Source organism: Caballeronia cordobensis (assembly GCF_001544575.2).
Taxonomy (GTDB): domain Bacteria; phylum Pseudomonadota; class Gammaproteobacteria; order Burkholderiales; family Burkholderiaceae; genus Caballeronia; species Caballeronia cordobensis.
In genome coordinates, this window is record NZ_FCNY02000024.1 from 1 (window position 1) to 57,327 (window position 57,327).

The 57,327-nt window shown below is 65.0% G+C and carries 52 protein-coding genes and 1 other RNA gene (1 of these 53 only partly in view); 22 read left to right on the forward strand and 31 right to left on the reverse strand.

Annotated elements, in window-relative coordinates; genetic code table 11:
- Positions 1 to 125: 125 nt before the first annotated feature.
- The 6 genes from rlmD to surE form a co-directional block, all read right to left on the reverse strand.
- Positions 126 to 1,541, reverse strand: a complete 1,416-nt coding sequence (rlmD, locus tag AWB70_RS31795; protein WP_053568336.1) for a 23S rRNA (uracil(1939)-C(5))-methyltransferase RlmD — start codon at positions 1,539 to 1,541, stop codon at positions 126 to 128.
- A gap of 64 nt (positions 1,542 to 1,605) precedes the next feature.
- A complete protein-coding gene (locus tag AWB70_RS31800) occupies positions 1,606 to 2,382 on the reverse strand; it encodes a 3'-5' exonuclease (protein WP_053568337.1) in 777 nt (258 codons plus the stop codon).
- A 42-nt stretch (positions 2,383 to 2,424) separates the two neighbouring features.
- Positions 2,425 to 3,534, reverse strand: coding sequence for an RNA polymerase sigma factor RpoS (gene rpoS / locus AWB70_RS31805; RefSeq protein WP_014191616.1), 1,110 nt, complete (start codon positions 3,532 to 3,534; stop codon positions 2,425 to 2,427).
- A gap of 12 nt (positions 3,535 to 3,546) precedes the next feature.
- A complete protein-coding gene (locus tag AWB70_RS31810; RefSeq protein ID WP_053568338.1) occupies positions 3,547 to 4,500 on the reverse strand; it encodes a peptidoglycan DD-metalloendopeptidase family protein in 954 nt (317 codons plus the stop codon).
- Between the two features lie 5 nt (positions 4,501 to 4,505).
- The gene (locus AWB70_RS31815; RefSeq protein WP_053568399.1) at positions 4,506 to 5,576 is read right to left on the reverse strand and encodes a protein-L-isoaspartate(D-aspartate) O-methyltransferase; all 1,071 of its coding nucleotides are present in this window, start codon (positions 5,574 to 5,576) and stop codon (positions 4,506 to 4,508) included.
- Positions 5,573 to 6,331, reverse strand: a complete 759-nt coding sequence (surE, locus tag AWB70_RS31820) for a 5'/3'-nucleotidase SurE (protein ID WP_014191619.1) — start codon at positions 6,329 to 6,331, stop codon at positions 5,573 to 5,575. The genes AWB70_RS31815 and surE overlap by 4 nt, the downstream gene beginning before the upstream one ends.
- A gap of 102 nt (positions 6,332 to 6,433) precedes the next feature.
- On the opposite strand from surE, the gene AWB70_RS31825 reads away from it, so the two are divergent.
- Positions 6,434 to 7,408, forward strand: a complete 975-nt coding sequence (locus tag AWB70_RS31825; RefSeq protein ID WP_053568339.1) for an NADPH:quinone oxidoreductase family protein — start codon at positions 6,434 to 6,436, stop codon at positions 7,406 to 7,408.
- 3 nt (positions 7,409 to 7,411) lie between these two features.
- On the opposite strand, the gene AWB70_RS31830 is transcribed toward AWB70_RS31825, so the two are convergent.
- The 10 genes from AWB70_RS31830 to ffs all read right to left on the reverse strand — a co-directional run bounded on the left by AWB70_RS31830 (position 7,412) and on the right by ffs (position 16,473).
- Complete coding sequence (locus tag AWB70_RS31830) at positions 7,412 to 8,386, reverse strand: glycosyltransferase family 9 protein (RefSeq protein ID WP_053568340.1); 975 nt, start codon at positions 8,384 to 8,386, stop codon at positions 7,412 to 7,414.
- 273 nt (positions 8,387 to 8,659) lie between these two features.
- Positions 8,660 to 9,484 carry an ABC transporter permease gene (locus tag AWB70_RS31835; protein ID WP_014191622.1) on the reverse strand — a complete coding sequence of 275 codons (825 nt, stop codon included), beginning with the start codon at positions 9,482 to 9,484 and terminating at the stop codon, positions 8,660 to 8,662.
- 12 nt (positions 9,485 to 9,496) lie between these two features.
- Positions 9,497 to 10,342: an ABC transporter ATP-binding protein gene (locus AWB70_RS31840; RefSeq protein ID WP_045450702.1), complete on the reverse strand. Its 846-nt coding sequence runs from the start codon at positions 10,340 to 10,342 to the stop codon at positions 9,497 to 9,499.
- Between the two features lie 3 nt (positions 10,343 to 10,345).
- The gene (locus tag AWB70_RS31845) at positions 10,346 to 11,383 is read right to left on the reverse strand and encodes an ABC transporter substrate-binding protein (RefSeq protein WP_053568341.1); all 1,038 of its coding nucleotides are present in this window, start codon (positions 11,381 to 11,383) and stop codon (positions 10,346 to 10,348) included.
- Positions 11,384 to 11,424: 41 nt separating this feature from the next.
- Complete coding sequence (locus tag AWB70_RS31850; RefSeq protein ID WP_053568342.1) at positions 11,425 to 12,630, reverse strand: CaiB/BaiF CoA transferase family protein; 1,206 nt, start codon at positions 12,628 to 12,630, stop codon at positions 11,425 to 11,427.
- 29 nt (positions 12,631 to 12,659) lie between these two features.
- Entirely contained in the window at positions 12,660 to 12,884 is a 225-nt protein-coding gene (locus AWB70_RS31855; protein ID WP_045450705.1) for a DUF1653 domain-containing protein, read from the reverse strand.
- 13 nt (positions 12,885 to 12,897) lie between these two features.
- Entirely contained in the window at positions 12,898 to 13,494 is a 597-nt protein-coding gene (gene recR / locus AWB70_RS31860; protein WP_053568343.1) for a recombination mediator RecR, read from the reverse strand.
- A 40-nt stretch (positions 13,495 to 13,534) separates the two neighbouring features.
- Positions 13,535 to 13,861 (reverse strand): YbaB/EbfC family nucleoid-associated protein, encoded by a 327-nt coding sequence (locus tag AWB70_RS31865; protein ID WP_014191628.1) that lies wholly within the window; start codon positions 13,859 to 13,861, stop codon positions 13,535 to 13,537.
- Between the two features lie 99 nt (positions 13,862 to 13,960).
- Positions 13,961 to 16,219, reverse strand: coding sequence for a DNA polymerase III subunit gamma/tau (gene dnaX / locus AWB70_RS31870; protein ID WP_053568344.1), 2,259 nt, complete (start codon positions 16,217 to 16,219; stop codon positions 13,961 to 13,963).
- Positions 16,220 to 16,374: 155 nt separating this feature from the next.
- Positions 16,375 to 16,473, reverse strand: an RNA gene (gene ffs, locus AWB70_RS31875) — signal recognition particle sRNA small type.
- Between the two features lie 332 nt (positions 16,474 to 16,805).
- Here ffs and trxA point away from each other — a divergent pair.
- The 10 genes from trxA to AWB70_RS31925 all read left to right on the forward strand — a co-directional run bounded on the left by trxA (position 16,806) and on the right by AWB70_RS31925 (position 33,133).
- Positions 16,806 to 17,132 carry a thioredoxin TrxA gene (gene trxA / locus AWB70_RS31880; RefSeq protein ID WP_008349330.1) on the forward strand — a complete coding sequence of 109 codons (327 nt, stop codon included), beginning with the start codon at positions 16,806 to 16,808 and terminating at the stop codon, positions 17,130 to 17,132.
- A gap of 272 nt (positions 17,133 to 17,404) precedes the next feature.
- Positions 17,405 to 18,670: a transcription termination factor Rho gene (gene rho / locus AWB70_RS31885; protein WP_014191631.1), complete on the forward strand. Its 1,266-nt coding sequence runs from the start codon at positions 17,405 to 17,407 to the stop codon at positions 18,668 to 18,670.
- Between the two features lie 101 nt (positions 18,671 to 18,771).
- Positions 18,772 to 19,599: a M90 family metallopeptidase gene (locus tag AWB70_RS31890; RefSeq protein ID WP_053568345.1), complete on the forward strand. Its 828-nt coding sequence runs from the start codon at positions 18,772 to 18,774 to the stop codon at positions 19,597 to 19,599.
- 153 nt (positions 19,600 to 19,752) lie between these two features.
- Entirely contained in the window at positions 19,753 to 20,007 is a 255-nt protein-coding gene (locus tag AWB70_RS31895) for a type B 50S ribosomal protein L31 (protein ID WP_014191633.1), read from the forward strand.
- Between the two features lie 250 nt (positions 20,008 to 20,257).
- A complete protein-coding gene (locus AWB70_RS31900; RefSeq protein ID WP_053568346.1) occupies positions 20,258 to 22,021 on the forward strand; it encodes an ArnT family glycosyltransferase in 1,764 nt (587 codons plus the stop codon).
- Between the two features lie 40 nt (positions 22,022 to 22,061).
- On the forward strand, positions 22,062 to 23,423 hold the full coding sequence (locus AWB70_RS31905) for an MATE family efflux transporter (RefSeq protein WP_053568400.1): 1,362 nt from the start codon (positions 22,062 to 22,064) through the stop codon (positions 23,421 to 23,423).
- A gap of 85 nt (positions 23,424 to 23,508) precedes the next feature.
- Positions 23,509 to 29,514: an alpha-2-macroglobulin family protein gene (locus AWB70_RS31910; RefSeq protein WP_053568347.1), complete on the forward strand. Its 6,006-nt coding sequence runs from the start codon at positions 23,509 to 23,511 to the stop codon at positions 29,512 to 29,514.
- 4 nt (positions 29,515 to 29,518) lie between these two features.
- Complete coding sequence (gene pbpC / locus AWB70_RS31915; protein ID WP_053568348.1) at positions 29,519 to 31,744, forward strand: penicillin-binding protein 1C; 2,226 nt, start codon at positions 29,519 to 29,521, stop codon at positions 31,742 to 31,744.
- 198 nt (positions 31,745 to 31,942) lie between these two features.
- Complete coding sequence (locus AWB70_RS31920; protein ID WP_014191638.1) at positions 31,943 to 32,524, forward strand: ComEA family DNA-binding protein; 582 nt, start codon at positions 31,943 to 31,945, stop codon at positions 32,522 to 32,524.
- Between the two features lie 150 nt (positions 32,525 to 32,674).
- Positions 32,675 to 33,133 (forward strand): YidB family protein, encoded by a 459-nt coding sequence (locus tag AWB70_RS31925; protein ID WP_041730468.1) that lies wholly within the window; start codon positions 32,675 to 32,677, stop codon positions 33,131 to 33,133.
- 194 nt (positions 33,134 to 33,327) lie between these two features.
- Here the strand turns inward: AWB70_RS31925 and clpB are convergent, their stop codons facing one another.
- Positions 33,328 to 35,925: an ATP-dependent chaperone ClpB gene (clpB, locus tag AWB70_RS31930; RefSeq protein ID WP_014191642.1), complete on the reverse strand. Its 2,598-nt coding sequence runs from the start codon at positions 35,923 to 35,925 to the stop codon at positions 33,328 to 33,330.
- Positions 35,926 to 36,049: 124 nt separating this feature from the next.
- Positions 36,050 to 36,544, reverse strand: a complete 495-nt coding sequence (locus AWB70_RS31935; protein WP_014191643.1) for an Rrf2 family transcriptional regulator — start codon at positions 36,542 to 36,544, stop codon at positions 36,050 to 36,052.
- Between the two features lie 268 nt (positions 36,545 to 36,812).
- Between AWB70_RS31935 and AWB70_RS31940 the strand changes: the two genes are divergently transcribed.
- On the forward strand, positions 36,813 to 37,355 hold the full coding sequence (locus AWB70_RS31940; RefSeq protein WP_053568349.1) for a group III truncated hemoglobin: 543 nt from the start codon (positions 36,813 to 36,815) through the stop codon (positions 37,353 to 37,355).
- A gap of 22 nt (positions 37,356 to 37,377) precedes the next feature.
- Here AWB70_RS31940 and moaE read toward each other — a convergent pair whose 3' ends face one another.
- Genes moaE through AWB70_RS31955 form a run of 3 tightly spaced genes read right to left on the reverse strand, consistent with a single transcriptional unit; the run spans position 37,378 to position 39,343 of the window.
- Positions 37,378 to 37,851, reverse strand: a complete 474-nt coding sequence (gene moaE, locus AWB70_RS31945) for a molybdopterin synthase catalytic subunit MoaE (protein WP_053568350.1) — start codon at positions 37,849 to 37,851, stop codon at positions 37,378 to 37,380.
- Positions 37,852 to 37,854: 3 nt separating this feature from the next.
- On the reverse strand, positions 37,855 to 38,112 hold the full coding sequence (gene moaD, locus AWB70_RS31950; RefSeq protein ID WP_014191646.1) for a molybdopterin converting factor subunit 1: 258 nt from the start codon (positions 38,110 to 38,112) through the stop codon (positions 37,855 to 37,857).
- 4 nt (positions 38,113 to 38,116) lie between these two features.
- Positions 38,117 to 39,343 carry a molybdopterin molybdotransferase MoeA gene (locus AWB70_RS31955; protein WP_374730268.1) on the reverse strand — a complete coding sequence of 409 codons (1,227 nt, stop codon included), beginning with the start codon at positions 39,341 to 39,343 and terminating at the stop codon, positions 38,117 to 38,119.
- A gap of 199 nt (positions 39,344 to 39,542) precedes the next feature.
- Between AWB70_RS31955 and AWB70_RS31960 the strand changes: the two genes are divergently transcribed.
- The 6 genes from AWB70_RS31960 to AWB70_RS31985 all read left to right on the forward strand — a co-directional run bounded on the left by AWB70_RS31960 (position 39,543) and on the right by AWB70_RS31985 (position 44,601).
- Positions 39,543 to 40,088, forward strand: coding sequence for an NUDIX hydrolase (locus AWB70_RS31960; RefSeq protein WP_014191648.1), 546 nt, complete (start codon positions 39,543 to 39,545; stop codon positions 40,086 to 40,088).
- Between the two features lie 11 nt (positions 40,089 to 40,099).
- Entirely contained in the window at positions 40,100 to 40,831 is a 732-nt protein-coding gene (gene aat, locus AWB70_RS31965) for a leucyl/phenylalanyl-tRNA--protein transferase (RefSeq protein WP_014191649.1), read from the forward strand.
- Between the two features lie 96 nt (positions 40,832 to 40,927).
- Positions 40,928 to 41,755: an arginyltransferase gene (locus tag AWB70_RS31970; RefSeq protein ID WP_045450717.1), complete on the forward strand. Its 828-nt coding sequence runs from the start codon at positions 40,928 to 40,930 to the stop codon at positions 41,753 to 41,755.
- 108 nt (positions 41,756 to 41,863) lie between these two features.
- A complete protein-coding gene (locus tag AWB70_RS31975; protein WP_053568352.1) occupies positions 41,864 to 42,886 on the forward strand; it encodes a quinone-dependent dihydroorotate dehydrogenase in 1,023 nt (340 codons plus the stop codon).
- 119 nt (positions 42,887 to 43,005) lie between these two features.
- Positions 43,006 to 43,806 (forward strand): cystine ABC transporter substrate-binding protein, encoded by an 801-nt coding sequence (locus AWB70_RS31980; RefSeq protein WP_053568353.1) that lies wholly within the window; start codon positions 43,006 to 43,008, stop codon positions 43,804 to 43,806.
- Between the two features lie 135 nt (positions 43,807 to 43,941).
- Positions 43,942 to 44,601, forward strand: coding sequence for an amino acid ABC transporter permease (locus AWB70_RS31985; protein WP_045450719.1), 660 nt, complete (start codon positions 43,942 to 43,944; stop codon positions 44,599 to 44,601).
- A 12-nt stretch (positions 44,602 to 44,613) separates the two neighbouring features.
- Here the strand turns inward: AWB70_RS31985 and AWB70_RS31990 are convergent, their stop codons facing one another.
- The 5 genes from AWB70_RS31990 to AWB70_RS32010 form a co-directional block, all read right to left on the reverse strand.
- Positions 44,614 to 45,681: a Gfo/Idh/MocA family protein gene (locus AWB70_RS31990; protein WP_374730269.1), complete on the reverse strand. Its 1,068-nt coding sequence runs from the start codon at positions 45,679 to 45,681 to the stop codon at positions 44,614 to 44,616.
- Between the two features lie 100 nt (positions 45,682 to 45,781).
- A complete protein-coding gene (locus AWB70_RS32000) occupies positions 45,782 to 46,534 on the reverse strand; it encodes a FadR/GntR family transcriptional regulator (RefSeq protein WP_014191655.1) in 753 nt (250 codons plus the stop codon).
- Positions 46,527 to 46,874, reverse strand: a complete 348-nt coding sequence (locus AWB70_RS38560; RefSeq protein WP_143281731.1) for a hypothetical protein — start codon at positions 46,872 to 46,874, stop codon at positions 46,527 to 46,529. The genes AWB70_RS32000 and AWB70_RS38560 overlap by 8 nt, the downstream gene beginning before the upstream one ends.
- A gap of 141 nt (positions 46,875 to 47,015) precedes the next feature.
- Positions 47,016 to 48,167 carry a glycosyltransferase gene (locus AWB70_RS32005; protein ID WP_053568356.1) on the reverse strand — a complete coding sequence of 384 codons (1,152 nt, stop codon included), beginning with the start codon at positions 48,165 to 48,167 and terminating at the stop codon, positions 47,016 to 47,018.
- Positions 48,168 to 48,366: 199 nt separating this feature from the next.
- A complete protein-coding gene (locus tag AWB70_RS32010; RefSeq protein WP_053568357.1) occupies positions 48,367 to 48,903 on the reverse strand; it encodes a GNAT family N-acetyltransferase in 537 nt (178 codons plus the stop codon).
- Positions 48,904 to 49,279: 376 nt separating this feature from the next.
- On the opposite strand from AWB70_RS32010, the gene AWB70_RS32015 reads away from it, so the two are divergent.
- From AWB70_RS32015 to AWB70_RS32030, 4 genes are all read left to right on the forward strand, one after another.
- Positions 49,280 to 50,326: a DUF1839 family protein gene (locus tag AWB70_RS32015; protein WP_052485628.1), complete on the forward strand. Its 1,047-nt coding sequence runs from the start codon at positions 49,280 to 49,282 to the stop codon at positions 50,324 to 50,326.
- 984 nt (positions 50,327 to 51,310) lie between these two features.
- A complete protein-coding gene (locus tag AWB70_RS32020; RefSeq protein WP_014191659.1) occupies positions 51,311 to 52,057 on the forward strand; it encodes a Crp/Fnr family transcriptional regulator in 747 nt (248 codons plus the stop codon).
- 33 nt (positions 52,058 to 52,090) lie between these two features.
- Entirely contained in the window at positions 52,091 to 53,512 is a 1,422-nt protein-coding gene (locus AWB70_RS32025) for an undecaprenyl-phosphate glucose phosphotransferase (protein ID WP_053568401.1), read from the forward strand.
- 77 nt (positions 53,513 to 53,589) lie between these two features.
- Positions 53,590 to 53,976: a PadR family transcriptional regulator gene (locus AWB70_RS32030; protein WP_053568358.1), complete on the forward strand. Its 387-nt coding sequence runs from the start codon at positions 53,590 to 53,592 to the stop codon at positions 53,974 to 53,976.
- A 27-nt stretch (positions 53,977 to 54,003) separates the two neighbouring features.
- Here the strand turns inward: AWB70_RS32030 and rpiA are convergent, their stop codons facing one another.
- From rpiA to rnr, 5 genes are all read right to left on the reverse strand, one after another.
- Positions 54,004 to 54,693: a ribose-5-phosphate isomerase RpiA gene (gene rpiA, locus AWB70_RS32035; RefSeq protein ID WP_041730474.1), complete on the reverse strand. Its 690-nt coding sequence runs from the start codon at positions 54,691 to 54,693 to the stop codon at positions 54,004 to 54,006.
- 65 nt (positions 54,694 to 54,758) lie between these two features.
- The gene (locus AWB70_RS32040) at positions 54,759 to 55,154 is read right to left on the reverse strand and encodes a SirB2 family protein (protein ID WP_053568359.1); all 396 of its coding nucleotides are present in this window, start codon (positions 55,152 to 55,154) and stop codon (positions 54,759 to 54,761) included.
- A gap of 13 nt (positions 55,155 to 55,167) precedes the next feature.
- Positions 55,168 to 55,992, reverse strand: coding sequence for an N-acetylmuramoyl-L-alanine amidase (locus tag AWB70_RS32045; protein WP_053568360.1), 825 nt, complete (start codon positions 55,990 to 55,992; stop codon positions 55,168 to 55,170).
- A gap of 12 nt (positions 55,993 to 56,004) precedes the next feature.
- Complete coding sequence (gene rlmB, locus AWB70_RS32050) at positions 56,005 to 56,748, reverse strand: 23S rRNA (guanosine(2251)-2'-O)-methyltransferase RlmB (protein ID WP_045450725.1); 744 nt, start codon at positions 56,746 to 56,748, stop codon at positions 56,005 to 56,007.
- Positions 56,749 to 56,874: 126 nt separating this feature from the next.
- A protein-coding gene (gene rnr, locus AWB70_RS32055) for a ribonuclease R (protein ID WP_053568361.1) crosses the window boundary here: on the reverse strand, positions 56,875 to 57,327 show its 3' end. 2,019 nt of this gene lie beyond the right edge of the window; 453 of the gene's 2,472 nt are visible here — the last part of the coding sequence; the start codon falls outside the window, past its right edge; the stop codon is at positions 56,875 to 56,877.

Sequence of the window (57,327 nt, forward strand, 5' to 3'; positions counted from 1 at the left end):
AGGCGTCGGTTTCTTGAGCATGGCGCTCATTTAACGACAAAGCCCTGGCAAGAGCCAGGGCTTTGTCAGCAGTCTGAACCGGCCTTCGGGCCGGTTTTTTTTGCCTGCAAAATGCCGCAGCCGGATCAGCCGCGCTCGAACAACGCAATCGACTCGACGTGCGACGTGTGCGGAAACATGTTCACCACGCCCGCGCCCTTCATGCGGTACCCGGCTTCATGCACGAGGAGGCCTGCGTCGCGCGCGAGGGTCGCCGGATTGCACGATACATACACGATGCGTTCGGGCAACGGCCCGTCGCCGCTTTGCGCGATGTCCGCGAGCGCCTTCGAGACGGCGAGCGCGCCTTCGCGCGGCGGATCGATCAGGAACTTGTCGAAAGCGCCGAGCGCGCGCAGATCGTCGGCGGTGACTTCGAAAAGATTGCGGCACGCGAACGACGTGTGCGCATCGACGCCATTCGCCTTCGCGTTTTCCAGCGCACGCGCGGTCAGCGCCTCGCTGCCCTCGATACCCACGACTTCGCGCGACACCCGCGCGAGCGGCAGCGTGAAATTGCCGATGCCGCAGAAAAGATCGAGCACGCGGTCCGAGCTTTCGGGTGCGAGCAGGCTCAGCGCCCGGCTCACCAGCACACGATTGATCTGATGATTCACCTGCGTGAAATCGGTCGGCTTGAACGGCATGCGGATATCGAATTCCGGCAGCGTGTACGCCAGTTCGCGATCGAGCGGATAAAACGGATACACCGTGTCCGGGCCCTTCGGCTGGAGCCAGAACTGGACGTCATGCTCGTCGGCGAATGCGCGGATCAGGGCTTCGTCGGCCTCCGTCAGCGGTTCGAGAATGCGCAGCACGAGCGCGGTCACGTCGGAGCCGACCGCGAGTTCGATCTGCGGCATGCGATCGCGGATCGACAAGCCGGCCACCAGATGACGCAGCGGCACGAGCATCGCGGACACATGCGGCGGCAGCACTTCGCAGCTCGTCATGTCCGCGACGTAGCTGCTCTTGCGCTCATGAAACCCGACCAGCACGCCGCCCTTCTTTTCGACGTGCCGCACCGTGAGGCGCGCGCGATAGCGATAGCCCCACGACGGCCCGTGAATCGGCCGGAACATCGTCTCCGCGCGCAGCTTCGACAGATGCTGCAGACTGTCTTCGAGCACGCGCTGCTTGACCGCGATCTGCGCGAGCACGTCGAGATGCTGCATCGAGCAGCCGCCGCAGATGCCGAAAAACTGGCACCTCGGCTTCGCGCGGATCACGCTTTCGCGGAGCACTTTGACCACTTGCGCCTGCTCGAAGCTCGGTTTCTTGCGATAGCTCGAATAGCTGACCCGCTCGCCCGGCAGCGCGCCTTCGACGAAAATGACCTTGCCCGGCTCGCCGTCCTCGTTGACCGTGCGGCCGACGCCGCGCGCTTCCATATCGAGCGACTCGATTTCCAGCTCGGGCGCGACGAAATCGGGATCGGGCGTGACGAATTTCGCCGGCGCGGCGCGGCGGCGATGCGAAGTTTTTCGAGCGGCTTCAGACACCTGCGTACTTCCTGGCTAACGATTGAAGGCGAGATTGTAGACGAACGTCACCCCGGCGCCGCGCTTACTTCCCGAATGCCGCCAGATACTCGGCCCAGTGCGGCGACGTTTCCTGCGCGAGCGCGTTTTTCACGAAGTTGATTTCGTCAGCATACTCGTCGGGCGTGAAGCCGCCACGCATCATCTGGAAGCGGCAATACATTAAGTACGTGTTGACGACGTCCGTCTCGCAATAGTTGCGGATTTCGTCCAGCTGGCCGTCACAGTACGCGTCCCATACCTTGCCGCCGTCCATGCCGAGCTTGCCGGGAAAGCCGCACAGCTTCGCGAGCGCATCGAGCGGCGCGTTGGCGCGCGCCTGGTACATCGCGAGTACGTCCATCAGGTCGATGTGACGCATGTGATAGCGGCTGATGTAATTGTTGAACTTGAACTCGCGGTCGTCCTGTCCGAGATCCCAGTATCGCGGCGCGGCGATGCCGTGCACCAGCGCGCGGTAATGCAGCACGGGCAGATCGAAGCCGCCGCCGTTCCACGACACGAGTTGCGGCGTGTACTTTTCGATCACGCGATAGAACGATTGAATCAGCGCCGCCTCGCCGTCGCCGGGCGTGCCGAGCGAGCGCACGCGAAAGCCGGCGTTGTCGCGGAACACGCAGGAAATCGCCGCGACGCGCTGCAGATGGTGCGGCAGGAAATCGTTGCCGACGCGCTCGCGGCGCGCTTCGAACGCGTGTTCGGCCACCTCGCGGTCGGAAAGATCGTCGGGCAAATCTTCGAGACGGCGAATGCCGTCGACATCGGGGATCGTCTCGATGTCGAAAACGAGAATCGGTGTCATTGAATCCTGGAACGCGACGCCCTTTCGGGCGCCGCCAAAGCGTTAAAGCACGGCGTCCTTACGAACGCCGTTGGAGGCGAAAAAGCGCTTGAGCCGCACGAGCGCCTCTTGCTGGATCTGGCGCACACGCTCGCGCGTGAGGCCCATCTCGTCGGCGAGCTCTTCGAGCGTCGCGGGCTCGATATGGTTCAACCCGAAGCGCCGTTCGATCACATGCCGGTGTTTATCGGACAAACGCGAGAGCCACAGGCGCGTAAGCGATTCGAGCTCGCGATGCTGCACTTCCGCGTCGGGCGACTGGCTCTGGTCGTCGGAAAGCAGATCGAGCAGGCTGCTGCCCGGGTCGAGGTCGAGCGGCGCGTCGAGCGAAGCGGTGTGCTCGTTGAGCGCGAGGATATCGGTGACTTCCTCGGGCGTCTTGCCTGTGAGATACGCGATGTCGTCGATGCTCGCGTCGCGGCGCTCGGGCGCGACGCTGTCCGTGGAATTGGCGGAATTCTTCTCGATGTGGCGCTTCGCGCGCAGCACTTGATTGAGTTCGCGGATCACGTGCACCGGCAGGCGCACCGTGCGCGCCTGATTCATGATCGCGCGCTCGATGCTCTGGCGAATCCACCAGGTGGCATAGGTCGAAAAACGGAAACCGCGTGTCGGGTCGAACTTTTCGATCGCATGCATGAGACCGAGATTGCCTTCCTCGATCAGATCGAGCAGCGGCACGCCGCGATTCAGATAACCCTTCGCGATACTGACGACGAGCCGCAAATTGCGCTCGATCATGACCTGACGCGCCTCGAACTCGCCCGCCTTCGCGAGCCGCGAATAGCGCTGCTCTTCCTCGACGGTGAGCAGCGGCTTCACGCTGATGCGGTTCAGGTAATGCTGAATGGTGTCGGCCGTGAGTTCGGCCTGCAGCAGCGAGCGGAAATCGTCGGCGTCCGGAGGGGAATCGTTTGCGCTCTCACCCGCTTCGTCACTGCCCTTTCCCCGGCTGCCGCGCTCTTCTTCGGAATCGGATTCCGAATCGATATCGACGTCGACGTTTTCGATTTCGTCGTCATGAGTCGAAGCACCGTCTTCCACCGACACTTGCAAAGGTCGGCTGATCGTCTCAGTCTCGGCTTGCGGCAGGCGGCGCTTCGTTTTTGGCATGATGGTTTCGCTTTATTGCGGCGGCAAATACTTCAGTGGGTCAACAGGTTTTCCCTGCCGGCGAACTTCGAAATGCAACATCACGCGGTCCGAATCGCTGTTCCCCATCTCAGCGATCTTCTGCCCTTTAGTTACCGCGTCTCCTTCTTTTACCATCAAAGCACGGTTATGTGCGTACGCTGTCAGAAAAGTCGCGTCGTGTTTGATGATAATGAGATTGCCGTAGCCGCGCAGCCCATTTCCGGAGTAAACCACTCGGCCATCCGCCGAGGCGTTGACTGCATCTCCCGCCGCACCGCCAATATTCAAACCCTTGTTGCTCGCTTCGCTGAACGTGCCGAGAATCGGCCCGCGCGCCGGCCAGATGAACGCCGGCTGAGCCGCCGGCGCCGTCGCGTCTGCACCCGCGCCCGGAACGCCCGATGCCATGCCCGCCGCCGCGCCCGCAGTCGCTCCCGGCGCCGCGCCCATGCCCGAATTCGGACCGTAATACGGCGGCTGCGCCGTCGCGCCCGGCTGCGGCGCGGCGTAGGTGTTCGCGCCGTTGAGCGGCTGCGCCTGCACGCCGCCGCCCACGATCGGCGCGGTCGCCACACCGGGCGTCGCCGCCGCGACGTTCGCGCCCGGAGGCGCCACGCGCATCAACTGGCCGACTTCGATCTGGTTCGGGTTGGTCAGGTTATTCCACGCTGCGATGTCGTGATAATTCTGACCGTTTTCCAGTGCGATCCGATATAGGGTGTCGCCCGGTTTTACGCGGTAATAACCCGGCGGCGGCGGACCGTTGTCCGGCGTCTGCGCCGCGGTAGTGCCGATGGGCGCGCCCGTTCGGTCGACGACCGGCGCCATGTCCATGCGCGTCGAACACGCCGCCAGCGCGGACAACGCCAGCACGCACACGCCGCGCTGCACGACGCTCAGGCGCTGGTCCGCACTTTCTACTCGCAAAGCACGCAGGATACTCATCGGTTTCAAATCACTCCGGATTTTAAGGGTACAAAGAAAACGCGATCGAGCTGCTCTTCACGCCATTGCGTGGCCGACACGCGCGTCACGAGCGTGAGCACTTGCGACTGCGCGGCCTGCGAGCCGACCGGTGCGACGAGCTTGCCGCCCACCGCCAGTTGATCGAGCAAGGCTTGCGGCACGTCGAGGCCGGCGCAGGCGATCACGATCGCGTCGAACGGCGCGGCCGCGGGCAAGCCCAGGCGGCCGTCGCCGTAATGCAGTCTGATGTTCGGCACGCGCAGCGGCCGAAGGTTGAGCTTCGCGCGCTCCGACAGCGGGCGCACGCGCTCGATCGAATAAACCTCGGTGGCGACCTGCGACAGCACCGCCGCCTGATAACCGCAGCCGGTGCCGATCTCCAGCACCTTGGCGAGCGTGCGCCCGGCCGCGACCAGTTCGATCATGCGCGCCACGACGGACGGCTTGGAGATGGTCTGGTGATGGCCGATGGGCAACGCGGCATCTTCGTAAGCCTGCGCGGCGAGCCCCGGATCGACGAACATGTGGCGCGGCACCACGGACATCGCGTTCAGCACGCGCGCATCAGTCACGCCATTGGCGCGCAGCCGTTCGACCATGCGCTCGCGCACCCGTTCCGAGGCGAGCGTCTGCGTGCTCGCGAGCGCGACGTTCGGCGCGCCCTTTCGGGTGGCGGCCGCGGCGGCGTTCGGGGCGCGCTCGGCAGGCCGCGGCGCGGCGCGCAATGCGCTCGCGCGCGGCGCGTGATGCGTTTGCGCGGCGCTCTTGTTCGCACCCGGAACCGGTTTCGCATTCGCCGCGGGCTTGACGCCGGAACGCACGGGAAAGACGGACGTGGCCGGCGTGGCGGAGGCGGCAGCCGTCGCCGGATTTTTCATCGCCGCGTTCGCCGCGCGCGCGGGCCCGGGTTTCGCCGCTTGGGGCGTCGCTGCCTTGAGCGTGGCCGCGCCGCCTTGCCTGCCGCGCGCGTCCTGCACGCGGGCCGTGGGCGAGCGCCGTTCGCGAACCAGATCCGCGAGCGCCAGCGGAAAGCGCTTGGCGCGCTCGTCGGTCATGTGCGGCCGCTCCCGGCGCGCGCCCATTCGCGCGTCTCGGCCATGAGCTTCGTATGCGTCAGGTCGAGCTGCAGCGGCGTGATCGACACGAAGCCGTTCGCGACCGCGTGAAAATCGGTGCCTTCGCTCGCGTCGAGCGCGTCGCCGGACGGGCCGATCCAGTAGATCGGGTTGCCGCGCGGATCGCTCTGGCGAATGACCGGCTGCGAAGGATGACGCTTGCCGAGGCGCGTCACTTTCCATTCGCGCAGTTGGTCGTAAGGCAGGCTCGGGATATTCACGTTCAGCAACGGATGGCCCGGCATTGGATGTTCGAGGAAATGCGCGACGATCTCGGCGGCGACGCGCGCGGCGTCTTCGAGATGCAGCCAGTCGCGGCCGACGAGCGAGAACGCGATTGCCGGTATGCCGAACATGAAGCCTTCGGTGGCGGCCGCGACGGTGCCCGAATACAGCGTGTCCTCGCCGACGTTCTGCCCGTTGTTGATGCCGGACACGACGAGATCCGGCTGATGTTCGAGCATGCCGGTGAGCGCGATGTGCACGGAATCGGTCGGCGTACCGTTCACGAAGTTGAAACCGTTCGGCGCCTGATGAACGCTCAAGGGCCGCGACAGCGTAAGCGAGTTGGAGGAGCCGCTGCAATTTTGCTCGGGCGCCATCACGGTCACTTCGCCGAGCGGCTGCAGGACGCCATGCAGCTCATTGATGCCGCGTGCCAGATAACCGTCGTCGTTGCTGAGTAGGATTCGCATCCGACGATTGTAACCGAGGAAACATGGCGCGACGACGACTCGCAAGCTCGCCTCGAACGCCTTCCCTGCCCTACACTGAGGCCACTTCAACGAGGAGAAGACATGCGCGCCGTCAGATGCAACGAACACGGATTGCCCGATACGCTTTCCATCGAAACGCTGCCCGACCTGCATCCGCAAGCCGGCGAAGTTGTCATCGACGTGAAAGCGGCGAGCGTGAATTTCCCCGACGTGCTCATCATCCAGAACAAGTATCAGTTCAAGCCGCCGCTGCCGTTTACGCCCGGCGCGGAGTTCGCGGGCGTCGTGCGCGAAGTGGGCGCGGGCGTCACGCGCCTTGCGCCCGGCATGCGCGTCGCCGCCTACACGGCGCAGGGCGCGTTTGCCGAACAGGCGCGCGCGAAGGAAGCGGCCTGCATCGCGCTGCCCGATGACGTCGATCTCGCCGAAGCCGCCGCGTTCACGCTCGCCTACGGCACCGCGTATCACGCGCTCGTGGATCGCGGCGCGTTGCGGGCGGGCGAGACACTGCTCGTGCTTGGTGCCGCGGGCGGTGTCGGCATGGCGGCGATCCAGATCGGCAAGATCGTCGGCGCGCGCGTGATCGCGGCGGCGTCGAGCGCGGAGAAGCTCGCCTTCTGTCGCGAACATGGCGCGGATGACATCATCGATTACGCGAAAGAAGATCTGCGCGAGCGCATCAAGATGCTGACGGACGGCAACGGTCCGGATGTGATTTTCGATCCGGTCGGCGGCGCGTATGCGGAGCCCGCGTTTCGCAGCATCGGCTGGCGCGGGCGGTATCTGGTCGTCGGCTTCGCGAACGGCGAGATTCCGAAGCTGCCGCTCAATCTCGCGCTGTTGAAAGGCGCGAGCATCGTCGGCGTGTTCTGGGGCGGTCACATGCAGCGCGAACACGCCCTCGCCGATCGCGAGTTCACGACGATGGTCGACTGGATCAAGGCGGGCAAGTTGCGGCCCGTCGTGACGAAGCGCTATTCGCTCGATGAAACGCCGCAAGCGCTCGACGACATGATGAACCGCCGCGTGACCGGCAAGGTCGTCATCGAGCCGTAAGCACTAAAGGCGCCGCGATTGCGCGCCGGGCAGCATGCCGATGCGCGCGGCCGGCGGCGATGCCGCGTCGGTGAAATCGGCGGCGGCGAAATGATGCTGCGCGCGCGCGTGCGTATCGTGCAGCGTCTGAAAAGCCGCCAGCACGCGCCGCACCGTCAGCATGCGTTGCCATAGCCGCTCCCTAAGCGCGCCGAACGGCAGCACCGTAAGCGGCAGCACGACGGCGCCCGGCCCCCAGCCGGGACGCCAGGAGCGCGCGAGGCCCTGACGCATGAAAAGTGACAAGGTCGGCACGCCGATGGCGGACGCGAGATGCCCGAGCCCGGAATCGTTGCCGATGAACCAGGACGACTCGGCGATCCACGTCGCGACTTCGCCCAGCTTCGGCAGCGCGTTGACCTCCCATCCTTCTTCCGCGAGATCGCCCCAGACGCCGAACTCGGCAGGCGCGACGAGAAAACTCGGTTGCCAGCGGCGATGCGTGAGTCCGCGCGCGAGCCCCAGAAACTTCTTGCGGCCCCACATCTTTTCGGGATGGCTTCCCGTGGGATGAATGGCGACGCGATTGGCGAAGCGCCCTTTCACGACGCCTGCCGGAACGACGAGACCGTTCTCGCGCGTGACGTCACGCAGGCCGAGTACTTTCGTCGCGACCTCGGCGGCACGGTCCACCATATGCTTCGAGCCGCGATATTCGGGCAGCGTCGAGACACACAAGGTTTCGCCGGAGCGGCTCAGTGCCGATGCATAGCCGGTCGGCAGCAGTTCGATCACGGTATCGAACGCGCCCTGCCAGGCATCGGCCTGTCCCACGGTGACATGGGGAAACCAATCCGCAAGATGCTCGGCGACCCAGCCGAACACGACGGGCCGATAACCGTTGCGGATGAGATTGTTGACGAGGACGAGCCCGATGAGGCTGTCACCGATCGGCGATGGCAGCGCCACCGCAATCGAACTGTCAATTCGCAAATTCATTCTTGTTCTCGCGGAATCGCGCGGACGAGCGCCGCGCCGATGGCGCGCGGTCGCACCGGATTCAGAGTGTCGCCCCGGTTGCGTGACGGCTTGATGTGCTTCGACGCCGGCTCCGGCGGGTCACGCCGCCTGGCCAGCGGACCCGCGTCGCGCGGCGCAGGAATAGCGCAGCATGATAAAGCTATCAGCCGCGCATGACCATAACCGATTCATCCGAAACCGGTCTGACGCGTTTTGTCACGAGCACGCCGGCAGCGCGCCGGGCCGCTCCCGTCAGAGCTTTTCCGTCTCGCCGGTTTTCGGCTGCCACCGCATGAGGCGCCGCTCGACCAGCGCGACGAGGCCGTCGAGCACGAGCGCGAAAGCCGTCAGCACGAGAATGCCGGCGAAGACCGTGTTGATGTCGAAGGTGCCTTCGGCCTGAAGGATCAGATAGCCGACGCCGCGCGCCGATCCGAGATATTCGCCGACCACCGAGCCGACGAAGGCCAGCCCCACCGACGTATGCAAGCTGGAAAACACCCAGCTCGTCGCGCTCGGCAGATAGACGAAGCGCAGCAGTTGCTTGCGGTTCGCGCCGAGCATGCGCGCGTTCGCGAGCACGACCGGGCTCACTTCCTTCACGCCCTGATAGACGTTGAAGAACACGATGAAAAACACGAGCGTCACGCCGAGCGCGACTTTCGACCAGATGCCGAGCCCGAACCACACGGCGAAGATCGGCGCGAGAATCACGCGCGGCATCGAATTGGCGGCCTTGATGTAGGGATCGAGCAGCGCGCTCGTCGTCGGTGCGAGCGCGAGCCAGAGGCCGACGCCCAGGCCGAACACCGTGCCGATCACGAACGCGAGCACCGTTTCGATCAGCGTCACCCAGAGGTGGATGTAAATCTCGCCGCTCGTGAACCACTCCCAGATGCGCACGAGCACCTTCTGCGGCTCGCCGAAGAAGAACGCGGCCTTGTTGGCGTCATCGAAATAGAAAGGCGGCAGGAGCGTCGGGCTCGTCAGCGCGTACCACAACACGAAACACGCGAGCAGCAGCAGCCATTGCCACACGATGAGATTGCCCCGATTCGGGCGCAGCTTGTTCCACATGGTCGACTCGTCTTATTCGGCGGCGGCGGGCTTCAGTTGCTGCTGATAGCCCTTCAACACTTCCTCGCGCAGCACGCCCCAGATCTGCGCATGCAGTTCGACGAAGCGCGGATGCGAGCGGATCTCGGCGACATCGCGCGGGCGCGGCAGATCGATCGCGAATTCGCCGATCGGGTGCGTGCCCGGCCCCGCCGACAGCACGACCACGCGGTCGGACATCGAGATCGCCTCATCCAGATCGTGCGTGATGAAAAGCACCGCCTTGCGCTTGGCCGCCCATAAATCGAGCAGTTCGTTTTCCATCAGTTGACGCGTCTGGATGTCGAGCGCGGAGAACGGCTCGTCCATCAGGATAATGTCGGGATCGAGAATCAGCGTTTGCGCCATCGCGACGCGCTTTCTCATGCCGCCCGACAGTTGATGCGGGTAACGGTCGCCGAAGCCGCCGAGGCCCACGCGCTTCAACCACTCTTCGCCGCGCGCATCGGCTTCCTGCTTCGACACGCCCTGAAATACGAGGCCGGCCGTCACGTTGTCGAGCGCGGAGCGCCACGGCATCAGCGCGTCGGCCTGAAACATGTAGCCCGCGCGCCGGTTGATGCCCGTGAGCTTTTCGCCGAAGACGCTCACGCTCCCGGATGACGGCTCGAGCAACCCCGCCGATACGTTGAGCAGCGTGGACTTGCCGCAGCCGGTCGGCCCGACCACGGAGACGAATTCACCGGGCGCGATGCCGAGCGTCGTATTGCGCACCGCCGTGTAACGGTCCTTGCGGCTCTCGCGCGAGGCGAACGTGCAGGTGACGTCGTCCAGCGCGAGCGCGTGAGTCGCTGAAGCATGAGTCGATGGCGCGTTCATCGATCAGACCTTGACGTTGGCAAGCGCCTTCTTCACGAAGTCGTTGGTCCACGTCTTCGACAGGTCGATCGGCTTGCCCTTCACGGTTTCGTCGAAGGCCTGCAGCGTCTTGAGCGACGTCGCGGGGCCATCGGCGGGCATCAGGCCGTCGGGCGACAGCGCTTCCTTGACGTGCTGCCAGGAATCGAGATACAGCGCGCGATCGCCGAGCAGATAGCTTTCCGGCACCGTCGAAATGAGGTCCTTGCCCGATGCGCTCTGCAGCCATTTCAACGCGCGCACCATGGCGTTGGTGAGCGCCTGCGTCGTGTTCGGATTCTTCGTGATGAAGCTTTGCGATGCGTACAGGCAACCCGCCGGCATGTTGCCGCCAAACACCTTGACGGTATCCGCGAGCGTGCGCGTGTCCGACACGATCCGGATATCGCCCGCGCGGTCGAGCTTGGTCATCACCGGATCGAGGTTGGCGATCGCGTCGATCTGCCCGGATTGCAGCGCGGCGATCGCGCCCGCCCCCGCGCCCACGCCGATGAACGACACATCGGTCGCCTTCAGCCCGGCCTGCGCCAGCACGAAGCCCGCCATGATCGACGTCGACGAGCCCGGCGCCGTCACGCCGATCTTCTTGCCCTTCAGATCCGCGACCGACTTGTAGTTCGGCATCGTTTTCTTCGACACGGCGAGCACGATCTGCGGCGCGCGCCCTTGCAGCACGAACTCGCGGAAATACTGATTCTTCGCCTGAAGCAAAAGCGTGTGCTCGAACGCGCCCGACACGACATCCGCGCTGCCGCCGACCGCCGCCTGCAGCGCCTTCGCGCCGCCCGCAAAATCCGCGATCTCGACTTCGAGCCCTTCGTCCTTGAAGTAATTGCGGCGCTCCGCGATGGTGAGCGGCAGATAGTAGAAGAGATTCTTGCCGCCGACCGCGATCGATACCTTGGCCTGTTCCGGCTTGTTCTGTGCGAACGCGAGCGGCATGGCCGACCAAGCTCCACCTGCGAGCACGGCGCCGCTCGCGATGAACGTTCTGCGTTTCATCGTCTTCGTCTCCTTCGAAATTTTTGTTGTCTGCGAGCGCGCTAGATCACTTTGGCAGCCCGCAGCCGCGCAATATGGTCGGCATCATACCCGAGCGTCTGAAGTACTTCATCCGTGTGTTCACCGAGTTGCGGGCCGAGCCAGCGCGTTTCTCCCGGCGTTTCCGAGAGCTTCGGCGTGACATTCGGCAGCGCGATCTCGCGGCCGTCCTGCCACGGGAAACGTTGCAACATCTGGCGCGCGATGTATTGCGGATCGGTGAACATGTCCGCGACGCTGTAGATGCGGCCCGCGGGCACATCGACGGCGTTGAGCACGGCGAGCGCCTCGTCGATGCTGCGCGTCGCGAGCCACGCGGCGATGGCGTCATCGATTTCCTGCGTGCGCGGCACGCGGCCGTCGTTCGAGGCGAGCGCGGGATCGTCGGCGAGATCCGCGCGGTCGATCGCGTTCATCAGGCGCTTGAAGATCGGGTCGCTGTTGCCGCCGATCACGATGCTGCCATCGCGGCACGGATACGTGTTCGACGGCACGATGCCCGGCAGCGACGCGCCCGTGCGCTCGCGCACCATGCCGTACACGCCGTACTCGGGCACGACGCTTTCCATCATGTTGAAGACGGCTTCGTACAGCGCGACGTCGACGACCTGCCCCTTGCCGCCGTTCACGCGCACGTGATGCAGCGCCATCATCCCGCCGATCACGCCATGCAGCGCCGCGATCGAATCGCCGATCGAGATGCCGATGCGCGGCGGCGGCAAATCCGGATAGCCCGTGATGTGACGCAGCCCGCCCATCGATTCGGCGATCGCGCCGAAGCCCGGCCGATCGCGATACGGGCCCGTCTGCCCATAGCCCGAGAGCCGCACCATCACGAGGCCGGGATTTTCCGCGGAGAGCACTTCGTAACCGAGCCCGAGCTTCTCGAGCAAACCGGGCCGGAAGTTCTCGATGACGATATCGGCTTCCTTCGCGAGCTGCCGGACGATCTCTTTGCCCTCTTCGGCCTTGAGATTCACCGTCACCGACTTCTTGTTGCGCGCCTGCACCGCCCACCACAGTGACGTGCCGCCCACTTCGGGATACAGCTTGCGCCATTTGCGCAACGGATCGCCGCCGTTCGGATCTTCGATCTTGATGACGTCCGCGCCGAATTCGCCCATGAAGCGCGCGGCGAACGGGCCGGCGATGAGCGTGCCCAGTTCCAGAACCTTGACGCCGGCGAGTGGTCCCGTCGTTGCGTTCATGGTTGCGTCTCCTTTTTTTGCCGGTCTTTTTACAGCGGAATGTCGAGCGGCTTGAAGCGCGGCGTGCCGTCGGCGAGCGTCTCGTTGAACATCGCCGCCGGACGCACCCACAGGCCGCGATCATGCGGCCAGAGATGCTCGTAGACGATCATCGCTTCCTCGGTCTCCGAGTGGCGCGCCACGCCGATCACGCGATACAACCCGCCCTTGTAATGGCGATGCGTCGCGAGCGCGAGGGCTTCGGTTTCTGTCATCGGTTCGAATCCTTTAAACGGAGCGCCTATCGAGCACCGCGCGCGCGATGGTGCCCGCATCGACGTATTCGAGCTCGCCGCCCACAGGCACGCCGCGCGCGAGCCGCGTCACCTTCAGGCCCTTGCTCTTCAATGTCTGCGCGAGATAGTGCGCGGTCGCCTCGCCTTCGTTGGTGAAGTTGGTGGCGAGCACCACTTCCTCCACGATGCCGTCGAGCGCGCGGCTGATGAGACGCTCGAAGTGGATTTCCTTCGGACCGATGCCGTCGAGCGGGCTCAGCCGCCCCATCAGCACGAAATAGAGCCCGCGATACGTGAGCGTCTGTTCGAGCATGATCTGATCGGCGGGCGTCTCGACGACGCACAGCAAGCTCGGATCGCGTTCCTCGTCGAGGCAGACTTCGCAGATTTCGCTTTCCGTGAAGGTGTTGCACTTCTCGCAGTGCTTGAGATGCTCGGTCGCGAACAGCAGCGACGCGCCGAGCTTCTCGGCGCCCGCGCGGTCGTGCTGCATCAGGTGGTACGCCATGCGCTGCGCCGATTTCGGTCCGACGCCGGGCAGCGCGCGCAGCGCTTCCACGAGCGCCGACAAAGCGGAAGGTTGTTTCATGTGTCCTCATGACACGCCGGAATCGCTCCGGCGCGCTGATTTAGAACGGCAGCTTGAAGCCCGGCGGCATCGGCATGCCGGCCGTCATGCCGCTCATCTTTTCCTGCGTGGTGGCCTCGGCCTTGCGCACGGCGTCGTTGAACGCGGCGGCGACGAGGTCTTCCAGCATGTCCTTGTCGTCGGCGAGCAGGCTCGGGTCGATCGACACGCGCTTGACGTCGTTCTTGCAGGTCATCGTCACCTTCACGAGACCGGCGCCGGACTGGCCCTCGACCTCGATCAACGCGAGCTGATCCTGCATCTTCTTCATGTTTTCCTGCATCTGCTGAGCCTGCTTCATCAGCCCGGCGAGTTGGTTCTTCATCATGGTTCGGCTCCTTACTGGAAAACGTGTGGCGGGTGAGCGCGCGTTTGCTTCACGCGCCCGGCATTCGATTGGCTAGCGCGGCGTTTTTCGCGCATCGATTCAAGACGGACTCGCGCCCGATGCGGCAATCGGCTTGATCGAGCCCTGCACGATGCTCGCGCCAAAGTCGCGGATCAGCGATTGCACGAACGGGTCCTGCCTGATCTCCTGCTCGGCCTCCTGCTGGCGGCGGGCGCGGTCCGCCGCATCGAGCGCGGCGGCGGTGCGGCGCGCGGGCGCGACATTGACGTTGACTTCGATCGCGCGCCCGAGCTTGTCGGCGAGCGCGGCCTTGAGCTTCGCGACGTGCGAGGCGTCGGTGTACATCTGAACGGCCACGGCGAGCGTGACGGAGCTCGCGTCGCAGGCGGTGAGTTCGCTATTGAACGCGAGCTGATGGGCAACGCCCTTGAGCGGCAGATCGACCGCGAGCGCGGGCCATTCGACGCTCACGCCGAGCGCATCGAGCGGCACGGCGGGCGGCAGCGGCGTCATGTCGATGACGGGCGCGGGCTTCGCCGCCGGCTCGGCATTGAACCGCATGTCGTCGGGACCGCTGTCGAAAGCGGGCACGAAGCCGTCGTCCGGCGGCATGAAGTATTCGTCTGCCGATCCCGCCGGCGGATAGTCGTCGGGCGGCATGTCCTCCCACGGCGGGACGACGCGCGCCTTGTTCGCCTCGCTGGCTGCGGCCTTGCGTTCGGGTGCGGTCGCCGCGCGCTTGGGCGTCGGAACCTGAACCTGCACCGCGGGCTTCGCGGCCGGTTTCGGCGCGGTGGGCGCAGCCGCCGGCGCAGTCGATGCGCCACGCGCACCGCGATCGGACGAAAGACGCATGCCCGCGCTGCGCAGCACTTCGAGCGCCGCGCTCGCGCCGCCGCCCGCGCGCGATGCGGCGGCCTCGGGCTCGGGAGCGCGCGACGCTGCGGCAGGCGCGGCTTCTTCGACGGCCTGTCGCACTGCTTCCGGCACCGGCGCGGGCTTCGCGGGCACGGGTTCGATCGCTTTCGGCTCGATGCTTTCGATGCTCTCGATGGCTTCGGCAGGCGCGACGGCGATTTCGGCCGGCGGCGCCGTTTCCGCCTTCACGACGACACTTTCCACCGAAGGCGCTTTTGCGACCGGCGCGGGCGCGACCGCGCGTTCGGCCATCGCACCGGCGAGCGCCGCGCTTCGCGCCACGGGCTTTGCCGCCGAAGGCGCGCTCACCGCGATACCGCCGCCGCCCGGCCCGCCCGCGGGCTCGAACGCGAGCATGCGCAAGAGCGTCATCGTGAAGCCGGCGTATTCGTCCGGCGCAAGACCGAGTTCGCTGCGCCCGACGGTAGCGATCTGATAGAAAAGCTGAACCTGCTCGGCGGACAACGTGTCTGCAAAGCGGCGGATGTCCGTGGCTTCCGGCCATTCGTCCAGCACCGACGACGGCGCGAACTGCCCCCACGCGATGCGATGCAGCAGGCTCGCGAGATCCTGCAGCGCCGTCGAGAAAGACAGGCTGCGCAGCGCCATTTCGTCGGCGATCGCGAGCACGAGCGCGCCGTCGCTTGCGGCGAGCGCATCGACGAGGCGAATCAGATAGCTTTGATCGAGCGCGCCGAGCATGCCGCGCACGGCTTCCTCGGTGACCTGGTTGGCCGAATACGCGATGGCCTGATCCGTGAGCGACAGCGCGTCGCGCATGCTGCCGTCCGCCGCGCGCGACAACAGGCGCAGCGCCTGCGACTCGAACGTGATCTGCTCTTCCTGGAGAATGTTCTCCAGATGCGACACGATGTGCCCCGCCGGCATCTGCTTCAGATTGAACTGCAGGCAGCGCGAGAGCACGGTGACGGGAATTTTCTGCGGATCGGTCGTTGCGAGAATGAACTTCACATGCGGCGGCGGCTCTTCGAGCGTCTTCAGCATGGCGTTGAAGGCGTGATTCGTGAGCATGTGCACTTCGTCGATCATATAGACCTTGAAGCGCGCATCGACCGGTGCGTACACGGCGCGTTCGAGCAGCGCGGCCATTTCGTCGACGCCGCGATTGCTCGCCGCATCCATCTCGACGTAATCGACGAAGCGGCCTTCATCGATTTCCCGGCACGCACGGCACACGCCGCACGGCTTCGAGGTCACGCCGGTTTCGCAATTGAGCGCTTTCGCGAAGATGCGCGAGAGCGTCGTCTTGCCGACGCCGCGCGTGCCCGTGAACAGATAGGCGTGATGCAGGCGGCCGCCGTCGAGCGCGTGCGTAAGCGCACGAACGACGTGCTCCTGGCCGACGAGCGACTCGAACGATTTCGGCCGCCATTTGCGTGCGAGAACTTGATAGGTCATGCGCGAAATTGTATCAGTAACGACCTCGCGCAAAGGCTGCCCCGGCGGGGCCAACGGCCGCGACTGGACGCACGTGAGCGCCGCACGCCGTAGGGCGCGCATACCATTAAAACGAGGGGAGAAACGAGACAGAAGAACGACAGAGAAAAGCGGAAGGTGACGAGCCCGACCCTCGGCACTGGTGGAAAACGGCTGTGGCTGCTTCGTTCCCGACCTGACCAGGTTGACCGCGCCGCCATGCGAGGAGGCCCGTCACGTCGAATCATACCACGGGGTCACGTGATGCCGGAAGGCGTCGGCTCATCGCGCCGGTTCGACATGCCCTCTTGTGCTTCGGTTTTCCGCCCTCAGATTCGCCCTATCAGCACCCGGCAACGGATAGTAAAGTAGGCTAAGATGGCATTTGAATTGTGCGGAAGTGGTGCATTTTGCCCTTGCGCGCGTCATTCGCCGCCGCGTGGCTAAGTTTTGGCGCACGGCGAGCGGGCCTGAAACTGCCCGTTGGCGACGAGAATCTTTTTCCAGTTTTGGTGTATCGTGGCGAGCATTCAAACGCGGGCCTCGAATCAATAGAGGTATTCAGACAATGAGCGAATCAATCAAGCACATCAGCGACGCTTCTTTCGAACAAGATGTCGTCAAGTCGGATAAACCTGTCCTGCTCGACTTCTGGGCCGAGTGGTGCGGTCCGTGCAAGATGATTGCCCCGATCCTCGACGAAGTCGCGAAGGATTACGGCGATCGCCTGCAGATCGCGAAGATCAACGTTGACGAGCATCAGTCGACGCCGGTGAAGTTCGGCGTGCGCGGCATTCCCACGCTGATCCTCTTCAAGAACGGCGCCGTGGCCGCGCAGAAGGTCGGCGCATTGTCGAAGTCGCAACTCACCGCGTTCCTCGACAGCAACCTGTAACGGCATCGAAGGCACACGCCGGCATCTCCCGGCGTTTGCCTGCGGCATCCACGGCGCAATTCACGCGCACAACGATGCAGCCGATGTTGTCGCGTGACAACATCGGCCGAAAAGCCCCGCCCAAAGCCCACCCGAGGCCCGTATGGCGTGTGCTATGCTAGAATCATAAGCGTTCAAGAAGTATTAACTAGCAGTATTAAGTCTAGAGCGGTTCCGCTCACCTCTTCTCCCCAATCTTTTCGTCGCACCTCTCTCCCTGGCGGGAAATCCGTATGCATTTATCCGAGCTCAAGTCTCAGCACGTGTCTGCACTGATCGAGATGGCCAATGGCCTCGAGATCGAAAATGCGAACCGCCTGCGTAAGCAGGAACTCATGTTCGCGATTCTTAAAAAGCGCGCCAAAGCGGGCGACACGATTTTCGGCGACGGCACGCTCGAAGTGCTGCCCGATGGCTTCGGTTTCCTGCGCTCGCCCGAGACTTCGTATCTCGCGAGCACGGACGATATCTATATCAGCCCGTCGCAAATTCGCCGCTTCAATCTGCATACCGGCGACACGATCGAAGGCGAAGTGCGCACGCCGAAAGACGGCGAGCGTTATTTCGCGCTCGTGAAGGTCGACAAAGTCAACGGGCAGCCGCCCGAGGCCTCGAAACACAAGATCATGTTCGAGAACCTCACGCCGCTGCATCCGAACAAGCCTTTGCCGCTCGAACGCGAAATGCGCGGCGAGGAAAACGTGACGGGCCGGATCATCGACATGATCTCGCCGATCGGCAAGGGCCAGCGCGGCCTGCTCGTCGCATCGCCGAAGTCGGGTAAGACCGTGATGCTGCAGCACATCGCGCACGCGGTGAAGGCGAACCATCCGGACGTCATCCTGTTCGTGCTGCTCATCGACGAGCGCCCGGAAGAAGTGACGGAAATGCAGCGCTCGGTGAAGGGCGAAGTCATCGCGTCGACCTTCGACGAACCCGCCGCGCGTCACGTGCAGGTGGCCGAGATGGTCATCGAAAAGGCGAAGCGTCTCGTCGAAATGAAGCACGACGTCGTGATTCTGCTCGACTCCATCACGCGTCTCGCGCGCGCCTACAACACGGTCGTGCCCGCGTCGGGCAAGGTGCTGACGGGCGGTGTCGACGCCAACGCGCTGCAGCGTCCGAAGCGCTTCTTCGGCGCGGCTCGCAACATCGAGGAAGGCGGCTCGCTGACGATCATCGGCACTGCGCTAATCGAAACCGGCAGCCGCATGGACGACGTGATCTACGAAGAGTTCAAGGGCACCGGCAACATGGAAGTGCACCTCGAACGCCGTCTCGCGGAAAAGCGCGTCTACCCGTCGATCAACCTGAACAAGTCGGGCACGCGCCGCGAAGAACTGCTCATCAAGCCGGACCTGCTGCAAAAGGTCTGGGTGCTGCGCAAGTTCATCCACGACATGGACGAAGTCGAAGCCATGGAATTCCTGCTCGACAAGATCCGTCAGACGAAGAACAACGCCGAGTTCTTCGACATGATGCGTCGCGGCGGCGGCTGATTCCGCCTTCGCGCCGAGAGAAACCGCCTGCTTTCGTCAGGCGGTTTTTTATTTGGCCGGTGCGTACAATCCGCAACTGTTCCAGTCTTCCGGTTCGACGCATGGCCAATCTTTTCACTCGCTGGTTTGGCGCGCAACGCCGCGAGCGCGCGCTGCGCAAATACGCCATTGAGGACGCGCTCTGGCAGCGCACGCTCGACGCGTATCCGTGCTTCGGCCATCTGAACGCGCAGGATCTGGCGCGCCTGCGCGAGAGTGCGAGCCTTTTCATCGCGCAAAAGGAATTCTCGACCGCGCACGATCTCGAACTGACCGATCAGATGATGGTTGCCATCGCCGCTCAAGCCTGTCTGCCCGTGCTCAATCTCGATCTCGACCTGTATCGCGGATGGGTCGGCGTGATCGTGTATCCCGGCGAATTCGTGATCCGCAAGACGGTCGAGGACGAAGACGGCGTCGTGCACGAAGTCGAGCACGATGCGAGCGGCGAGGCGTGGGAAGGCGGTCCGGTCGTGCTGTCGTGGGAAGATGCGCAGATGTCGGACGGCGCGGAGGCCTACAACGTCGTGATCCATGAGTTCGCGCACAAGATCGACATGGTGACGGGCATCGCCGACGGCCATCCGCCGCTCTATCGCCGCTGGCACGCGCCGCTCGATTCGACCGCCTGGGCGGATGTTTTCGACAACGCCTACGACCAGTTCTGCGCGCGCGTGGACGCCGTGCCCGAGCGCCGCTGGAACCGCTTCGAGCGCGAATCGCTGATCGACCCTTACGCGGCGGATCATCCGTCGGAATTTTTCGCGGTGTGCAGCGAGGCGCTTTTCGTGACGCCGCAGGCGTTCGAGGCGGACTATCCGGAGCTTTACCGGCTGCTCGCGCGCTATTACCGGCAAGACCCGGCGGGCGTCGGCGCGCTGTCGGCATAACCTGAGCCGTGGTGTTCAAAAAAGATGTCAAGCAACTGATTTTCTGGCATAATCGCCGTTTTTCGACCCTAGGCAAGTGACTCGCGCCATCGAATCGACATTCATCGATCGGCAGCGCAGCGGGTTGGCTACCGCCAGATACCAGGAAAGACCATGAAACAAGGCATTCACCCGGATTACCGCGAAGTTCTGTTCGTCGATATGTCGAACGACTTCAGGTTCGTGACGCGTTCGACCATCCAGACGCGCGAAACCGCCGAATTCAACGGCAAGACCTACCCGCTCGCGAAGATCGAAGTGTCGTCGGAATCGCACCCGTTCTACACCGGCCAGCAGAAGATCATGGACACGGCCGGCCGCGTCGAGAAGTTCAACAACAAGTTCGCGCGCTTCTCCACCAAGAAGTAAGCGGGACTTCGGGCTTCAGAAAGAAAGGGCAGCTTTGGCTGCCCTTTTTTGTCGCCGATTGCTTTTCGTCTCGCCAGCGGCGCGCATCGGCACCGCCTTTGCTGCATCGGTGAAACGCTGTTGCGTCCGGCCACGGCGCGCAGCGCCGATCCGCCTTCAATGCCGCCGCGCGACTACAATGCCGGTTGCCCCGGTTCCGCCCGCGCCTTGCGCCCGATAAGCGGACCCTCATTCAATCAAGCCTGCCCGCATGCGATCTGTCGTTCGTCTGACCGCCTCCGCCACCAGCGCCCTGCCGCGCTGGCTGCTGCTCGCCATCTGTATTACCTACGCCTCGTTCGGCCTGTTCGGCCGCGATCCGTGGAAGAACGAAGATGCGGCGGGCTTCGGCGTCATGTGGACGATGGCCAATGGCGACGCGCGCGACTGGCTCCTGCCGAATCTCGTCGGCAAGGCGCCCACAGCCGACGGCCCGCTGATGTACTGGCTCGGCGCATCGGCCATCCGCCTGCTGAGCCCGTGGGTCGACGCGAGCAATGCGTCGCGCGTGGTCACGGGTCTGCTCTTCTGTCTCGCGTGCGCGTTCGTCTGGTACTCCACCTACCTGCTCGGCCGGCGCGACGAAGCCCAGCCATTCAAATACGCCTTCGGCGGCGAGCCGGAGCCGCGCGACTACGGCCGCACGCTCGCCGACGGCGCGCTGCTCATCCTGCTCGCGTGTTTCGGACTCGCCGAGCGCGGCCACGAAACCACGCCGCAACTCGCGCAATTCGCCGGCACCGCGATGCTCATCTACGGCCTCGTGCGCAGCCTCGACAAGCCGATCCACGGCGGTCTCGTGTGGGGCGTGGCGATCGGCGTGGTCGGCTTGTCGAGCTCGCCCGTGCTCGTGTTCGCGCTCCTGCTCTGCACGCTCGCGATGACGATCATCGTGAAGCAGGTGCGCGCCGCCCCGCTCCTGATCTTCGGCCTGCCGGTCGCGATCCTGCTGATCGCCGCGTGGGTGCTGCCGACGCTGCACTACTTCCCCGAAGACGGCGAATGGTGGCTGCGCCAATGGTGGCGCAACAGTTTCTCGTTCTTCTCCGGCACGCCCGGCACCATCTTCGCGTACGCGATCAAGAACCTGCCGCTTTTCACCTGGCCCGCGTGGCCGCTCGCGTTGTGGGCCTTTGTCAGTTGGGGCGGGCTGCGCCGCTCGCCGCACGTGGGCGTACCGCTGTCGATCATCGGGCCGCTGCTCGTGCTCGTCGTCTTGCAGGCGCACGAAACCAACCGGCTCTTCATGCTGCTCCTGCCGCCGCTCTCGGTGCTCGCGACCTTTGCGCTGCCCACGCTGAAGCGCGGCGCGATCAACGCGATCGACTGGTTCGCCATGCTGAGCTTCACCATCATCGGCTCGTTGGTGTGGCTTGTCTGGACCGCAGGCATGTTCGGTTTTCCCGCGCCGATGGCGCGCAATCTCGCACGTCTCGCGCCGGGCTTCCATCCCGAATTCAAGCTGCTTTCCTTCGTCTGCGCGGTGGCCGTGACCGCCTGCTGGTTCATGCTCGCGCGCTGGCGTCTCGCGCGACATCCGAAGGTGCTGTGGCGCAGCGTCGTGCTGTCGAGCGCGGGCACCACGCTCATGTGGGTGCTGCTCATGACGCTGTGGCTGCCGGTGGTGAACTACAGCCGGACCTATCGCGACGTGGCGGAGCAGATCGCCGGGCACCTGCCGCCCGACTACACCTGCATCTCGCCCGTGCGCCTGGGCGACGCGCAGATCGCGACCTTCGCCTATTTTGGCGGCATGCATTTCGCGTTCGACGAAGACTGCGACGTGATCCTGCGCCAGGATCCGGCGGACTATGGCGAGCCGTCGTCGATGTCGGCGTTCCAGTGGAAGCTCGTCTGGGAAGGCCGGCGCGTGGCCGACCGCGACGAGCGCTTCCGCCTCTACGTGCGCATCGAGCGGCCGACGCCGCCGGCAAAGAAACCGCTGCGTCCGAAGAGCCTGCGCCGGGCACAGTAAGGCAATGCGCGCGATCCCCCACTCCGTCAGCGCAACCGGCATGCTGAGCGACGTGCGCAAGATCGCCGCGCTCGCGTGGCCGGTTCTGATCGGTCAGTTGGCGGTGATCGCGTTCGGCGTCATCGACACCGCGATGGTCGGCCGCTTCTCCGCCACCGATCTCGCGGCGCTCGGCTTGGGCGGCTCCGTCTACATCTCGGTGTATATCGGGCTGACGGGCATCCTCGTCGCGTTGCAGCCCATCGCCGGGCAGCTTTTCGGCGCGGGCCGCGAAAGCGAAATCGGCGAGGAAACGCGGCAGGCGCTGTGGCTCGCCGCCGCGCTCACGGTCGTCGGCTTCGTGCTGCTCTACTTTCCCGAGCCGATTCTCTCGCTCGCGAAAACGCCGCCCGCGCTGCACGAGCGCACCGTCGACTATCTGCGCATCCTGTCGTTCGGCCTGCCCGCGAGCCTCGCGTTTCGCGTCTACAGTTCGCTCACGAACGCGGTCGGCAAACCGCGGCTCGTGATGTTCCTGCAAGTCGGCGGCCTCCTGCTCAAGTTTCCGCTCAACACCTGGTTCATCTTCGGCGGCGCGGGCGTGCCGGCGCTCGGCGGCCCCGGCTGCGCGCTCGCGAGCACGCTCATCAACTGGGTGCTGGCGATGGTCGGCATGACAGTGCTCTTCAAGGTCGAATTCTTCCGCCCGTTCGGCATCTTCTCGCGCTTTTGCTGGCCGGTCTGGCGGCGGCAGTTCGCACTCTTGCGCCTCGGCATTCCGATGGGCCTCTCGTATCTCATCGAAGTGACGTCGTACACGTTCATGGCGCTCTTCATTTCGCGCTTCGGCACGACCACGCTCGCCGGCCATCAGATCGCCGGCAATCTCGGCGCGGTGCTGTACATGACGCCGCTGTCGATCGGCATCGCATCGACGACGCTCGTGTCGCAGGCGCTCGGCGCGGGGCGCTTCGACGACGCGCGCTCGATCGGGCGTCATGGCATCGGCATGGCGTGCGTGCTCGCGCTCGTGTACGGCGTGATCCTGCTCGCCGCGCGCCCCCATGTCATCGCCGCCTACACGCCCGACGCGCATGTGATCGCCGCCGCGATGCCGCTCGTGCTCATCATCTTCTTCTATCACCTCGGCGACGCCCTGCAGATCACCGTCGCGTTCATCCTGCGCGCGTACAAGGTGACAGTCGTGCCGACGGTCATCTACGCTGTCGCGCTGTGGGGCATCGGGCTCGGCGGCGGCTATCTGCTCGGCTTCGACGTGGGCGGCGGCGTGCCCGAATGGCTGCAGGGCGCGCGCGGCTTCTGGATCGCCAATTCGGCGAGCCTCGGCATCGCGGGCATCGGCCTCTTCGTTTACTGGCGGCGCGTGAGCGCGCGGCGCGTGTCGCGGGTCGATGCCGACTGAGCGCTCGTGGAAAAGCGTCTCAACGTAAAGATTGACGTAAGGCTCCAGTAGAATTTCCCGTCGAGGAAAAACTCGGAGCGAGTGGATGAGCCGCGTTATCACGCAACAAAAAAAATGGATCCTGGCCGCAACCACGCTGATCGCCGCGCTCGGGGCGGGCGTCGCGATGCATCGGGCCGATGCCGCGCGCATCGCGACCGTGTCGCCACAGGGCAAGGTCGCGCAAGTGCGGCAGGTCGTCGCCAAATTCGACGAACCGATGATCGCCTTCGGCAGCGCGTCGGCCGCCGCGCCCGGCAAGGTCGCCTGTAGCGGCGCGAGCGCGGCGGCGCTGGCAGGCTCGGGCCGCTGGATCGACGCGAAAACCTGGGCCTTCGACTTCGAACACGATCTGCCGCCCGGCGTGCGCTGCGCGCTCGATCTCGCGGATAGCCTCAAATCCGTCGCGGGCAATGCGCTTTCCGGCCCGCGCCATTTCGCGTTTCAGACGGGCGGGCCGTTCGTCACGCGCATCATGCCGAGCTATGGCGACGTCGAAGAAAATCAGACCTTCGTGCTGCGCCTGAACGGACCGGCAACGCAGGCTTCCGTGCTTCAGCATGTCTGGTGCGAGTCGAGCGCGCTCGGCAACCGCATTCCGGTGCGCACGGTCGACGACACGTCGCGCGCCGCCCTACTCAAACATTTCCGGCTCGACAAGGAAAGCGACCGCGTGCTCACGCTCGCGTGCCAGCAAACGCTGCCTTCCGCGACGAAGATGCAGTTCGTGTACGGCGCGGGCGTGACGGGGCCAAGCGGCATCGCCAACGACGTCGAGAAGCGCTTCGACTTCACGGTGCGCGAGCCCTTCACGGCGAGCTTCTCGTGCGAGCGGGAGAACGCGAAAGCGCCGTGCACGCCGTTGCGTCCGCTGCGGCTCAATTTCAGCGCGCCGATCAGCCGCGCCGACGCCCAGAAGTTCGTGCTGCGCGGGCCGAAGGGCAACGCGTCACCTCGTTTCGACGAAAGCGACAAAGACGCGGAAGTGAGCGCCATCGAGTTCGCCGCGCCGCTGCCCGAGCGCGCCGATCTCACCATCGAAGCGCCCGCGAACCTGAAGGACGTGAGCGGCCGCGCGCTCGCGAACGCCGATCTCTTCCCGCTCAAAACCGCGACCGCCGCGATGCCGCCGCTCGCGAAGTTTTCGTCGGGCACGTTCGGCATCATCGAGCGATTCGCCGAGCCCGGCATGCCCGCGATGCTTCCGGTGACGCTGCGTCATGTCGAAGCGGACCTGCACGTGCAGGGGTTGAATGCCGGCACGTCGCAGATCACGCAACTCAAGCTCGACGCCGACGCGGATATCCGCCACTGGATGCGCGCCGTCGATACGTTCGACGGCATCTCGATGTCGCGCTCGTCGATCGAAGAACGCATGCCCGGCATGCTGAACAACGGCATCGAGCCGGTCGTCATCCCGAACAGCGACGGCAGCGTGTCGAAAGACCCGCAAATCGATATCCGGTCGCTCTCGATGCTGGCGAAGCAACGCGGCGTCGAAACGCTCACCCTGCCCGCCGCCGATCCGAAAGCGCTGCGGCCCTTCGAAGTCGTCGGCATTCCATTCGGCAAGCCGGGCTTTTACGTCGTCGAAATGCGTTCGCCCACGCTCGGCGCATCGCTCATCGGCAAGAATCAGGCGATGTACGTGCGCACGTCGGTGCTCGTCACGAACCTCGGCGTGCATTTCAAGCAGGGACGCGAAAACAGCCTCGTGTGGGTCACCACGCTTGACAAGGGCAAGCCCGTCGCGAATGCGCAAGTGCGCGTGACCGATTGCAACGGCGACGAGATCGCGACCGCCAAGACCGATGCGCAAGGCATCGCGAAAATCGGCAAGCCGCTCGCCGCCGTGCGCGAATGCAACGAGCGCAGCCTCGCGTGGGGCGGTTTCTTCGTGTCGGCGCGCGTGAGCGATCCGGTCAGCGGGCCGGACATGGCGTTCGCGATGTCGGACTGGAATCGCGGCATCGAATCGTGGCGCTTTCACGTCCCGACCGACATGAGCGCGACGCGCACCACGCGCGCGCATACCGTGTTCGACCGCACGCTCCTGCGCGCCGGCGAAACGGTGTCGATGAAACATCTGTTGCGCGTCGAAACGCTGAACGGTTTCGCGTTCGCGCCGAACAATCCGACGCGCGTGACGATCCGCCACGTCGGCAGCGGACAAACATGGCATCTGCCGCTCAAATGGGCCGCGGATCACAGCGCCGATTCCACCTTCACCGTGCCGCCCGCCGCGAAGCTCGGCGAATACAGCGTAACGCTGGACAACGGCAGCGCGAATAGCGACGACGAAGACAACGACAACGCCATCACGCAGTCGTACGAATCGGGCAGCTTCCGCGTCGAGGAATTCCGCTTGCCCGTCTTCAAAGGCTCGATCACGGCGGGCGACGGCGCATCGCCCGGTCTGGTCGCGGCACAGGAAGCGCCGGTCGCGGTGCGGCTCGAATACGTGCAAGGCGGACCGGCATCGAATCTGCCCGTGCAGGTCTCCGCGCTCGTGCGCGACGTGCCGCCGCCCTTCGCTTCGCAGTACGAGGCGTTCAGCTTCGCGCCCTATCGGAAACCCGCGGACGACGGCGCGAGCGCACCCGCCGAGGACGACGACAGCGAAGCGCAGGACAACGCGACGGCCAAGCTGATCGCCGACAAGCTGCGCGTCACGCTCGATCGCGACGGCGCGGGCAAGGTCACGGTGAAGCCGCTGCCGGCGGTCGAATCGCCGAAGCGGCTCGCGCTGGAGGCGAGCTTCGCCGACCCGAACGGCGAAATTCAGACGATCAGCGGCGGCGCGACGCTCTGGCCCGCCGCGGTGGCGGTCGGCGTGAAGGCGGGACACTGGGTGTCGGTCGGGGGCGCGCTGCCGGTGCAGGCCATCGCGCTCGATCTGGCGGGCAAGCCGCGCGCGGGTGTTGCGGTGGAGATCAAGGCGGTGGCGCGGGTGATGTCGAGTTCGAGAAAGCGCATGGTCGGCGGCTTTTACGCGTACGACAACCACACCGAAATCAAGGATCTCGGCACGCTGTGCAGCGGCAAGAGCGACGACCACGGCATCGTCTCGTGCGACGCGAAACTGAAAGAGCCCGGCAACGTCGATCTGATCGCAGTCGCGAAAGACGGCGACGGCCGCGCGGCCAACGCGAGCACATCGGTATGGGTCACGCGCGAGGAAGAATTGTGGTTCGGCGGCGAGAACACCGACCGCATCGACGTGCTGCCCGAAAAAACCAGCTACGAACCCGGCGAAACCGCGCGCTTCCAGGTGCGCATGCCCTTCCGTTCGGCGACGGCGCTCGTCGCGGTCGAGCGCGAGGGCATCATCGAGACGCGCGTCGTCGAACTGAACGGCAAGGACCCGACCGTCGAACTCAAGGTCGAGGAGACGTGGGGGCCGAACGTCTACGTGTCGGTGCTCGCGCTGCGCGGGCGTATTCGCGAAGTGCCGTGGTATTCGTTCTTCACGTGGGGCTGGAAGGCGCCCGTCGAATGGGCGCGCGCGTTCTGGTACGAAGGCCGTCAGTATCAGGCGCCCACGCCGCTCGTCGATCTGTCGAAGCCCGCGTTCCGTTATGGGCTCGCGTCGATCAAGGTCGGCGCGGCCGCGCACAAGCTCGCAGTAAGCGTGAGCCCGGACGCGAAGTCATACACGGTGCGAACCCGCGCGCATGTGAAGGTCAAAGTCGCGCTGCCGGACGGCAAGCCCGCGCCCGCCGGCACGCAAATCGCCGTCGCGGCGGTCGATGAAGCGCTGCTCGAACTCATGCCCAACGCAAGCTGGGACGTGCTCGACGCGATGTTGCAGCAGCGCGCGTACGGCGTCGAAACCGCGACCGCGCAGATGGAGATCGTCGGGCGGCGGCATTTCGGGCGCAAGGCCGTGCCCGCGGGCGGCGGCGGCGGACACAGCGCGACGCGCGAACTCTTCGACACCCTGCTTCTGTGGAATCCGCGCGTGACGCTCGATTCGAACGGCGAAGCCGCCGTCGATGTGCCGCTGAACGACGCGCTCACGCGCTTTCGCATCGTCGCGGTCGCGGCGGTCGGCGCGGGGCGGTTCGGCACCGGCAGCGCATCGATTCAAAGCACGCAGGACTTGCAACTGATTTCGGGATTGCCGCCGCTCGTGCGCGTCGGCGATGCGTTCCGCGCGCAGTTCACGCTGCGCAATACGACGGCCCGCACGATGCGCGTCGTCGTCACGCCGCACGCGGGAGCGCTCGCGCTCGATGCGCGCACGGTCGAGCTCGCGCCGGAATCGTCGCAGGAAGTGGCCTGGGACGTGAAGACGCCCGACGTGCTCGGCGCGCGCGATACCGCGAGTCTCGACTGGAACGTGAGCGCATCCGAACAGGCCGGACCGAAGGCGAGCGACGCCGTGAAGCTGACGCAAAAAGTCGTCGCGGCCATTCCCGTCACCGTGCAGCAGGCGACCATCACGCAAGTCGACGGCACGCTCGCGCTGCCCGTCGCGCCGCCCGCCGACGCGGACAGGTCGGGCGACGGCGCGGTGCGCGGCGGCATCGCCGTGTCCTTGCAGCCGAAGCTCGCGGACGGCTTGCCCGGCGTGCGCCGCTGGTTCGAGCGCTATCCGTACAGTTGCCTGGAGCAGCAGACGTCGCGCGCGCTGGGATTGATGGATGCCGCGCAATGGCAAGGCGTGCTCGCGAAGATGCCGTCCTATCTGGACCGCGACGGCCTCGCGAACTACTTCCCGCCCGCCGACGACGAACGCCCGACCGGCAGCCCGACGCTCACCGCCTATCTGCTCGCCGTCAGCGATGAAGCCGCGAAGCAGGATCGCCGCTTCGCCCTGCCCGACGATCTGCGCAACCAGATGGCGGCGGGTCTCGCGAATTTCGTCGATGGCAAGATCGAGCGCAAGGTCTGGACGCCGCGTAACGATCTCGACTACGAAAAGCTCGCGGCAATCGAAGCGTTGTCGCGCTACGGTCTCGCGCAGCCGCGCATGCTCGGCTCGATCACGGTCGCGCCGGATCAATGGCCAACCTCGGCGGTGCTCGACTACTACGCGATCCTGTCGCGCGTGGACGGGATCGCCGGTCGCGACGAAAAGCGCGCGCAGGCCGAGCAGATCATCCGCGCGCGGCTGACTTATCAGGGCACGCGTCTCACCTTCTCGACCGAACGCGACGACGATCTCTGGTGGCTCATGACCGGCCCCGAGACCAACGCCGCGCGCACCGCGCTCGTTTTCGCGCAGTCGCCGGGCTGGAAGGACGAGATGCCGCGCCTCGTCGCAGGACTGCTCGCGCTGCAAAAAAACGGCGCATGGCAGACGACGACCGCCAACCTGTGGGGCGCGCTCGCGGTCGGCCGCTTCTCCAGCCTGTTCGAGAGCACGCCGGTGACGGGCCATACGTCGATCCAGCTGGGCGCGTCGTCGCAAAACGTGAACTGGAGCGCAGCGGCAGCGCCCGCGTCGGCAGCGCCCGCCTCGGCCACGCCCGCGACGAAGACCGCGAACGTGCGCAGCGTGTTGCTACCCTGGTCGGCCGGCTCGCTCACGCTCACGCAAGACGGCACGGGCAAGCCGTGGGCGACGATCGAAAGCCTCGCGGCCGTTGCGCTGAAGGCGCCGTTCGCGGCGGGTTATCGCATCGCGAAGACGCTCACGCCCGTCGATCCCGCCGCGAAAGGCGTGCTCTCGCGCGGCGACATCGTGCGCGTGCATCTCGACATCGACGCGCAAAGCGACATGACCTGGGTCGTCGTGAACGATCCGATTCCCGCCGGCGCGACGATTCTCGGCTCCGGCCTCGGGCGCGACTCGGAAGCCGCCACGCAGGGCGAAAAACGGGATCGCGATGCATGGCCCGCTTTCGTCGAGCGCGGTTTCGACGGCTATCGCGCGTATTACGGCTATCTGCCGAAGGGCAAGCTTCAGGTCGAATACACGATGCGTCTGAACAATCCCGGTACGTTCGGCCTGCCGCCGACGCGCGTCGAAGCGCTCTATGCGCCTTCGACGTTCGGCGCGCTGCCCAATGCGCCGGTGGTCGTCAAACCGCTCGCGGCGAAGTGAAGCGATGAAGCGCGCCGCCCTCGCCTTCATCGCGTGCATCGTGTCGATAGGCGCGCACGCGTCGCCGGGTTTCGACGACGTGCGCGCGGCATGGCGCAGCTCCGACTGGGTGCTGCTCGCCCGCGACGGCGAGACGCTCGCGCGCACGCGCATCGACGCGAGCGCGCGGCGCGGCGACTGGATCGCGCTCGCGGACGTGTCGCCGGCGTTGCGCGAGGCGATCGTCGTGTCGGAGGACAAGCGCTTTTACGAGCACGCGGGCGTCGACTGGCGCGGCGCGGCCGCCGCCGCATGGGGCAATCTGTGGAACACGCGCACGCGCGGCGCGTCCACGGTGACGATGCAGCTCACCGGACTCATCGACAGCGAAGGCAAGCCGGCGGGACGCCGCTCGATCGGAGAAAAAGCGCAGCAGACGATCGGCGCGCTGTGGCTCGAACGAAGCTGGCGCAAGGATCAGATTCTCGAAGCGTATCTGAACCTCGTGCCGTTTCGCGGCGAGATCGTCGGATTGTCGGCGCTCTCGCAGACGCTCTTCGGCAAGGCGCCTTCCGGTCTCGACGAACGCGAGGCCGCGCTCGCCGCCGCGCTGGTGCGCGCGCCGAACGCGCCGTATCCGAAAGTCGCCGCGCGCGCCTGCGCGATCCTGCACGACATGCAGGCGCTGCACGGCGCGCGCGGCGGCGATCCGTGCGTCAACCTGAGCAGCTACGTGCAGCTCGCGCTCACGCGCACGGCATCCACACCCGCCACGGCACAAGGCGATGACGCGCTCGCGCCGCATCTTGCGCGGCGTATCGCAAGCGAAGCGCATCCGGCGGCGGGCGCGCGCGTGCGCTCCACGGTCGATGCGCGCTTGCAGCGCTTTACGCGCGACACGCTCGCGCGCACGCTCGCCGAACTGAATGCGCGCGCGCATCCGCGCAACGTGCACGACGCAGCGGCCATCGTGATCGACAACCGGTCGGGCGACGTGCTCGCGTGGGTCGGCTCGGCGGGCGGGTTGTCGAACGCGCCGCAAGTCGATGCCGTGCTCGCCGCGCGTCAGGCCGGCTCGACGCTCAAGCCCTTCCTCTACGCGCAGGCGATCGACGAAAAGCGCGTCACCGCCGCCACCCTGCTCGACGACGCGCCGCTCGATCTCGCGACCGGCGGCGGCCTCTACATTCCGCAGAACTACGATCACGACTTCAAGGGCTGGGTGAGCGTGCGCACGGCGCTGGGCTCGTCGCTGAACGTGCCGGCGGTACGCACGCTCGTGATGGTCACGCCGCATCGTTTCGCGAAGACGCTCGTCGCGCTCGGCCTGCCGCTGACGAAAGCGGGCGATTACTACGGCTTCAGCCTCGCGCTCGGCAGCGCCGACGTCACGCTGGCGACGCTCGCCAACGCCTATCGCACGCTCGCGAACGGCGGGCTCGCGCGTCCCGTCTTCGATCTCGCGGACCATCGTCCGGCGGCGGACGGCGGCACGCGCGTGTTCAGTGCGGAGGCGAGTTTCATCGTCACCGACATCCTCGCCGACAACAACGCACGCACGCGCACCTTCGGCTTCGACAGCGTGCTCGCCACGCGCACGTTCAGCGCCGTGAAAACCGGCACCAGCAAGGACATGCGCGACAACTGGGCGGTCGGTTTCACTTCGCGCTACACCGTGGGCGTGTGGGTCGGCAATGCGGACGGCGCGCCGATGTGGGACGTTTCCGGCGTGACGGGCGCGGCGCCGGCGTGGAATGCCATCGTCAACTATCTGAACCGGCGATCGGATAGCAGCGCGCCGCGCGCCCCGGCGGGCGTGATCGCGACACGCGTCACGTATCAGAACGACATCGAACCGGCGCGCGGCGAATGGTTCGTGCGCGGCACGCAGATGAGCGAGATCGGTCTCACGGCCAATGCGGCGCAGGCCGCGCGCGGCGCAAAGAGCAACGCGGCCGGTATGACCGATGCTGCCGCCGCGCGCATCGGCGAACCGACGAACGGCACGATCTTCGCGCTCGACCCGGATATTCCGCCGGCACGGCAACGCGTGTGGTTCGAGCGCGCCGGGAGCGGCGCGCGCCTTGCGTGGCGGCTCGACGGCAAGTCTTACGGCCACGACGCCCGCGCCTCATGGTTGCCGTGGCCGGGGCGTCACGTGCTCGAACTGGTCGATGCGAAGGGCGAAGTCGTCGATAAAGTCGGCTTCGAGGTTCGCGGCGCGTTCGCCAAAACGGCCGCGTCACGCTGATCCGCGAAACGTCCGCCGTCATCCGCTTCGTGTTATGCAACGTTAAAGATTGTGCGGAAAGCGCGGCGCACGCGAAGGGGTCGTGCACAATGCGGACCGTCATCGTTCGGGACGTTTTTTGCCCTATGCTTAACGGCAACTTTCTCGATCGGCCCGAACTTATCGACCTATCCTATCTTTTATGCTTGGAGTGCCGTCATGCTGAAAAAGCTGCTGATGCTGTGCTTAGCGTTCATGGTTTCGATCGGCGCCGCGTTTGCCGCGGTCGATGTCAACACCGCCGATCAGGCCGCGCTTGAATCCGTCAAGGGCCTGGGGCCGGTGAAATCCAAGGCGATCGTCGACGAGCGCACGAAGAACGGCCCGTTCAAGGACGCCGACGACCTCGCGACCCGCGTCAAGGGTCTGGGCACCAAGTCCGTTGCGACGCTGGAGCAAAATGGCCTGACGATAGGCGGCTCGTCGCTGCCGCCGACAGGCAAGACAGCGAAGCCCGCGACGACGACGCAAGGCGGCAGCGCCGCGCCGAACTCGACGGTGAAGTCGTCGACAGCGGCCACCGCCGCGACCTCGCCCGCGGCCACGACGGCGCAGACGCCGGCCACGGCGCCTGCCGCGGCTGCATCGGGGGCTAAGGCATCGAAGAAATCGAAGAAGGAAAGCGCGGCCGCGACCACGGCGAATGCATCCGCCCCGGCGGCCGCGAGCGAGGCGAAACCCGCCAAATCGAAGCGCAGCAAGAAGGACAAGGCAGCCAGCGCCGCGGCCGCCAGTCAGTGATTCTTCGGGGAACCTTGTCGAAGGAAAACTGCCTTCGTAGGACCATCGTCGAACGGCCGCTCGCGGCCCATGCCCACGCCGCCGCGTCCTGCATCCGGATTAGGCGGCGCCAAGCGAACCTACCCCGTAACCTTTCGTAGTGAGACCGCCATGAGCCTACTCGATATCCTCGCATCCACCCTCGGCAATTCGTCGCAACAAGGCGGACAACCTGCTCAGTCCGGCCAGGCCGCACTGATCGGCATGGCGCTCCAGTACATCAATAGCCAGCCGGGCGGCATCATGGGTCTGATCCAGCGCTTCCAGCAACACGGCGCGGGCGATGTCGTGCAGTCGTGGATCGGCACCGGCGAGAACAAGCCCATCAGCCCGGACACGCTCACGAACGTGCTCGGTCAGGACAACGTCGGTGCGCTCGCGCAGAAGGCCGGCGTCTCGGGCGACCAGCTTTCGGGCATGCTGGCGGCGGTGCTGCCGCATATCGTCGATCGCGCGACGCCGAATGGCGAAGTGCCGCCCGAAGGCCAACTCGACCTGACCGGCGTGCTCGGTTCGCTCGGCGGCCTGGCGGGTCTCTTCGGCAAGAGCGAAGAGCCGAAGCAAGGTTAAGCGCGCTTTCCGTTTCGGCGATTCTTCCGTATCGCCCGAAAGCCCCGCAGGCGCTTCGCCGTGCGGGGCTTTTTGCATTTCGGGCGGCGAGCTTGCGGATCACGTCACGGGCATAAAAAAGGCAACGGATCGCTCCGTTGCCTTATTCAATCGAACCGCCGCCCGGCCAACCTGCCGGACAGCGGAATCGCGCCTTAATGCACCACGCGATCGAACACGAACTTGCCCTCGCGCACATCGACCGGAATGACGTCCTTCGGCCCGAACCGGCCGGCGAGGATCAGCTTGGCGACCGGATTCTCGATCTCCTGCTGAATCGCGCGCTTCAGCGGCCGCGCGCCGAACACCGGGTCGTAGCCAACCTTGCCGATCTGTTCGAGCGCCGCATCCGACACCTCGAACTCCATGTCGAGTTTGGCCAGACGGTCATGCAGACGCTGCAACTGGATCTTCGCGATCGCCGAGATGTTCGAACGATCGAGCGCATGGAACACGACCACGTCGTCGATACGGTTCAGGAACTCCGGCCGGAAGTGCAGCTTCACTTCCTCCCAGACGGCGTCCTTCACGCTTTCCTGCGGCTCGCCGATCATGCCCTGGATGACCTGCGAACCGAGGTTCGACGTCATCACGATCACCGTGTTCTTGAAATCGACGGTGCGGCCCTGGCCATCGGTCATGCGGCCATCGTCGAGCACTTGCAGGAGCACGTTGAAGACATCGGGATGCGCCTTCTCGATTTCATCGAGCAGGATCACGCTGTACGGCTTGCGGCGCACCGCTTCCGTCAGATAGCCGCCCTCCTCGTAACCGACGTATCCCGGCGGCGCGCCGATCAGCCGCGCGACGCTGTGCTTCTCCATGAATTCGCTCATGTCGATGCGAACGAGATGGTCCTCCGAATCGAACAGGAACGCGGCCAGCGCCTTGCACAGCTCCGTCTTGCCGACGCCCGTGGGCCCGAGGAACAGGAACGAGCCATACGGCCGGTTCGGGTCCGACAGACCGGCGCGCGAACGGCGAATCGCGTCAGCCACCGCGCCGATCGCTTCGTCCTGACCGATCACGCGCTCGTGCAGCTTGCTCTCGATCTGCAACAGCTTTTCGCGCTCGCCCTGCATCATCCGCGACACGGGAATGCCGGTTGCGCGCGACACGACTTCCGCGATTTCTTCCGCGCCGACCTGCGTACGCAACAGGCGCGGCCGCGTCGGATTGTTCTGCTCCTGCGACTCGGCCTGCGTCACCTGCTTCAGCCGCGCTTCGAGTTCGGGCAGCTTGCCGTACTGCAACTCGGCAACCTTCTCCAGCTTGCCTTCGCGTTGCAGGCGTGTGATATCCGCGCGCACCTTCTCGATTTCTTCCTTCAGTTGCGCGCTGCCCTGCACCGCCGCTTTCTCGGCAGTCCAGATTTCCTCGAGATCGGAATATTCGCGATTCAGCCGCTCGATTTCCTCTTCGATGAGCTGCAAACGCTTCTGCGACGCTTCGTCCTTCTCCTTCTTCACGGCTTCGCGCTCGATCTTCAACTGGATGAGACGGCGGTCCAGCTTGTCCATCTCTTCGGGCTTCGAATCGATTTCCATCTTGATGCGCGACGCCGCTTCATCGATCAGATCGATGGCCTTGTCCGGCAGAAAGCGGTCCGTGATATAGCGATGCGACAGTTCCGCCGCCGCGACGATCGCCGGGTCGGTGATCTCGACGCCGTGATGCAGCTCGTATTTCTCCTGCAAGCCGCGCAGGATCGCGATGGTCGCCTCGACCGACGGTTCGTCGACGAGCACTTTCTGGAAACGCCGCTCCAGCGCCGCATCCTTTTCGATGTACTTGCGATATTCGTCGAGCGTGGTCGCGCCGATGCAATGCAGCTCGCCGCGCGAGAGCGCGGGCTTCAGCATGTTGCCCGCATCCATCGCGCCTTCGGCCTTGCCCGCGCCGACCATCGTGTGGATTTCATCGATGAAGACGATGGTCATGCCCTCGTCCTTCGCGATGTCGTTGAGCACGGCCTTGAGGCGCTCCTCGAACTCGCCGCGATACTTCGCGCCCGCGAGCAGCGCCGCCATGTCGAGCGACAGCACGCGCTTGCCCTTGAGCGTTTCCGGCACTTCGCCATTGACGATGCGCTGCGCGAGCCCTTCGACGATCGCCGTCTTGCCGACGCCCGGCTCGCCGATCAGCACCGGATTGTTCTTCGTGCGGCGCTGCAGGATCTGGATCGAGCGGCGGATTTCGTCGTCGCGGCCGATCACGGGATCGAGCTTGCCGGCGCGGGCGCGCTCGGTCAGATCGACCGTGTACTTCTTGAGCGCTTCGCGCTGGCTTTCGGCGTCCTGGCTGTCGATCTGCGCGCCGCCGCGCACGGCGTTGATCGCCGCTTCGAGCGCCTTGCGCGTCAAGCCGTGCTGCTTCCCGAGGCGGCCCGCTTCGCCGCGGTCATCGGCGACGGCGATCAGGAACATTTCGCTCGCGATGTACGTGTCGTTGAGCTTTTGCGCTTCCTTGTCCGCGGCGTTGAGCAAGCCCGCGAGTTCGCGGCTCACTTGCACGTTGCCGTCGGTGCCCTGAACTTGCGGAAGGCGCGCGATCGCATCGTTGAGCGACGCCTGCAACGCCTGCACCTGCACGCCCGCGTGCGACAGCAGCGAGCGCGCGGAACCGTCCTGCTGCGCGATCAGCGCCGCCAGCAAGTGAACCGGCTCGATGTACTGGTTGTCGTGCCCGACTGCCAGGCTCTGCGCGTCCGACAGCGCTTCCTGGAATTTGGTGGTGAGTTTGTCGATTCTCATTTTTCGAAGCTCCAATTCTGAATACGATCAAAATGAGGCGCTTTTCATCACTTTCAAGCGTTGTTTGGCTCGATTAGTGCATTTTTCGATCTTCGACAATCATGGGCGCGGCGTCGCCGGCCGATCAGGAAGGCCCGCCGCCCGCGGCAAGCGCTTCCGCTGGAACCTGCGCGATGGCGGCGATGCCCAGCAGCGCCGCAAGCTCGTTCGCCGGATGCGCGAGCTCGCCGATCGTGTGCTTGTCGAGCTCGGCGAGAAATGCATCGCGCGCGGCGGCGAGCACGCCGCGCAAGCGGCAATGCGGCTGAATCACGCAGCGTTGCGCCGCGGTGTCGCGCTCCGCGAAGCAGCCGACGATCGCAAAATCGCTCTCGGTCTTGCGCACGATCTCGCCGATCGTGAGGTCGTTCGTACGCGCGGCGATCCGCAGCCCGCCGTTGCGCCCGCGCACGGTTTCGACCCAGCCGAGCTCGCCCAGTTGCTGGACGATCTTCATCAGGTGATTCTTCGAAATGCCGTAGGCGTCCGAGATTTCCTGGATCGTCGAGAGGCCGGACGGCCGGACGGAGAGATACAGCAAAACGCGCAGCGCGTAATCGGTGTAGTCGGTCAGTCGCATGGTGTCGCGCGATTCAGTTTGAAGATTGGGATTGAATTAAGCGCCTCGGCGCATCGACGAACGGCGGAACAACGAGAAGGATTCGAGACGGAAGCGGCGCACTATCCGTACGCGGGCTGGCACAATGGAGCCGATACGGCGCGCGCCAGCCGCCGTTGCAGGGGAAGCCTCGCGCGGGTCATCGCCATTGTGCTTCATATCGCCGCCTTTCGTCAGTAAAACACGGCTGCCGGTTCGAACCGCCGGCCGAACGCATGATCGCTTCGCCATGAACTCAGATCGACAGCCCGCCACCGCCGAGCGGGAACGCGAACCCAACGAGACCAACGTCCGCGCGCTGGTCGACGCCTTCTACCGCCGGGTCGACGACGATCCGCTCCTCGGCCCGATCTTCTCCCGCGCGCTCGCGGGCCGCTGGGACGAGCATCTCGCGAAGATGACCACGTTCTGGTCGAGCCTCGTGCTCGGGTCGAAGCAATATCGCGGGAACGTGCAGGAAGCGCATCGGCCGATCGACGATATCGAGCCGCGCCACTTCGCGCGCTGGCTGTCGCTTTTTCTGAACACGGTGGAAGCGCGCTACGAGCCCGCCGCCGCCGTGCAGTTCATGGAGCCCGCGCTGCGCATCGCGCAGAGCCTCCAGTTGAGCAAATTCGGCTGGGATTATCAGATTCCCGCCGAGCAGCAGGCCCTGCTCGCGGCGCTCAAGCGCCAGCGCACGGGCGGCGCGCCCGAGCCGCGCTTTCCCGAACGGCCGGACGCCGAGCCGTTTCCGGCGAAGTTCATCGGCAAATCGGCCGACGAGCAATAGCGGCAACCCTAGCGGCGAGCGCTCAGGACTTCGCGTTCTGCCAGCGCGCGAGCGCCGCATCGTCGGATTCGCGTGCATCGACCCAGCGCTCGCCGGCCTCCGTCTTTTCCTTCTTCCAGAACGGCGCCTGCGTCTTCAGGTAATCCATCACGAAGGCGCAGGATTCGAACGCCTCCGCGCGATGAATCGCCGTGGTCGCGACGAGCACGATCTGATCGAGCGGCTTCAGCTTTCCCACACGATGCACGATCAGCACGTCCGAGCCGCGCCAGCGCGCGCGCGCCTGGTCGGCGATCGCTTCCAGCGACTTTTCCGTCATGCCGGGATAGTGTTCGAGCTCCATCGTCTCGACGGCGCTGCCCTCGTTCAGATCGCGCACCGTGCCGACGAAGCACGCGACCGCGCCCACTTTCGGATTGTCGGCGCGCAGGGCCGCGACTTCCGCGCCGATGTCGAAATCGGCTTCCTGCACGCGGATCTTGGCATGTGTCGACATCGCTCAGCCACCCGTGACCGGCGGAAAGAACGCGACTTCGCAGCCTTCGGTGATGCGCTGCGACGGCCCTGTCATCACATGATTGCAGGCCATGCGCAGCGCGCGGCCCTCGGCGAGCGTGTCTTCCCAGACGCCGCCGCGCACGCGCAGCCACGCACGGACGTCGCCGACGTTGACCACGCTGTCGGGCACCGTGACCGTTTCGTTCGCGACGCCCAGCGCCTCGCGCACACTCGCGAAAAATCTTAGATCGATCTTCATTTCTCTACCGCATCAGTTCTGAAAAAGGGATGAAGCGCACGATTTCGCCGTCGCTGATCGCATGATTCGGCGGATTGTCGATGAGGCCGTCGCCCCAGACCGTCGATGTCAGCACGGCCGAACTCTGGTTCTCGAAGAGATCGAGGCCGCCCGCCTCGTTCACGCGCGCGCGCAGGAATTCGTTGCGGCGGTCGCCCTTCTTCTGGCTGAAGTCGGCGCGCATCGAATGAACGCGCGGCGCGACGTGCTCGACGCCCGCGAGACGCAGCAAAAACGGCCGCACGAACAGCAAAAACGTGCAGAAACTCGACACCGGATTGCCCGGAAGGCCGATGAAATACGCCTCGCCGTCCGAAGCGCCGCGCCGCACCGCGCCGAACGCGAGCGGCTTGCCGGGCTTCATCGCGATCTGCCACATCGAAATGCGGCCTTCGGCTTCGACCGCGGGCTTCACGTGATCCTCCTCGCCGACCGACACGCCGCCGCACGTCAGAATCAGATCATGCTCGATGGCCGCGCGCCGCAACGTCTCGCGCGTCGTGTCCAGCCGGTCCGGCACGATGCCGAGATCCGTCACTTCGCAGCCGAGTTTCGCGAGCAGCGCGCGCAGCGTGAAGCGGTTGGAGTTGTAAATCGCGCCGGGTTCGAGCGGCTCGCCGGGCATGCGCAGCTCGTCGCCGGTGAAGAAGATCGCGACGCGCACTTTGCGCACGACGTCGAGTTGCGCGCACCCGACCGACGCCGCGAGCCCGAGCGCCTGCGGCGTGAGGCGCGTGCCCGCGGGCAGGATGACGGAATCGCGCCGGATGTCCGCGCCTTGCCGCGTGATCCATTCGCCCGCGGCGGGCGTCTGCGCGAACGCGACGCGGCCGTCGTCCGCGACTTGCGCCATCTCCTGCATCACGACCGTATCGGCGCCGGGCGGCACCGTCGCGCCCGTGAAGATGCGCGCGGCCGTGCCTGCCGCGAGCGGCTCGGCCGCATGGCCCGCCGGAATGCGCTGCGACACCGGCAACGCGACGCTCGCGTCATCGGTCGCGCCGGCGAGATCGGCGGCGCGCACCGCGTAGCCGTCCATCGAACTGGTGTGCATCGGCGGGACGTCGAGCGGCGAAGTCACGTCGGCGGCGAGCACGCGATCGAGCGCATCGAGCGTATCGACGCGCTCGCGCCCGTCCACCCGGCGCGCGGCGTCGAGCAGACGGCCAAGCGCTTCGGCCGTTGCGAGCATGGGGGGACGGCTGGAAGCGGCGGGCGTGGATGACATGGAGTGTGCTTTAAGGCGCTCGAATAAGGAAAGGCAGCCAACTATTGTAGCCAGAAGACAGGCGTCGCATCTTCGGCCCGAAGACATTCACGCCACGCCAAAGCGCCTCAAAGCCGCCGCGGCGCGGTGATACACTCGCACCACACTTCCCACGTCCATTTCCATGAAATTCTGCTCCGTCTGCGGCCACGAGGTCGGCCTCGCCATTCCGCCCGGCGATAACCGCGAGCGCTTCGTCTGCGGCAACTGCAACACCGTGCACTATCAGAATCCGCGAAATGTGGTGGGCACCGTGCCGGTCTGGGACGACAAGGTGCTGCTGTGCCGCCGCGCGATCGAGCCGCGCTACGGCTACTGGACGCTGCCCGCCGGCTTCATGGAAATGCAGGAAACGACGAGCGAAGGCGCCGCGCGCGAAACGCTCGAGGAAGCGGGCGCGCGGGTCGAGATTCAGAGCCTTTTCACGCTGCTCAACGTGCCGCACGTGCATCAGGTGCATTTGTTCTATCTCGCGCGGCTGCTCGATATCGAAGTCGATCCCGGCGAGGAAAGCCTGGAAGTGAAGCTGTTCGAGGAAAGCGAGATTCCGTGGGACGAGATCGCGTTTCCGACCGTCGGCCAGACGCTGCGTTTTTTCTTCGCCGACCGCGCCGCGGGCAACTTCACGCTGCATACCGGCGACATTTTCCGCACCCTGCGCGACGGCTGAATCCCGAGAACATGGTTCCCTGGCTCGCCGACGACGATCCCTTTCCGCCCGTCGAGCGCGCGCTCGGCGCATCGAGCGGCGCGCCGGGCTTGCTCGCCGCCAGCGCCGACCTGCTGCCCTCGCGGCTCGTCGATGCCTACGGGCGCGGCATCTTTCCGTGGTATTCGGACGGCCAGCCCGTGCTCTGGTGGAGCCCCGATCCGCGCATGGTGCTCTTCCCGGCCGAGTTCAAGGTGTCGGAGTCGCTACGCAAGACCTTGAAGCGCGTGGTGCGCGAAGCGGCCTGGGAAATTCGCGTGGACGACGACTTTCCCGCCGTGATGCGCGCCTGCGCCGAGACCCCGCGCAGCGGTCAGCGCGGCACCTGGATCACGCCGGATATCGTCGATGCGTACACCACGCTGCATCGCGCGGGCAGCGCGCACAGCATCGAGGCGTGGCACGACGGCGTGCGCGTCGGCGGGCTGTATGGCGTGTCGTTCGGGCGCATGTTCTTCGGCGAATCGATGTTCGCGCACCGCACCGATGCGTCGAAAATCGCGCTCGCGGCGCTCGTCGGGCACTTGCGCCGCCACAAAATAGAGATGATAGACTGCCAGCAGAACACGTCGCATCTGGCGTCGCTGGGCGGCCGCGAGATCGCCCGCCGCGCGTTCGTCGCGCATCTCAGAAGGGCCACGGCGCAACCGGCGATCGGCTGGCGCTTCGACAAAACCGCCCTTCTCGACGTGCTGGCACGCTAACCGCTACACGCGTAACGCCGATCGACCCACGAACTGCAGCCGCCGGCCGCGCGCCAGGCCGGCAACGACGAGACGACGCCTGCGAGAGCCGCCAACGTGACACATCCGAACGAGCTGCCGCTGTCACCGCTTTCCGCGCTGCAATTCTATGCAACAGCGCCTTACCCTTGCAGCTATCTGGAAGGGCGCGTCGCACGCTCGCAAGTCGCGACGCCGAGCCATCTCATCAATTCCGACGTCTACACCGAACTCGTCAAGGCCGGCTTCCGGCGCTCGGGCGTGTTCACCTACCGCCCGTATTGCGACGGCTGCCGCGCGTGCATACCGGTGCGCGTGCCGGTCGCGCGCTTCGTGCCGAACCGGGCGCAGCGCCGCGTGTGGAAGCAGCACGGCAATCTGGTGGCGAGCGTCGCGCCGCTGCATTACGACGAAGAGCATTACGCGCTCTACATGCGTTATCAGTCAGCGCGTCACGCGGGCGGCGGCATGGACCGCGACAGCCGCGACCAGTACGAGCAGTTCCTGCTGCAGAGCCGGATCAACTCGCGGCTCGTCGAATTCCGCGAGCCGGCGCATCCGGGGCATCCCGGCGAACCCGGCGAATTGCGCATGATCAGCATGATCGACATTCTCGGCGACGGGCTTTCGTCGGTGTACACGTTCTTCGAGCCGGACATGCCGAAGACGAGCTACGGCACCTTCAACATCCTCTGGCAGATCGAGCAGGCGAAGAGTCTGGACCTGCCGCACGTCTATCTCGGCTACTGGATTCGCGAAAGCGACAAGATGGCCTACAAGGCCAATTTCCGGCCGCTGGAAGGCCTGATCGACGGGCGCTGGACGCTGCTCGATCCGGTCAACACGCGCTCCGCCGGCACGTTGCCGATGCCCGGACGCATCCACGGTCCGGGGCAGCCGAAGTAACGCCCGGAGGGCGGCGCGGGTCGAGTCCGATCCAGTCCAGCCCGGTGCGTCGCCCAAAGCCGCTAAAATAGCGGTCTTAAAAAAATCGCCGTCGCCGGCTTCCACTTCGTGTTCAGTTCCCTCTATCCGCTCGCGCGTTCGCATCTCTTCAAGATGGACGCGGAAGACGCTCATCACCTGACGCTGCGCATGCTGTCCGCGGCGGGCCGCACCGGGCTCGCCGGCGTGCTCGCCGAACGCGGCCCCGATTCGCCCCGCACCGTCATGGGCCTCACGTTTCGCAATCCCGTCGGGCTCGCGGCGGGTCTCGACAAGGACGGCGCGTGCATCGACGGGCTCGCCGCGCTCGGCTTCGGCTTCATCGAAGTCGGCACGGTGACGCCGCGCGCGCAACCCGGCAACCCGCGCCCGCGCATCTTCCGGCTGCCGGACGCGAACGCGCTCATCAACCGGATGGGCTTCAACAACCGCGGCGTCGATCAGTTCGTCGCGAACGTGAAGGCCGCGCGGTATCGCGGCGTGCTGGGCCTCAACATCGGCAAGAACGCCGATACGCCGATCGAGCGCGCCGCCGACGACTATCTTTACTGTCTCGAGCGCGTCTATCCGTTCGCGAGCTACGTGACGATCAATATTTCGTCGCCGAACACGAAGAATCTGCGGCAGCTTCAGGGCGCGGGCGAGCTCGATGCGCTGCTCGGCGCGCTCAAGGACAAGCAGCAGCGCCTGTCCGACCTGCACGGCAAGCTCGTGCCGCTCGCGCTGAAAATCGCCCCCGATCTCGACGACGAACAGATCAAGTCGATCGCGGGCACGCTGCTGGCTCACGGAATCGACGGCGTGATCGCCACCAACACGACGCTTTCGCGCACCGCCGTGACCGGCATGAAACACGGCGACGAAGCCGGCGGGCTGTCGGGCCGCCCGGTGTTCGATGCGTCCAACGAAGTGATTCGCAAGCTGCGCGCGGAAGTCGGCGCGGACCTGCCGATCATCGGCGTGGGCGGGATTTTCTCGGGCGCGGACGCGCGCGCGAAGCTCGCGGCGGGCGCGTCGCTCGTGCAGATCTATACGGGACTCATCTATCGCGGTCCGGCGCTCGTGAAAGAGTGCGTGGAAGCGCTCGCCTGAGCCCGGCCGTGCCGCATCGCATATAGACATAAGCAAACGATATTACGCCGCGATTGCATTCTTATATGATCGCCGCATCTCAAGCAAGACGCCGTCGTCACCAAGAGGAGAACAACACGATGAAACTGTCCACGCTCAAGAAGCTCGTCGCCGCCAGCCTGATCGGCGCGGCATTCACCGCCGCCGCCACCGCCGCCCACGCCGACGATCTGCTCGATCAGGTCAAGCAGCGCGGCACGCTGCGCATCGGTCTCGAAGGCACCTTCCCGCCGTTCAACTCCAAGTCGCCGAGCGGCGAACTGGTCGGCTTCGATGTCGATATCGCCAAGGCCGTCGCCGCCAAGCTCGGCGTGAAGCCGGAGTTCGTGACGACCGAATGGAGCGGCATCATCGCGGGCCTGCAGGCGGGCAAGTTCGACGTGATCGTGAATCAGGTCGGCATCACCGACGCGCGCAAGCAGACGCTCGATTTCTCGCCGGCATACACGTACTCGAACGCGCAACTGATCCAGCGCAAGGACGACACGCGCGAATTCAAGTCGCTCGAAGAGCTGAAGGGCAAGAAGCTCGGCGTCGCGCTCGGCACGAACTACATGGACATGGCCAAGGCCGTGCCGGGCATCGACGTGAAAACGTATCCGGGCGCGCCTGAATATCTGCGCGATCTGGCCGCCGGCCGTCTGGACGCGGCGCTCAACGACCGCCTGATGCTCGCGTATCTGACGAAGAACTCGAATCTGCCGCTGCGTCCGGGCTCGAACGTCGGCGCGGGCAATCCGTCGGGTATTCCGTTCAAGAAGGGCAATCCGAAGTTCGCCAAGGCGATTGGCGACGCCATGACCCAGCTCGAAGCCGATGGCACGTTCACGAAGATCTCGGACAAGTGGTTCGGCATCGACGTGACCAAGCCCGCGAAGTAATTCGCTTCGTTTCCGGCGTCGCGAGGGCGGCATCGTCACGGTGCCGCCCTTCTCTTTTGCCGGCTCGGTCTAATATGTGCCGATTTGTTTCGCTCTGTCTCGTTTCGGCACCGTTTCAGTCAACGCGTCTCATCCATGTCCACGACATCCCTGCTCGTTCAATCGGCCCCCGTGCTGGCGCAAGGCGCGCTTCTGACGATCAAGTTCGCGCTCTACTCGATGTTCTTCGGCCTCATCGCGGCCGTCGTGCTGGCGTTGATGGGCATCAGCCAGAACCGCGCGCTCGTCGCGATCGGGCGCTGCTACGTGAGCGTGATGCGCGGCACGCCGCTGCTCGTGCAGATTTTCGTCATCTATTACGGCTTGCCGAGCATCGGGATTTCGCTGGAGCCGACGCCCGCGGGCGTGATCGCGCTGTCGGCCAACGTCGCGGCGTATCTTTCCGAGAGCATGCGCGGCGCGATTCTCGGCATTCACGCCGGGCAATGGCTCGCGGCTTACAGCCTGGGACTCTCGCGCGTGCAGACGCTGCGTTACGTGATCGGGCCGCAGGCGCTGCGCATCGCGGTGCCGAGCTTGTCGAACAGTCTCATCAGTCTGATCAAGGACACGTCGCTCGTCTCGGTGATCACCGTCACCGAGCTTTTGCGCAGCGCGCAGGAAGTGATCGCGGCAACCTATCAGCCGTTGCCGCTCTATCTCGCGGCGGCGTTCGTGTACTGGATTCTGTGCAGCGTGCTTGAATTCGTGCAGCGAATCTTCGAAAAGCGTCTCGCACTGCCCGGACGGCACTGAGGCGTTTTAGCTTCAGTCCGCTTCGAACGGAAAGCGCAGCTTCAGATCGCGCCGCGCGGCGTCGATGATCGCGATCATGCGCATCGACGTGGCGTGCGGCATCACTGGGCTTTCGGTTTCTCCGGCGCGCAGCAGCTCGCAGAAATGCGCGGTTTCGTAGTTGAGGCCGCCGCCCGCGAACGGCTCGTCGAGCTCGATTTTCCGGCCATCCGTATAAGCGATGGTCGCGCGCGCCGGGTTCCACCAGTTCTCGTGAATCGTCACCGTGCCGAGCGTGCCGCCGATCAGCGCATCGCCGCGGCCTTGCAGATCGAGTCCGCAGAACAATTGCGCGATGCCGCGTTCGTGGCGCACGTTGAGGCTCGCGAACACGTCGACGCCCGTCGCGCCGAGGCGGCCGATAGTTTGCACGTCGAGCGCCTCGCCGAGCCAGTCCACCGCGAGAAACGCCTCATAAATGCCGATATCGAGCAACGCGCCGCCGCCCGCTTCCAGCGAGAACGACGGATGATCGAGCGGCACGTTCGCCATCGAGCAGCCCGCGCGCACGAGGCCGATGTCGCCGATCGGATCGTCTTGCAGATGCGCGCGCAAACGGCGGTACAGCGGGTAGAACGGCGGCTTCATCGCTTCCATGAACAGCACGTTCGCCGCGCGCGCCGCGTCGATCATCTCCTGCAGCGCGCGCGCATTCACGGCGGCGGGTTTTTCGCAGAGCACGGGCTTGCCGGCCGCGAAGGCGCGCAACGCGTAGTGCGGATGGCTGTCCTGCAAGGTGGCGATGTAGAGCGCGTCGATGTCGCCGAGCATCGCGTCGAAGTCGCTGTAGGCGCGTGCGTCGAACGCACCGGCGAGCGCTTGCGCCGTTGCCTCGCGGCGGGAGCAGACGCCCGCGAGCCGCGCGCCTTCCACGTGCCTGAGGCTATCGGCGAAGCGCCGTGCGATGCGTCCCGCGCCGACGATGCCCCAGCGTATCGTTGTTCCCTCGATGTTTGCTTCGATGTTCGAATCGGTCAATCCTGCCTCCGTGCGGCATGTTCGTCGTCGGGCGATTGTGCCTGAACGCGACGCATCGCGAATCCGCGCGCGGACGACAAAATGCAGACGACAAAAAGCCGGGACCCCTCCCGGCTTCATGCACGAAGCTGAATCGATGCAAAACGTCCGATGGTTACGCGCCTTATACGCCCGCGGACGCGTTCACATTCGGCGCGGCGGGCTGACTGCTCACGCGCTCCAGCGAAAACGCGCGGCCCACTTCCTCCGCGGCGAGATCGACGAGCGCGCGCGTCGCGGTTTCGGCGGCGGCGGAATCCTTCGCCTCGATCGCCTCGACGACGCTCTTCTGCGCCGCAAGGGTCGCCTCACGCACCGACTCGATCCCGTCGACGATCGGGTTCACCGTCACGAGCGCGCCGCGCACGATCGCCGTCATCTGGCGGAAGAACTGGTTGCCGCTCGCCGCGACGATGCGCGTGTGCAGCACTTCGTCGGCCGCCTGATACTCGGGTTCGCCCACCTGCAGACGCGAGAGCGTATCGAACGCATCGCGAATGCCGGCGATTTCGTCGGGCGTCGCACGCGCCGCCGCGAGCGCAGCCGCGCGCGGCTCGATCAGCATGCGGAATTCGATTACATCACGCAGAAACGTCTGATCCGGTTTCGCGCGAAAACGCCAGCTCACCACGTCTTCGTCGATGAGACGCCAGTCGCTCATCGGACGAATGCGGGTGCCTGTTTTCGGCCGCACGTCCAGCATGTGCCGCGCGAGCAACATCGACAACGCCTCGCGCATGACGGTGCGGCTCACGTCGAACTCCTTCGAGAGGATGTCCTGCGGTGGCAGTATCGCGCCATATTTTTGCTCGACGATGCCGGAGACGAGTCCGTCCATGACCTTCGCCACCAGCGATCGCTCTTTGTTTTCATCCATCTCGCTTCTCCCCTTCCGCCTGTTCCGTAGCCGTGTGTATGAGCGCATCGCTTTCGCTTCCCCGGGCTGCGAAAGGCACGACGGGTTCCCGACAGGTCCATTCGTCGTGCTTGATACGTTGCGTCTTCGTTGCTTCGAATGCCAGTGAGGAATTTCCTGACAGGGTATTCCCTCTGACCTCGATATCGCAGTTTGGTTTTTTCTCTTCTTGGCGCTGCACGTGCATCTGCTGCGCCCGCGCCGCGCGCGCGCAGGCATTCATCAGGGAAACTGAAGAATGGCAGCGTCGCGGCGCGGCGAGGGCTTCGATTGCGGCCCAACTTCTCCTCGGACCGATCATGCACTCATTTGAGCAAGCATCCAGTAGGCTTTCTGTGCGAACGCGAACGCAAGCCCGCTGGCATGAGCCTTTTGTATGATCGGACGGATTGGACGAAAGTACCGTGGCGCAACGCAGCGCAGCCATTTGTCAGCGCTATGCTTAAATCGCGCCATCTTGCGTGCGCGCGCGTCGCGCATCGAGTGTGGCCTGACGCAGTCGCATCGAATCGCGCTCAGCAAGCGTCTGCTGATAGATCGCCATGTACTCGGCGCTCACACGCTCGACCGAAAGCGGCTGCAGATTTTGCCGCGCGCGCGCCGCGAACTGGGCGCGCGCCGGCCGGTCGAGCAGCAGCCAGTGCAGCTTCTCCGCCGCCTGCATGATGTCGCCTGGGGGCACGAGCACGCCCGCCGCGCCGTCATCGAGCATTTCGGGAATGCCGCCCACGCGGGTCGCGACAATCGCGCAGCCTGCCTCGCGCGCCTCGGCGATCACGAGTGGACTCGGGTCCTGATGCGAAAGCAGCGCGAACACGTCGGCGTTCGCGAAGTACGGCCGCGCATCGGGGACAAAGCCGGTGAAATGCGTGACGGCCGCGATGCCGAGCCGCTCCGCGAGCGCTTCCAGCGAGCCGCGATCGGGGCCTTCGCCGACGAGATATAAATGCGGCTCCGGCAGAAAGTCGCGCTCGTTCGCGGCCTGCTCGCGCACCAGCGTGAACGCGCTCAGCAGATCCGCAATGCCCTTCCTGCGATACATGCCCGCAACGCAGACGATATTCGGATGCCGCAGGCGCACGGGCTTCGCAGCCGGGCGGCACACGAGGCGCGGCGCGTTCACGGCCCCGTTGAGCACGACGGCCAGACGCTCCGGCCCGATACCCCGCGCTTCCAGATCCATCGCCACCGCGCGGCTCACGGCCACCATGCGATCGCCGGCGCGCACGAGCGAGGCGCTTTTCTGCAGCTCGTGATGCACGGTCGTGACGAGCGCGAAGCGCCGCCGCATGCTGCCGAAACGCGAGATGAGCGCGCCCGTCATCATGTGCGCGTGCACGATATCGGGATCGAATCGATCGATGAGACGATTGAAGCCCGCGATCATCGACGGCACGCGCCACGGCTGCCGCGACTGCTGCAGCGGAATGTGCGTGATGCCGTGACGCCGCAGGAGCGGCTCGAAGCTGCCGCCCGACGATGCGACCAGCACGTCCTGACCCATGCGCGCCTGGGCGCACGCGAGATCGACCATCATGTTGACGGTACCGTTGCCGATCATCTGCGCGTGATTGGCGAGATGGACTATTCGCATGAGAAGAGCTGTATATGCGCGCGCCGGCCCATGCCGGCGGCATCGTTCTTATTGTTTCGAGGACGCGCTTCGAAGCGGCTCGCGCCGCCTTGTTCGTTGTTCTTGCCTCGATGCCCGACGGTCCACGCCTTGGATACTGCTGCTGCGATGTGCCTGCCACTCCGTGCGATGCGGATTGCGCGAGTTGCGCGGGTTGCGCCTAGAGCAACTCGTAGGTGTTCTTCGCGTAGTCTTCGGCGGCGAGTCGCTGCTTGCTCGCGCCGAAGGCTTCGCGCGGCTGACGGCTCTTTCTCGTCAGACCGATGTACGGCATGCCGTGCTCGAGAAACGGCCCTTCCGTCTTGCGAAAGCCGAATGCTTCATAAAACGCGCGCAGGCTTACCGGCGCGCTCAGGCGCACGCTGCGGCCAGGCCAGCGCTCGGCGGCCACCGCGAGCACGCGCTCGATCAAAGCGTGCGCCGTGCCGTCGCCGCGGCGCAGCGGACTCGTCAGGATTTTGTCCACCACGACTTCCGGATCGTCCGCATCGCCTGCGTGAATACGCGCGTAGGCGAGCACGGGCATCGAACGGCTCATGTCTTCGGCTGCGAAAACATGAATGCCTGTTTCGTCGCGGCCATCCGCATCGAGATGGACATGCGACTGTTCGACGACGAACACCGCACTGCGCGCGCGCAAAATCAAATAAAGCTCACGCGCAGTGAGTTGTTCGAAATCCAGGGTTTTCCAGTTCATTGATTATCTCCATGCATGACCGGTAATAACCGGCGTTGCGACGATTGAACGTTACGTTCCGACCGCCCTTGATTCAGTGCGCCATCGCACCGACCCAGGACGCGTGCGCCTTTCAAATAAGATCGACCACACGCAAAAAGGCGTCACGGGGAAAAAGACGCCTGCCCGACCATTCGAACGATCACGCGACAGCCCGCCATGCGGACCGCCGCGCGCGCTCGCTTTGCGTCGATAGCGCTCGCGTAATACGGCACCTTCATGGGAAAATCACAATGCATACCGCCATCGGACGCGACAGAGACGCACAACTAAAAATTCATTCGCTCTCGTGCGCATGCGGTATCGGATACCGGTATTTCCGGCCCGAGGTCACGGCATGAGCGCGTTCCATACGAGCGGTGTGACGAATTCAGGCGCGAGTCGTTCCCGCGTCGTGTCGCTCGATCCTCTTCGCATGCGCGCGCGGCGTCATCATGCGCACGCGCTGCATCGCGGCGAACGCATCTGGCGCGAGGGCTTCGCGCCCATCGATCTTTGGATAGAACTCCTGCACGGCAATGGCCTCGAACCGCGCGCGGCCCTCGCATTCACCGTCGCGCAGGACTTCGAAGCCGATCAGTTCACGCTCGGCAAGCTGCCGTACGAAGATATCGAAAAGCTCTATGGCCTGCAGGTGCAGGAGCTTGCCGTTTTCGATTCGCTCGAAGAGCGCGCGCTCGTGCAGACGCGCCGGGCCAACACGGTGCTCGTCGAAGTGGACGCGTTCTTTCTGCCCGACATGCGCGCCGTGTCGTACCACCGCGAGCATGCGAAGACCACCATCGGCATCGATGTGATCGATCCGGATGCGCGGCGTCTCGGCTACTTTCATCACACGGGATATCACCTGCTCGACGGCGACGACTACGACGGCGTTCTGCGCCCCGAGCCGTCGCACGATGCGCACGGCAAGCACGCGTCCGCGCTCTTTCCTCACGTGGAATTCGTGAAGCGCGTGAAGGATTCGCTTGCCGGCACGCCGCTCGCCGAAACCTCGGCGGACCTCTTGTGCATGCACCTTTTGCGGCGCCCGCTGCACAACCCCATTTCGCGCTGGCGTGCGGCTTTTCCCGAGCACGTCGAAGCGATGATCGCGCGCGGCGAAAACTATGCGCACCTGTATGCATTCAACGTGATGCGGCAGCTCGGCGCGAACTTCGAACTGCTTGCGCATTATCTGCACTGGATGCGCGAGCAAGGCTTCGACATTCCGGTTCAGACGCATGCGGCCGCGCGCAAGATCGCGAGCGAAACCATGGTCATGCAGTGCCGCCTTGCTCGCGCCATTTCGCGCGGACGGCGCGAGCATTGCGAGGCGTCGTTCGACGTGATCGAAGACGCTTATGAACGCGTGATTCCTTCTCTCGCGAATATCGTTTGCTGAGTGCGTTCGCGATTCAGCAAACGCTTGCTGCAAAACCACATTCGAGCCCTTGTTTCAAGGGGTTTTTCATTCGCTTACTCGCGCACCGGGCATAAGACTTCATGACCTCGTGATGTCTTTTCCGCAATTCGAGCGCAATCCATTTCGCGCGAAATAATCGGTTCCGCATGAGATTGTCCGCGATGAAACATTTCGCGACGTCTTTCGTCGGCATGAAGACGTCCTCCGCAACACCCTTCCGATGATATGCGGGCAAACGTTTCGCTGACGAATGCGGTTTGCTGCGTGCCGCGCCCGCGTGCGGGGCTCTGCGGGCTGCGCCACGCTCTCTGAGCCGCCACCGGTGCACGAATGCGCGTGGCGCGGCGCACGCATTTTTCAGAACGTGCAACGAGCGCAACGTTTCCGCTTCACGCCGAGTCTTGCCGGAAGCTTTTGGCGCTTCCCGCAAACGCACGCCCAGTAAGGCTTCGCGGGGAATCAAGAGAGAGGGAAATTAACGCGCGTTCGATAACCCACCGAGCGCATGAAACACAGATGAATCATTTTTCAATGTCCCTACGAAAGAAGGTGCCCTTTCGTCGGGGCGTCGGCGTGTGAGGCCTGTCGCACGGTGGAGAGATTCATCCGAATCGCCATTCGGGAGGATTGCACTGAGGAAACTCATCGGTGCACGCGCCCATTCCTAAGACCACCCATGTTCAATACTGAAACAAAAACGCTGCGCTGCGCTGCACCACGGAAAACTCATCCGCTATGAGGCCCCGCCAGCATTGCGATTGGGCTCGTTGGCACGGTCCTCGCTAATAGAGACTCGCAACCCGGACCGACGCGAATAAAAAAAATTGATTCACGCGCCGACGGGGTCGCTACGGGGCTGGTATGACGTTTCATCGATTGAGTCGCACGCGACATATTTCGGAAAGATCACACCAGTAAATAAAAAGTGAAGCGCAACGCGCGAAGTTTCGAGAGAGAACAATCATGCTGACCCTCCAGTCCGACCTGCACGGCAATCATCTGCTCGGCGCACTTCCGGCGCACGAATGGCAAGCGCTCACGCCGCACCTCGAACTCGTGCAACTGCGCACCGAACAGTTGCTGTGCGATTCGGGCCAACGCATTCATCACGTCTACTTCCCGACGACGGCGATCATCTCGCTGCTGCACACGATGGAAGACGGCGGCTCGGTCGAAATCGCGGCGGTGGGCCGCGAAGGCATGACGGGCGTGCCGGTGCTGACCGGCGGCGAAACCATGCCGACGCGCGTGCAGGTGCAATGCCCCGGCTTCGCGTATCGCATGAGCGCGCAGGCCCTGCGCGAGCAGTTCGGCCGCTCGGACTTCCTGCGCCGCCTGATGCTCCTCTATATGCAGGCGCTGCTCACGCAGGTCGCGCAGACGGCCGCATGCAACCGGCATCATTCGCTGAACAAGCAACTTTGCCGCTGGCTGCTGATCGAAATCGACCGCACCGCGTCGAACGAACTGCAAGTCACGCAGCAACTCATTGCCGACATGCTCGGCGTGCGCCGCGAAGGCGTGACCGAAGCGGCCGGCAAACTTCATGACGCGGGTCTCATCCATCATAGCCGCGGCTGCATCAAGGTCGTGGATCGCGAAGGCCTCGAAGCCCGCGCGTGCGAGTGCTACGGCCTCGTCAAGCGCGAATTCGACCGGCTGCTCCCGCGTCTTCGTGCAACCGAGGCGGCATCGGCCTCGAGCGTTTAACGGTCTGGATTAATGCGAGAAAAAAATCACGGTTTGTTTGCTTGGCTGGCACGTTGTCTCGATGTAAGTCTCATCATTGCGGGCGGGTTGATCGCGCATGACCTACGCTTTTCGTCGCTCGATATCAGCGACATCGAAAGGCTCCTGATCGCGTTCAATTCCGCACTCGCTCTCGTTCTCTTCCCCGCATTCGGCGTGTACGAAACCTGGCGCGGCAAGCCGCTCGCGGAGATGTTCGCGCGCGTCACGCTCGCGTGGATGGCTGTCGTGGCGGCAGGCCTCCTGCTCGCCTTCACGCTGCATCGGATGGATGCGGTGTCGCGCCTCTGGTTCGCCTATTCGACGCTCATTTCCGGCGCGCTCATCATCGCGGCGAAGCTGGTCGCCTACTCGGCGCTGCGCCTGATGCGTGGCCGCGGGCTGAATCAGCGCACCGTGGCGATCGTCGGCGCGCAAGGCTTTTCACGAACGCTGCTCGCGCATCTGTGCAGCACGCCCGAGCAAGGCTTCACGCCCGTGTGCGTGCTCGATACGACCAGCGACGAAGAACTTCAGGCGACCGGCCTCGACGCCGTGCCCGCGCCGACGACCGCTGTCGGCATGGGAGGCAATCGTTTGCCTGTGCTGAACGACTTCGATGAACTCGTGGACAAGATCCGCGCCGAGGAAATCAACGAAGTCTGGCTCGCCCTGCCGCTATCGCAGGAGCACACCATCTACCGCTTCGTGCATGCATTGCGCCACGACTTCGTGAATCTGCGGCTGATTCCGGACACGCGCAGCATCTCGCTCTTCAATCATTCGATGACCGACGTCGCGGGGCTCGCCACCATCAACCTGACGACTTCGCCCGGCAATAGCTTGCAGATGTGGCCGAAGCTGGTCTTCGACCGCCTTTTCGCCGCGACCGCGATCCTGGCGCTCGCGCCACTCCTCATCGCGATTTCGATCGCCGTGAAAGCGACGTCGAAGGGCCCGGTGTTCTTCACGCAGCATCGCAAGGGCGCGGACGGGCGGCCGTTTCGCATCTACAAATTCCGTTCGATGGCGGTGCACCAGGAAAACACGGGCCACGTCACGCAGGCGACGCGCAACGATCCGCGCGTGACGAAGGTCGGCGCATTTCTGCGGCGCACGAGCCTCGACGAGCTGCCGCAGTTTTTCAACGTGCTGTTCGGGCATATGTCGGTGGTCGGTCCGCGTCCGCATGCGCTGGAGCACGACGATCTGTACAAGGATCTCGTCTACGGCTACATGTTCCGCTACCGCATCAAGCCGGGCATCACGGGCTGGGCGCAGGTGAACGGCTATCGCGGCGCGACGGAAAAAGTCGAGAAGATGCAAAGCCGCGTCAAGTTCGACCTTTTCTACATCCACAACTGGTCGTTCTGGTTCGACATCAAGATCGTCGCGATGACGATGTTCAAGGGATTCATCGGACGCAACGCGTTTTGACCGGCGCGCGCGACGGCCCGAAAAAAGCGATATCGTGACTGCATCGCCATGGGACCGTGGCCGCGAGGAAATCGATCATGTTCGGCAGACACGCGCATCGGACGCCGCGCGAGGGCGCGGCCCTTCACGTCGCGGGCGGCACGCAGGGCGAACGAAAGAAACGCCGCCGCATGTCCGACTCCGGCCATTTACGGCTCGCGATACTCGAATCGATCGGCGAATGCGCGCGCGATGCGGAGGGCGTCATCGAGGCGCTCACGGCGCGCGGCGGCGGCTTCTACGGCCCGAGCCCGGGTTTTGTCTACCCGATGCTGTCGCTGCTCGAAGATCAGGGCTACATCGCGGCGAATGAGCCCCATGAGCCGGGTGGCGCGCGCAGGCGCTACACGATCACGCGCACCGGACGCCGTTATCTCGACGAGAACCAGCCCTTTCTGAACGCGATCAGCGTGGAGGACGGCTGACCCTCCCGTCCCCGCGCGCCTGAGTCCTTACTTGTAGTCGATCCGCTCGACGCCCGTTTCCGTACCGAGCAGGCAGATATTCGCGCCGCGCGCGGCGAAGAGCCCGACCGTCACGACGCCCGGCCACGCGTTGATCTGCGCTTCGAGCGCGCGCGGATCGGCGATCTTCAGGCCTTTCACGTCGATGATCTCGTTGCCGTTGTCGGTGATGTACGGCGCGCCGTCCTTGTTCACGCGCAGCACCGGCACGCCGCCGAGCGCCGCGAGCTGGCGGCCGACCGCGGTACGCGCCATCGGCACGACTTCGACGGGCAGCGGGAACGCGCCCATCACCGGCACGCGCTTGCTCGCATCGGCGATGCACACGAACACGTCCGCCACCGATGCGACGATTTTCTCGCGCGTCAGCGCGCCGCCGCCGCCTTTGATCATCGCGCCGCTGGCGTCGATTTCATCGGCGCCGTCGACGTACACGGGAAGCGACTCGATATCGTTCAGATCGAACACCTGGATGCCGTGCGACTGCAGCCGCGCCGTGCTCGCGAGCGAGCTCGACACCGCGCCGCGATAACGCGCCTTCGATTTCGCGAGCGCGTCGATGAAGCAATTGGCCGTCGATCCGGTGCCGACGCCGATGATCGCGCCTTCCGGCACGTTCGCGTTCACGTAGTCGGCGGCGGCTTGGCCGACCAGTTGCTTGAGTTCGTCTTGAGTCATGGGAGCGGTGATGCTTATCGGAGAAAACTGAGATTTTATCGGAGCGCGCCGTCGGGTCTCGCGGATCACGCAAACGCGCGCAGGAAGCCGAGCGGATCGTGCGAACGCGCGACCGACGCGATGAACGCGAACACGATGATCGCCAGCACGCCATACGCGGCGCGCGCCCCTTTCGTGCGGCCGCGTTTGAGCGCCAGCGTGCCGAGCACGATATAGACGACGAGCCCCGCGATTTTCGCGCCGAGCCACGCGGCATTCGCGCTGAAGCCGATAATCGCGACCAGCGCGATTGCGCTCGCGAGCAGAAGCGTGTCGACGATGTGCGGGAGGATCCTGGCCGGGCGCGCGGCGAGCAGGCGCGAATCCATCAGCATCCAGATCCAGCGCAGCACGAATCCGGCGATGGAGATGCCTGCGCAGGCCATGTGGATCGCGCGCAGCGGGAGGAAATAGTCGCCCATCGTGAATTCCTTGTCAGTTGGCGAAGTACTTGTCGAGGAGTGCCTGGGCGATGGCGTCGCTTTCCGCGTCCGCACTGCCCGCGTAGTCCGACGGGCGGAAATGCATCTGGAAGGCGCTGAAGACGCGGCGCGTCTTTTCGTCGAGCACGCCGTCGGTCGCGACGTCGTAGCCGTAGCGCTTCAGCTTCTCCTGCAACGCGCGCACGTCGGCGGGCGCTCGTTTGTCGCGGCCGGCGAGATGCGCGGCGACGTCCGCGTCGTCGGGCCAGGCGCCTACGCCGGCATCGTACAGCGCGCGCCAGGGAAAGAGCGGCCCCGGGTCGATCTTGCGTTGCGGCGCGATGTCGCTATGTCCGACGACGCGCGTCGGCGGTATCGCGTAGCGTGCGACGATATCGCGCGAAAGGGCGATGAGCGCCTCGATTTGCGCGGGCGGGTACGGTTGCCATTTGCCGTCGCCGATGGGACCGAGGTTCACGTTCTCGATACCGATCGACGAAGCGTTCAGCTCGGTCGCGCCTTGCCAGGCACTCACGCCGGCGTGCCAGGCGCGCTGGCTTTCGGGCACCAGTTGGTAGACGACCGGCTCGTTCTTCTCGATGCGCGGGGCGTCCGGGACGACGTAGTGGACGCTGACGGCATCGCCCGTGAGCACTTCGATGGAACGCGCTTCGTCGATCTCGGTGTAATGCATCACGAGAAAACGGATGCGGGAGTCGGCGTTCTTCGCGTGGTAGCGCGTGTCGGCGATGTAGGTGGTGCGGTCGATCTGGGTGGTTGTGCAGGCGGTGAGCAGGCATGCCGAGAGCAATGCGGCGAGGCGCAACGGCGTTTTCATGCGGGTCACGGCTTACTTCTTCACCGCCCTCTGCCTCACCGCCTCAAACAAACAAACCCCCGACGCCACCGAAACATTGAGACTTTCAACCGTCCCCGCCATCGGAATATTCATGATCTCGTCGCACGTCTCGCGCGTCAGGCGACGCATCCCCTCACCCTCCGCGCCGACGACGATCGCCACCGGGCCATCCAGCTTCGTGTCGTAGAGCGAAGCCGTCGCCTCGCCGGCCGTGCCGATCACCCAGACGCCCGCGTCTTTCAACTCGCGCAGCGCGCGCGCCAGATTCGTCACGGTGATGTACGGCACGCTTTCCGCCGCGCCGCTCGCCACTTTCGCGGCCGTCGCATTCAAGCCCGCCGACCGGTCGCGCGGCGCGATCACCGCATGCGCGCCCGCCGCATCCGCGACGCGCAGACACGCGCCGAGGTTATGCGGATCGGTGACGCCGTCGAGCACCAGCAAGAGCGGCGTGCCCGAAATGCCGTCGAGCAGTTCGGCCAGATTCTGCGCGAGCGGCAAATCATGCGCGCGCGCGACCACGCCCTGATGCTGAACGTTGCCCGACAACCCCCACAGGCGCGCTTCGTCCGCCGCGATCAGCCGCACGCCCGCTTCCTTCGCGGTCCGCAGAAAGTCCTGCATGCGCCGATCCTTGCGCGACGGGTCGTACAGCACCTCCTCGATCGACGATGCATCCGCGCGCAAACGCGCGGTGACTGCGTGAAAACCGTATAGAACCTTGAGACGTGACATGACTGATCCGAACCTTCGCTGAGAACTTGAAAAACACGACGCGGCCCGAAGCAATCGCCATCGGGCCGCGCGTATTCGTTGGGCGGCGTCGTGCGCGCCGCTCGTTTATGGTTTCCTGATGCCTGTTTACCGCTTTTTGCGCGCCGCGCGTCCGCTCGACGCCGTCTTCGCCGTACCGCGCTTCTTCGGCGCGCCCGCACGCGCACCGGCGCCGGGCGCAGCGCCCTTCTTCGTGCCGCCGCGCGCGCGCGTGCTCGGCATGTCGTCGTCGGGCAACGGTCGAATGCGCGGACCCGAAAGCCCGCCGCCGCCCGACGCCAGCTCCGCACCGCCCGCCGGCGACGCCGACGGACGCGGCGACGGCGGCTTCACCGGCGTATCGCGCACGAGACGGAAATCGATCTTGCGCGCATCGAGATCGACGCGGCTCACCTGCACGCGCACGCGATCCGACATGCGGTAGCGGATACCGGTGCGCTCGCCGCGCAGCTCGTTCTTGATCTCGTCGTACTGGAAGTAGTCGGAGCCGAGTTCGGTCACATGCACGAGCCCTTCGATGAACAGCGAATCCAGTTGCAC

Coding starts and splice junctions, on each gene's coding strand:
- AWB70_RS32020 (WP_014191659.1), top strand. CDS start 51,311: ATGCTGACCCTCCAGTCCGACCTGCACGGCAATCATCTGCTCGGCGCA.
- AWB70_RS31895 (WP_014191633.1), top strand. CDS start 19,753: ATGAAACAAGGCATTCACCCGGATTACCGCGAAGTTCTGTTCGTCGAT.
- clpB (WP_014191642.1), bottom strand. CDS start 35,925: ATGAGAATCGACAAACTCACCACCAAATTCCAGGAAGCGCTGTCGGAC.
- rpoS (WP_014191616.1), bottom strand. CDS start 3,534: ATGCCAAAAACGAAGCGCCGCCTGCCGCAAGCCGAGACTGAGACGATC.
- aat (WP_014191649.1), top strand. CDS start 40,100: ATGGTTCCCTGGCTCGCCGACGACGATCCCTTTCCGCCCGTCGAGCGC.
- AWB70_RS31920 (WP_014191638.1), top strand. CDS start 31,943: ATGCTGAAAAAGCTGCTGATGCTGTGCTTAGCGTTCATGGTTTCGATC.
- AWB70_RS31890 (WP_053568345.1), top strand. CDS start 18,772: ATGGCCAATCTTTTCACTCGCTGGTTTGGCGCGCAACGCCGCGAGCGC.
- AWB70_RS32010 (WP_053568357.1), bottom strand. CDS start 48,903: ATGAACTGGAAAACCCTGGATTTCGAACAACTCACTGCGCGTGAGCTT.
- AWB70_RS32000 (WP_014191655.1), bottom strand. CDS start 46,534: ATGGATGAAAACAAAGAGCGATCGCTGGTGGCGAAGGTCATGGACGGA.
- AWB70_RS32005 (WP_053568356.1), bottom strand. CDS start 48,167: ATGCGAATAGTCCATCTCGCCAATCACGCGCAGATGATCGGCAACGGT.
- AWB70_RS31840 (WP_045450702.1), bottom strand. CDS start 10,342: ATGAACGCGCCATCGACTCATGCTTCAGCGACTCACGCGCTCGCGCTG.
- moaE (WP_053568350.1), bottom strand. CDS start 37,851: ATGTCGACACATGCCAAGATCCGCGTGCAGGAAGCCGATTTCGACATC.
- moaD (WP_014191646.1), bottom strand. CDS start 38,112: ATGAAGATCGATCTAAGATTTTTCGCGAGTGTGCGCGAGGCGCTGGGC.
- AWB70_RS31845 (WP_053568341.1), bottom strand. CDS start 11,383: ATGAAACGCAGAACGTTCATCGCGAGCGGCGCCGTGCTCGCAGGTGGA.
- AWB70_RS31980 (WP_053568353.1), top strand. CDS start 43,006: ATGAAACTGTCCACGCTCAAGAAGCTCGTCGCCGCCAGCCTGATCGGC.
- AWB70_RS31830 (WP_053568340.1), bottom strand. CDS start 8,386: ATGAATTTGCGAATTGACAGTTCGATTGCGGTGGCGCTGCCATCGCCG.
- AWB70_RS32040 (WP_053568359.1), bottom strand. CDS start 55,154: ATGGGCGACTATTTCCTCCCGCTGCGCGCGATCCACATGGCCTGCGCA.
- AWB70_RS31825 (WP_053568339.1), top strand. CDS start 6,434: ATGCGCGCCGTCAGATGCAACGAACACGGATTGCCCGATACGCTTTCC.
- rho (WP_014191631.1), top strand. CDS start 17,405: ATGCATTTATCCGAGCTCAAGTCTCAGCACGTGTCTGCACTGATCGAG.
- rpiA (WP_041730474.1), bottom strand. CDS start 54,693: ATGACTCAAGACGAACTCAAGCAACTGGTCGGCCAAGCCGCCGCCGAC.
- AWB70_RS31855 (WP_045450705.1), bottom strand. CDS start 12,884: ATGACAGAAACCGAAGCCCTCGCGCTCGCGACGCATCGCCATTACAAG.
- AWB70_RS31800 (WP_053568337.1), bottom strand. CDS start 2,382: ATGACACCGATTCTCGTTTTCGACATCGAGACGATCCCCGATGTCGAC.
- trxA (WP_008349330.1), top strand. CDS start 16,806: ATGAGCGAATCAATCAAGCACATCAGCGACGCTTCTTTCGAACAAGAT.
- AWB70_RS32030 (WP_053568358.1), top strand. CDS start 53,590: ATGTTCGGCAGACACGCGCATCGGACGCCGCGCGAGGGCGCGGCCCTT.
- AWB70_RS31900 (WP_053568346.1), top strand. CDS start 20,258: ATGCGATCTGTCGTTCGTCTGACCGCCTCCGCCACCAGCGCCCTGCCG.
- AWB70_RS31865 (WP_014191628.1), bottom strand. CDS start 13,861: ATGATGAAGAACCAACTCGCCGGGCTGATGAAGCAGGCTCAGCAGATG.
- AWB70_RS31925 (WP_041730468.1), top strand. CDS start 32,675: ATGAGCCTACTCGATATCCTCGCATCCACCCTCGGCAATTCGTCGCAA.
- AWB70_RS31940 (WP_053568349.1), top strand. CDS start 36,813: ATGAACTCAGATCGACAGCCCGCCACCGCCGAGCGGGAACGCGAACCC.
- AWB70_RS38560 (WP_143281731.1), bottom strand. CDS start 46,874: ATGATCGGTCCGAGGAGAAGTTGGGCCGCAATCGAAGCCCTCGCCGCG.
- AWB70_RS31850 (WP_053568342.1), bottom strand. CDS start 12,630: ATGAACGCAACGACGGGACCACTCGCCGGCGTCAAGGTTCTGGAACTG.
- AWB70_RS31960 (WP_014191648.1), top strand. CDS start 39,543: ATGAAATTCTGCTCCGTCTGCGGCCACGAGGTCGGCCTCGCCATTCCG.
- dnaX (WP_053568344.1), bottom strand. CDS start 16,219: ATGACCTATCAAGTTCTCGCACGCAAATGGCGGCCGAAATCGTTCGAG.
- surE (WP_014191619.1), bottom strand. CDS start 6,331: ATGCGAATCCTACTCAGCAACGACGACGGTTATCTGGCACGCGGCATC.
- AWB70_RS31985 (WP_045450719.1), top strand. CDS start 43,942: ATGTCCACGACATCCCTGCTCGTTCAATCGGCCCCCGTGCTGGCGCAA.
- AWB70_RS32045 (WP_053568360.1), bottom strand. CDS start 55,992: ATGAAAACGCCGTTGCGCCTCGCCGCATTGCTCTCGGCATGCCTGCTC.
- AWB70_RS31955 (WP_374730268.1), bottom strand. CDS start 39,343: ATGCTCGCAACGGCCGAAGCGCTTGGCCGTCTGCTCGACGCCGCGCGC.
- pbpC (WP_053568348.1), top strand. CDS start 29,519: ATGAAGCGCGCCGCCCTCGCCTTCATCGCGTGCATCGTGTCGATAGGC.
- rlmB (WP_045450725.1), bottom strand. CDS start 56,748: ATGTCACGTCTCAAGGTTCTATACGGTTTTCACGCAGTCACCGCGCGT.
- recR (WP_053568343.1), bottom strand. CDS start 13,494: ATGAAACAACCTTCCGCTTTGTCGGCGCTCGTGGAAGCGCTGCGCGCG.
- AWB70_RS31835 (WP_014191622.1), bottom strand. CDS start 9,484: ATGTGGAACAAGCTGCGCCCGAATCGGGGCAATCTCATCGTGTGGCAA.
- AWB70_RS31935 (WP_014191643.1), bottom strand. CDS start 36,544: ATGCGACTGACCGACTACACCGATTACGCGCTGCGCGTTTTGCTGTAT.
- AWB70_RS31815 (WP_053568399.1), bottom strand. CDS start 5,576: ATGACCGACGAGCGCGCCAAGCGCTTTCCGCTGGCGCTCGCGGATCTG.
- AWB70_RS32015 (WP_052485628.1), top strand. CDS start 49,280: ATGAGCGCGTTCCATACGAGCGGTGTGACGAATTCAGGCGCGAGTCGT.
- AWB70_RS31910 (WP_053568347.1), top strand. CDS start 23,509: ATGAGCCGCGTTATCACGCAACAAAAAAAATGGATCCTGGCCGCAACC.
- AWB70_RS31905 (WP_053568400.1), top strand. CDS start 22,062: ATGCTGAGCGACGTGCGCAAGATCGCCGCGCTCGCGTGGCCGGTTCTG.
- AWB70_RS31810 (WP_053568338.1), bottom strand. CDS start 4,500: ATGAGTATCCTGCGTGCTTTGCGAGTAGAAAGTGCGGACCAGCGCCTG.